Here is a 55658-nt window from a genome sequence, read left to right as displayed (position 1 = left end):
GACACGACCGCCGAGTGGAGGAAGTTGCGCTGGCCGAAGCGGCAGTGCGAGCCGCCGAGGCACTCGCGGTAGAGCTGGATGTGCGCACCCATCTGGTTGAGCGCGGAGGTGAAGCCGAGGCGCGACTCGTACACCGTCTCGTGGACGATGGACAGGCCGGTGGCCTGCGTCAACGCGACGACCAGCGGCTGCTGCCAGTCCGTCTGGAAACCGGGGTGTACGTCCGTCTCCAGCGCGATCGACTTCAGCTGGCCGCCGGGGTGCCAGAAGCGGATGCCCTCGTCGTCGATCTCGAAGGCGCCGCCCACCTTCCGGTAGGTGTTCAGGAACGTCATCATCGACCGCTGCTGGGCGCCGCGGACATAGATGTTGCCCTCGGTCGCCAGCGCCGCCGACGCCCACGACGCGGCCTCCAGACGGTCCGGGAGGGCCGCGTGGGTGTAGCCGCCGAGCGAGTCGACACCGGTGACGCGGATGGTGCGGTCGGTGTCCATGGCGATGATCGCGCCCATCTTCTGCAGTACGCAGATGAGGTCCTCGATCTCGGGCTCGACGGCCGCGTTGGACAGCTCGGTGACGCCCTCCGCCAGCACCGCCGTCAGCAGCACCTGCTCGGTCGCGCCCACGGACGGGTACGGCAGCTGGATCTTCGTACCGCGCAGCCGCTGCGGAGCCTCCAGGTACTGGCCGTCGGCCCGCTTCTCGATCGTCGCGCCGAACTGGCGCAGCACCTCGAAGTGGAAGTCGATGGGCCGACCGCCGATGTCGCAGCCGCCGAGACCCGGGATGAACGCGTGCCCGAGGCGGTGCAGCAGCGGACCGCACAGCAGGATCGGGATACGGCTCGACCCCGCGTGCGCGTCGATGTCGGCGACGTTGGCGCTCTCCACGTGCGACGGGTCCATGATCAGCTCGCCGGGCTCCTCGCCCGGACGGACCGTCACCCCGTGCAGCTGGAGCAGCCCGCGCACGACTCGGACGTCACGGATGTCGGGGACATTGCGCAGTCGACTTGGCGCACTGCCCAGCAGGGCGGCGACCATGGCCTTCGGTACGAGGTTCTTCGCACCGCGGACACGGATCTCGCCCTCCAGCGGGGTGCCGCCGTGGACAATCAGTACGTCGTCTGTGCCGTTGACCGTCATGTATCTCGCGTTCCGGTGAGTTGGGCGGGGATGTTGCCGGGCTCGTCGTGCAGGACGCGGTCGTACAGGCACGCGCCGGAGCCGAAGAGCAAGGGTAATCGCCGCACACCCCCCTTCTGTAAGCCCAAGGACAGCCAAGCCGTGTCATAGCTTTGCCACAACACGAACCGTTCGCCGCCGGGCACATGCGGTCACCGGCGCCGCCGAGCGCCCGCCGCGCTTGCGTACCCCCTGACCTGCCTTCGTCCCGGTACCCGGATTGGCTCCCCGCGCAGGGGGAAGATGCGAGATCATGTCTGGCATGACCGAGGTGTCCTCGCTCACAGGACGGCTGCTCGTGGCCACGCCCGCCCTGGCGGACCCCAACTTCGACCGCGCGGTGGTGCTTCTTCTCGACCACGACGAGAAGGGCTCCCTCGGCGTCGTCCTCAACCGGCCCACCCCGGTGGAGGTCGGGGACATCCTGGAGGGCTGGGCGGAACTCGCGGGTGAACCAGGGGTCGTCTTCCAGGGCGGCCCGGTCGCCCTCGACTCGGCGCTCGGCGTCGCCGTCATCCCCGGCGGCGGGTCCGGTGAGCGCGTCCCCCTCGGCTGGCGGCGCGTGCACGGCGCGATCGGCGTCGTCGACCTGGAGGCGCCGCCGGAGCTGCTGGCCAAGGCGCTCGGCTCGCTGCGCATCTTCGCCGGGTACGCGGGATGGGGCCCGGGGCAGTTGGAGGACGAGCTGACGGAGGGGGCCTGGTACGTCGTCGAGTCGGAGCCCGGAGACGTCTCCTCGCCGTCCCCGGAACGACTGTGGCGCGAGGTGCTCAGACGCCAGCGCAGCGAACTGGCGATGGTCGCGACGTACCCGGACGACCCTTCGCTGAACTGAGCGGTGGGACCGCCAGTACCCTTGCCCTTATGAGCACTCTTGAGCCTGAGACCCAGCCCCAGCGCGGGACTGGTACGGGGACCCTCGTCGAACCGGCGCCGCAGACCTCGCACGGCGACGGCGACCACGAGCGCTTCGCCCACTACGTCCAGAAGGACAAGATCATGGCGAGCGCCCTCGACGGGACTCCCGTCGTGGCGCTGTGCGGCAAGGTCTGGGTACCGGGCCGCGACCCGAAGAAGTACCCGGTGTGTCCCATGTGCAAGGAGATCTACGAGTCCATGGGCTCGGGCGGCGACGAGGGCAAGGGCGACGGCAAGAAGTAGTCGCGAAGCGGGTCGCGCCGACCGGCTGTTCGGCAGGAAAGGTCCCCCGGGTGCGTTTTGGCGCGCCCTGGGGACCTTTGCGCTGTCTGTCGCTGCCACGGGATGCGTCGGCCTGTCACAGAGTGGTGGAGAGGTGGTCGAGACCTCTTGTGGCCCCCTCCGGGTAGTCCATAGCCTCCAAGGTGTTGTGCAGAGCGAAACATTCATTGCGCATCTTGCAACGCTTTCACCGGAGGAAACGCCAGATGAAGCACTCTGTCCGATCTGCCCGACTGGTCGCCTCCGTGGCCGCCCTGACGCTCGCCGGGCTCACCGCCACCGCGTGTGCCCCCGAGACGTCGGACAACTCCTCCTCCGGCAAGGACGAACAGACCGGCACCCTGCGCGTGTGGCTGTTCCAGGAGGTCGGCAACGCCCCGAAGGAGAAGGTCGTCACGTCGGTCGTGAACGCCTTCGAGAAGGCCCACAAGGGCGCTGACGTCAAAGTCGAGTACATCCCCGTCGAAACCCGCGCCCAGCGCGTCAAGGCCGCCCTCAACGACCCGAAGAGCGCCCCCGACGTCATCGAGTACGGCAACACGGACACCGCCGGGTACGTCCACGACGGCGGACTCCTCGACATCAGCGAGGAGTTCGCGGCCTGGAACGAGGCGAAGGAGACCGACCCGACCGCCCGCCAGTCCGTCACCGTCGACGACAAGGTCTACGGCGCCCCCTTCTTCGTCGGCGTCCGCGCCCTGTACTACCGCACCGACGTCTTCAAGGAACTCGGCCTCAAGCCCCCCAGGACCATGGCCGAGTTGACCACGACCGCCCACGCGATCCGGGCGGCCAGGCCCGACCTCTACGGCATCGCGGTCGGCGGCGCCTTCACCTACGGCGCGATGCCGTTCATCTGGGCCAACGGCGGCGAACTCGCCACCGGCAGAGGCGGTTCGTACGCCTCCGCCATCGACAGCACCGCCGCCCAGAAGGGCATCAAGGCGTACACCTCCCTCTTCGGCGACGACAACTGCCCCGCCGCCAAGTGCGCGGGCATGGGCGGCAACGACACCATCACCGCCTTCGCCGCGGGCAAGGCCGGCATGGCGATCGGCGGCGACTTCAACCACACGGCCGTCGAGGCCGGCAAGGTCAAGGACGACTACGCCGTCGTACCGCTGCCGGGCGTCGAAGCCGGGTCGGTGGCACCGGCGTTCGCGGGCGGGAACAACCTCGGTGTGCTGAAGAGCACCTCGCACCGCACGCTCGCCGTCGACCTGCTGGAACAGCTCGCCTCGAAGCGGACCCAGACCGAACTCTTCGACGCCATGGGCTTCCTGCCGACGTTCGCCGACACGCGCGCGGTGGTCGCCAGGAAGCAGCCGTACGTCGCACCCTTCGTGAAGACCCTCGCGGCGGGCACCAAGTTCGTGCCGGCGTCGCCCGCGTGGTCCCAGATCGACTCCTCGCTGGTCCTGCCGACGATGTTCCAGGAGATCGTCAGCGGCAAGAAGGATGTCGCGGCGGCTTCCGCGGGGGCGGCGCGGAAGATGGACGACGCGTTCGGCTCCGCCGGGTGACGCCCAATAGGGCGGTGGTTGAGGAGCGTCGGCGGGTGCGGGGGGTTCGTGGCTTGTCGCGCAGTTCCTCGCGCCCCTGTCTGGTTGCCCCCTGGCTTTATCTTGCCCCTGCTCTTGTGGTCCTCGGGGGGCTGCTTGTCTACCCGGTCTATCAGCTCGGGTTGATCTCGGTCTTTCACTACACCCAGGCTCAGGTAAGTGGGGGAGAGCCGACCACCTTCGAAGGGTTCGCCAACTACCGGGAGATCTTCTCCGACCGGCAGTTCTGGCAGGTGCTGCTGGCGACGGTCCTCTTCGCGGCGGGCTGTGTGGTCTCCACCCTCACCGTCGGCTGCGCCCTCGCCGTGCTGCTCACCCGGGTTCGCGCTCTGCCCCGCCTCGCGTTGATGCTGGCGGCGCTCGGCGCGTGGGCGACACCCGCGGTCACCGGTTCCACGGTCTGGCTGTTCCTCTTCGACCCCGACTTCGGCCCGGTCAACCGGGTGCTGGGCCTCGGCGACCACTCATGGACGTACGGCCGGCTCAGCGCCTTCCTCCTCGTCCTGCTCGAAGTGGTGTGGTGCTCCTTCCCGTTCGTGATGGTCACGGTGTACGCGGGCATCCGTGCCGTACCGGCGGAAGTGCTGGAGGCGGCGGCTCTCGACGGCGCGTCCCAACTGCGTATCTGGCGCTCGGTGCTGGCGCCGATGCTCCGCCCGATCCTGGTGGTCGTCACCATCCAGTCGGTCATCTGGGACTTCAAGGTCTTCACCCAGATCTACGTGATGACGAACGGCGGCGGCATCGCCGGCCAGAACCTCACCCTCAACGTGTACGCCTACCAACAGGCCTTCGCCTCCTCCCAGTACAGCCTCGGCTCGGCGATCGGAGTCGTGATGCTGCTGATCCTGCTCGCCGTGACCCTGGCGTACCTGCGGCTGCTGCGTAGGCAGGGGGAGGAACTGTGATGTCCGGCAACGTCGTCCACCGGCTCGTCCGGCGCCCGTGGCGGCTGGCGGCCGAGGTGTCGGCGCTGCTGATCGCGGCCGTCGTCGCCTTCCCCCTCTACTGGATGGTGCTCGGCGCCTTCAAACCGGCCGGCGAGATCCAGTCGACCGAGCCGCGCCCCTGGACGCTCGACCCGTCCCTGGACTCCTTCCGGCGGGTCTTCGGGCAGCAGGAATTCGGCCGGTACTTTCTCAACAGCCTTGTGGTCGCCTGCTCCGTGGTCGTCGTCTCGGCGCTGATCGCGTTTCTCGCGGCGACCGCCGTGACCCGATTCCGGTTCCGATTCCGGACCACCCTGCTGATCATGTTCTTGGTGGCCCAGATGGTGCCCGTGGAGGCGCTCACGATCCCGCTGTTCTTCCTCATGCGGGACTTCGGGCAGCTGAACACACTGGGCGCCCTGATCCTGCCGCACATCGCCTTCTCGCTGCCCTTCGCGATCTGGATGCTGCGGGGTTTTGTGAAGGCGGTTCCGGAGGCGCTGGAAGAGGCCGCGTACATCGACGGGGCGAGCCGGTCGCGATTCCTGTGGCAGATCCTTTTCCCGCTGGTCTTCCCGGGACTGGTGGCCACCAGCGTGTTCTCCTTCATCTCGGCCTGGAACGACTTCCTGTTCGCCAAGTCGTTCATCATCAGTGACACCTCCCAGTCGACGCTGCCGATGGCCCTGCTGGTCTTCTACAAGCCCGACGACCCGGACTGGGGAGGCGTGATGGCCGCCTCCACGGTGATGACGATTCCGGTCCTGGTGTTCTTCGTACTCGTACAGCGCCGACTCGTGTCGGGGCTCGGTGGAGCGGTCAAGGACTGACATGACGGACGTGACTGACGTGACAGCAATGACGGATCTCATTCCCGCGCCCCGCGTCGTCGTCGCGGGTTCCGGGGAGGTACGGCTGACCGCGCACTCCAGGATCTACGCCGACACCGGGGCGCAGGGCGTCGGTCGCTGGCTGCGCACCGCCCTCTGGCAGGCCACCGGCCTGCCGCTGAGCGAGGGGCGGGAACTCGAAGACACCGACGGCGACGGCATCGGGCTCCAGCTCGACCCCGGGCTCGCCCCCGAGGAGTACCGCCTCGTCAGCGACCCGTCCGGCGTCCTCATCGAGGGCGGCAGCGCGGCCGGCGTCTTCTGGGGCGCCCAGACCCTTCGGCAGCTGCTCGGCGCCGACGCGTTCCGCAAGGCCCCGCTCGACCGCGAACGTGCCTGGGCCGTGCCCCACGTCACCGTCGAGGACCGTCCCCGTTTCCGCTGGCGTGGCCTCATGCTCGACGTGGCCCGGCACTTCATGTCCAAGGAGGGCGTCCTGCGCTACCTGGACCTGATGGCGGCGCACAAACTCAACGTCTTCCACTTCCACCTGACGGACGACCAGGGCTGGCGCGTCGAGATCAAGCGTTACCCGAAGCTGACCGAGGTCGGCTCCTGGCGGGCCCGCACGAAATTCGGCCACCGTGCCTCACCGCTGTGGGAGCAGAAGCCGCACGGCGGTTTCTACACCCAGGACGACATCCGCGAGATCGTCGCCTACGCCGCCGAGCGGCATATCAGCGTCGTCCCCGAGATCGACGTACCCGGGCACTCGCAGGCCGCCATCGCCGCGTATCCGGAACTCGGCAACACAGACGTCATCGACACGACCTCCCTCTCCGTCTGGGACACCTGGGGCATCAACCCGAACGTACTCGCCCCCACTGACAACACCCTGCGCTTCTACGAGGGCGTCTTCGAGGAACTCCTCGGCCTGTTCCCGGGTGAGTTCATTCACGTCGGCGGCGACGAGTGTCCCAAGGACCAGTGGCGGCGCTCGCCCGCCGCGCGGGCCCGCATCCAGGAGCTCGGGCTCCCCGACGAGGACGGCCTGCAGTCGTGGTTCATCGGACACTTCGACACGTGGCTCTCCGCGCGCGGGCGCCGGCTCATCGGCTGGGACGAGATCCTGGAGGGCGGGCTCGCACCCGGCGCCGCCGTCTCCTCCTGGCGCGGTTACGCGGGCGGCATCACGGCCGCGCGCGCGGGACACGACGTCGTCATGTGCCCCGAGCAGCAGGTGTATCTGGACCACCGTCAGCATGGCGGCCCCGACGAACCGTTCCCCATCGGGTACGTCCGCACCCTTGAGGATGTCTTCCGCTTCGAGCCGGTTCCACCGGAGTTGGGCCCCGAGGAGGCGCGACACGTTCTCGGTGCCCAGGCCAATCTGTGGACCGAGGTGATGGAGGACACCGCGCGCGTGGACTACCAGGCCTTCCCGCGCCTGGCCGCCTTCGCCGAGGTCGCGTGGAGCGCCCTGCCGACGCCCGCCGCACGGGACTTCGCCGACTTCGAACGCCGGATGACCGCCCATTACGGGCGACTTGACGCCCTCGGCGTCGGTTACCGGCCGCCCGCGGGGCCGCGTCCGTGGCAGCGGCGGCCGGCTCCGGAAGGGATGACCGGCAGCCTCGGGCGCCCGATCGAGGGGCCTCCGCCGAACGTGTGAGGCTCAGTGGTCAAAATGTTCTCAACTGTCGCTTGTCGGCCCTAATCGGGATCGCTCGGAGATGTCGTATCAAAACGGACCATCTCGCCGATGAGAGGTGCGAATGCCTCCTAGCGGACCCCGGCGTTCGGGTCTCGCGAGAATGTGCCAGAGTTGCCACGTCCGCCCTGTCAGCACGTACCGTACGGCAGCACAGGCGGGACCAGGTGGGGCAGCGGGAAGGGGCAGCCGGTTTGACCACGCACGCACCGCAGGCGGCGCAGGCCGTGACGCTGCCCTCCACGCTGGACGAGGCCGTCGCGGCACTCGCCGCCATGCCGGCCGCCGTCCCCGTGGCGGGCGGCACCGACCTCATGGCCACCGTCAACTCGGGGCAGCTCAGACCCGCCGCACTCGTCGGCCTCGGTCGGATCAGCGAGATCCGCGGCTGGCAGTACCAGGACGGCCACGCCCTGCTCGGCGCCGGCCTCACCCACGCGCGGATGGGCCGACCCGACTTCGCCGCCCTGATCCCGGCCCTGGCCGCCTCCGCGCGTGCCGCGGGCCCCCCGCAGATCCGCAACGCGGGCACCCTGGGCGGCAACATCGCCACGGCCGCCCCCACGGGGGACGCGCTTCCCGTGCTGGCCGCCCTGGAGGCGACGCTCATCATCGCGGGCGCCGGCGGCGCCCGCCGCGAGATCCCCGTGTCGCACCTGCTGGCCGGGGTGGAAATGCTGCGCGCCGGTGAACTCATCGGTTTCGTGCGCGTGCCCCTGCTGCACGCCCCCCAGGTCTTCCTGAAGGCGACCGGGCGCACCGGTCCCGGGCGCGCCCTCGCGTCCGTCGCGCTCGTCCTCGACCCCGCCCGGCGCGGAGTCAGGTGCGCCGTGGGCGCCATAGCGCCGATGCCGCTGCGCCCCCTGGACGCCGAGCAGTGGGTCGCCCGGCTCATCGACTGGGACAACAACCGCACGATCGTCCCGGAGGCACTGGGTGCCTTCGGCGAGTACGTCGCGGCTGCCTGCATTCCCGACCCGGCCCCGGCCGAGGACGGCTCCGTACCACCGCTTCCGCCCGCTGTGATGCATCTGCGGCGCACTGTCGCCGCGCTGGCCCGGCGAGCACTGGGGAGGGCCCTGTCGTGACCGACGACCAGTACGGCGAGGACCACTACGAAGACCCGCGCGGAGGGCAGCGATCGGGGCGGCCAGAAGACGGCGCGCCCCGGGGCGGGGGCCGCTGGGACCCGCTGCCCCAGGGTGACTACGACGACGGTGCCACCGCCTTCGTGAAGCTCCCCGAAGGGGGCATCGACGCGCTCCTGACCTCCGTGGACAGTCCGCTGGCCGCGCCCGGCCACGGGTACGTGCCCCCACGGATAGAGGCAGCGCCGGGCGCCGGTACCGAGGACGGCACCCCGGGCGCCTGGGCGCCGCACCCCGAGGGTGCCCAGTGGCCGGACCCGAACGCCGTGCTCCAGGAGGCCGCGCGGCACGACGCGTTCAGCTACGACCAGAGCTCCACCGGCCAGTGGGCCTTCGAGCAGGGAACCGGTGGGCCCGAGGCCGCCGGTCCCGGTGTCGCGGGCCGCGAGGTGACCGGCGAGTGGCGGATCCCCGTCGCCGGGGGTGACCTTCCGGACGAATCGGGCGAGTTCAGTACCTCGGCGCTGGTCGAGCAGTGGGGCGGCACGCCGCCCGCCACGCTCCCCGGCGGCGCGCCCGCCCCCTGGGCGACGGAGGGGGCCGGCCAGGCCTGGGCGCCCGCACCCGAGCAGGAGCCGGAGTCCGACGGGACGATGGGCGCGGGAACGGCGTACGCGCCCGAAATCGCGCACGAAACGGGCGGCGCCGGTCACGCGGCCGACGAGACCGGTCACCCGGCCGACGTCTCCGGTCACTCCGTCACCGAAACCCGTCTTCCGGTCGCCGACGAGGATCAAGGCCCCGCCCCGGTCGTCCACGACCCCGCCGAGGCCCCTGACGGCCCCGCAGAGGCCGCCACGGAGCCCGACCCGACCTCCGGTCCGGAAACCGCGCCGGAGGCCGCTGAGCAGCCCGTGGAGGGCGAGCCGGACGCGGCCGGTGAGGCATCCGGTGCCATCGCGACCGCCGAGGAGCCCGTCGCTGAGCCGGTCGGGGAGCCCGAGGCGGCCGACGACACGCCCGGCCCGCTCGGCGAGGAACACCCCCTCGCCTCCTACGTGCTGCGCGTCAACAGCTCCGACCGGCCCGTCACCGACGCCTGGATCGGCGAGTCGCTGCTCTACGTACTGCGCGAGCGCCTCGGCCTCGCCGGTGCCAAGGACGGCTGCTCCCAGGGCGAGTGCGGGGCCTGCAACGTCCAGGTGGACGGACGGCTCGTCGCCTCCTGCCTGGTCCCCGCGGTCACCGCCGCCGGCAGCGAGGTGCGCACCGTCGAGGGCCTCGCCACCGACGGACAGCCCTCGGACGTCCAGCGGGCGCTCGCCAAGTGCGGTGCCGTGCAGTGCGGTTTCTGCATCCCCGGGATGGCGATGACCGTGCACGACCTGCTGGAGGGCAACCCCGCCCCGACCGAACTGGAGACGCGCCAGGCCCTGTGCGGCAACCTGTGCCGCTGCTCCGGATACCGGGGCGTCCTGGAAGCGGTCCGCGAGGTCGTCGCCGGACGCGAGGCGCACGCCGCCGACGCCGACGGGGAGGACGGCGAGGCACGCATCCCGCACCAGGCCGGACCGGGCGGAGGCGGCGTCCACCCCTCCGCGTTCGACGCCCCGGGCTTCGAGCCCGCCCGCAACCACGACTCGCACGCGTATGACCAGACTCACGGCCAGGACGGAGGCCAGACGTGAGCAACGAAGCAGCCACCGCGACCACCACCGCGGAAGTCGCCCCCGACGCGGAGGCGCTCCCGCACGGCCTCGGCGTGTCGCTGCCGACCGCCGACGCGCGCGCGAAGACGGAGGGCACGTTCCCGTACGCGGCCGACCTGTGGGCCGAGGGCCTGCTGTGGGCCGCCGTCCTGCGCTCACCGCACCCGCACGCGCGCATCGTCTCCATCGACACCGCCCACGCGCGCGAGATGCCCGGCGTACGGGCCGTCGTCACGCATGAGGATGTGCCGGGGACCGAACTGCACGGCCGCGGCAGAGCCGACCGCCCGATGTTCGCCTCAGAGGTCGTGCGCCACCACGGGGAACCCATCGCCGCCGTCGCCGCCGACCACCCGGACACCGCGCGGATGGCGGCCGCCGCCATCATCGTCGAGTACGAGGTGCTCGACCCGGTGACCGACCCCGAGCAGGCCTTCGAGGCCGAAGCACTGCACCCCGACGGCAACCTGATCCGGCACATCCCGCTGCGCCACGGCGACCCGGACGCGCTCGGCGAGATCGTCGTGGAGGGCCTCTACCGCATCGGCCGCCAGGACCCGGCCCCCATCGGCGCCGAGGCGGGCCTCGCGGTACCGCGCCCCGACGGCGGCGTGGAGCTGTATGTCGCCTCCACCGACCCGCACGCCGACCGCGACGCCGCCGCCGCCTGTTACGGCCTGGAGCCGGAGCGGGTGAAAGTGGTCGTCACCGGAGTCCCCGGCGCCACCGCCGACCGCGAGGACCAGGGCTTCCAGCTCCCGCTGGGCCTGCTGGCGCTGAAGACCGGCTGCCCGGTGAAGCTGACGGCGACCCGCGAGGAGTCCTTCCTCGGCCACGTCCACAGACATCCCACCCTCCTGCGCTACCGCCACCACGCGGACACCGACGGCAAGCTGGTGAAGGTCGAGGCGCAGATCCTGCTCGACGCGGGCGCGTACGCGGACACCTCGGGGGAGACCCTCGCGGCGGCCGTCTCCTTCGCCTGCGGCCCGTACGTCGTCCCCAACGCCTTCATCGAGGGCTGGGCCGTCCGCACCAACAACCCCCCCTCCGGCCATGTGCGCGGCGAGGGCGCGATGCAGGTCTGCGCGGCCTACGAGGCCCAGATGGACAAGCTCGCGAAGAAACTGGGCGTCGACCCGGCCGAGCTGCGCCTGCGCAACGCGATGGCCACCGGTGACGTACTGCCCACCGGCCAGTCCGTCACCTGCCCGGCGCCGGTCGCCGAACTCCTCCAGGCGGTACGCGACTTCCCGCTCCCGGCGCTCCCCAAGGACACTCCCGAGGACGAGTGGCTGCTTCCCGGCGGCCCCGAGGGCGCCGGTGAACCGGGCGCTGTCCGCCGTGGCGTCGGCTACGGCCTGGGCATGGTCCACATGCTCGGCGCCGAGGGCGCGGACGAGGTCTCGACGGCCACCGTCAAGGTCCACGACGGCATCGCCACGGTCCTGTGCGCGGCGGTGGAAACAGGCCAGGGCTTCACCACCCTGGCCCGCCAGATCGTCCAGGAGACGCTGGGCATCGACGAGGTCCACGTGGCCCCCGTCGACACCGACCAGCCCCCGGCCGGCCCGGGCGCCCGAGGCCGCCACACCTGGGTGTCGGGCGGCGCGGTGGAGCGGGCCGCGAAGATGGTCCGCACCCAGCTCCTCCAGCCCCTGGCACACAAGTTCGGCATGTCCACGGAGCTGCTCCAGATCATCGACGGCAAGATCACCTCGTACGACGGTGTCCTGTCGACCACGGTGACGGAGGCGATGGACGGCAAGGAACTGTGGGCCACGGCCCAGTGCCGCCCCCACCCGACGGAACCCCTCGACGAGGCGGGCCAGGGCGACGCCTTCGTGGGCCTCGCCTTCTGCGCGATCCGCGCGGTGGTGGACGTCGACATCGAACTGGGTTCGGTACGCGTGGTGGAGGTGGCGCTCGCCCAGGACGTCGGCCGAGTCCTCAACCCGGCCCAGCTGGCGGCCCGGATCGAGGCGGGCGTCACCCAGGGCGTCGGCATCGCGCTCACGGAGAACCTGCGCTCCGCGCGCGGGCTGATCCGCCACCCCGACCTCACGGGCTACGCCCTCCCCACCGCCCTGGACGCCCCGGACATCCGCATCGTCAAGCTGGTCGAGGAACGGGACGTGGTCGCCCCGTTCGGCGCGAAGGCGGCGAGCGCGGTACCGGTGGTGACGTCACCGGCCGCCATCGCCTCGGCGGTACGCGCGGCGACGGGCCGCCCGGTGAACCGGCTCCCGATCCGCCCGCAGGCGGCGGTGGTGACGACGCCATGACGAACCCGAGCCCGGAAGGGAATCTGGCTCCCGCTGTGGAGGAGCCGCGCTACGAGCCCGGGCCGACGCCCGGCAAGATTCTGGCGTGGGTGCTGCTGTTCGTCGTGGCGGCGGTCGTGGTCGTCGTGGGTGGCGTGTACTTCGGCTGAGTGCGGTCGGGCATCTTGGGTTTCGCCCCAGGTCAGAGGCCGTTGTCAGTGGTGCCGCGTAGTGTTCTGGGCAGTGGGAGGGCCTGCCGGGCAGTGGACGTCTTCGACGTCGCGTCCGGGGGACCGTGAACAACCATGCGCGGGGGACATCATGAGCACGACGATCACACCGACCAGGAGTGCATCGCTGACACGCGTGGGACTGCCGTCCCGCAGGGGCCGGTTGAGGTACGGCGCGCTGCGTGCCGGGGCCCTGCGGACGGTGGCGAGCGCGACGGTAGAGACGCCCACGCGGTACCTCTCGCCCACCGGCCTCGCCCCGATGGAGCGGCGTCCGCCGGTCTCCTCGCTGGAGGCGCTGCTGCGGTTCGCGGCGGTGACGGAGGAGATGGCTGCCGCGCGAGGCCAACTGGCTTTCGTGGCCGGCCGGTTCGCTCCACCGACGCCGACGGAGACCTCCCGGTACCTGCTGGCGGTGTTCGCGCAGGGCACCAGCGGTGACGTGCTGCCGTACTGGAAGATGGCCGCCCTGATCCGCCCGCTGGCCAGGTTCGCCGTTCCCGGCGCGGAGTCGGGCCTCGCCCTCGACCTGCCCGCCCGGCTTCTCGAGCAGGATTTCGGCCACAACAAGGTGGCGCGCTTCGAGGACGTCGACTTCCCGACCTCGCTCACCCACGAGCCGACGCGCCGCTTCCTGAGCGGCACGGGACTCCCGGAGGACGGTGTCCACTTCCACCTGGATACCGACATACCGCTGCCGACCCTCGCGGAGTACTGCGCGGACGAGCAGCCATGGGCCGAACTCCCGCAAGGTGCGGGCGACTTGATCCGCCTGGGTCACCTTTCGGAGAGCAACAGCCTGGTCCTGGACGGCAGAACGGGCACGGTCCTCACCTGGAACGAGCCCAGGGCCACCCTCCGCCCTCTGAGCACGGACGTCTCGACCCTCGCCTTCACACTGTGGCTGTTGCGGCGGGCGAAGACGATCGACCGGCCGTCCGCGTAGTCGCCTTCGCCTTCGCCTTTGTCTTCACTTCTGCCTTCGGCTGGGCTTGGAGAGCGGAACAACCAGAAGTGCCGTTTCGGAGGCCGTGGCGGGAATCGAACCCGCGTAATTCGCTTTGCAGGCGAATCCCTGAACCACTCGGGCACACGGCCGTGTTGGGAGCGGAGAGGGTTTGTCGGTCCCTTGTCCGTTCCGAACTTGGTGACTTGACCGTAGGGGCGGGGAGCGCGGGGGAACAAGGGAACCGGGCGCGCTGCAACGGGACTGCCACACGCCGTTCATGAATGGGCTGGGGGAGAGAGGGAGGGAGGAGGGGGAGAGGGCGGCGGCCGGGGGGCGTAGGACCAAGGTCCCGGGACGGGCCCTCCCTCCGACAGGGGTCAAGGTCGGGGTTGGCCCTTACGCTGGCCTGCATGACCACCCTGGAACCGGGCGACACAGGCGTCGCCGCCGAAGCGGAAACCCCTCCGGAAAACCCTCTGGCCGCCGTAACCGGTGAAGGGGTTCTGGGGCGTTCCTATCGGGCTCTCAGTGTCGGGATCGTGTCCGTCGTGCTGCTGATCGCCTTCGAGGCGACCGCCGTGGGGACGGCCATGCCGGTGGCGGCGCGGGAACTGGACGGGGTGTCGCTGTACGCGTTCGCCTTCTCCGGGTACTTCACCACCAGCCTCTTCGGCATGGTGCTCGCCGGGCAGTGGTCCGACCGCAAGGGGCCGCTGGGGGCGCTGACCACCGGGATCGCCGCCTTCGCCGCCGGGTTGCTGTTGTCCGGGACCGCCGGGGTCATGTGGCTGTTCATCGCCGGGCGGGCCGTGCAGGGGCTGGGGGGCGGGCTGGTGATCGTCGCCCTGTACGTCGTGGTGGGGCGGGCCTATCCCGAGCGGTTGCGGGCCGCCATCATGGCCGCGTTCGCCGCCAGTTGGGTGGTGCCCTCGGTGGTCGGGCCGCTCGCCGCGGGTGCCGTCACCGAGCAGCTCGGCTGGCGGTGGGTGTTCGTCGGGATACCCGTGCTCGTCGTCTTTCCGGTCGCCCTCGCGCTGCCTCAGATCCGGCGGCTGGCCGGCGGGGCCGTGAAGGAGGGGGAGCGGGACGTGGAGGGGGGCCGGCGTCGTATTCGGCTCGCCCTGGGGATTTCGCTCGGGGCCGGGCTGCTTCAGTACGCCGCCCAGGATCTGCGGTGGGTCTCGGCCGTTCCCGGGCTGCTGGGCGTCGCGCTGCTCGTGCCCGCCGTACGCGGGCTGCTGCCCCGGGGGACCTATCGGGCCGCGCGCGGGCTGCCGTCCGTCGTCCTGTTGCGCGGGGTCGCCGCGGGCTCGTTCATCGCCGCCGAGTCCTTCGTACCGCTGATGCTCGTCACGCAGCGGGGGCTGTCGCCGACGATGGCCGGGTTCTCGCTCGCGGCCGGCGGGGTGACGTGGGCGCTGGGGTCGTCCGTGCAGGCGCGGGCGCGGATGGAGCCGTACCGGGAGCGGATGATGACGTTCGGGATGGTGGTGGTCGCCCTCTCCATCGCCGCGGCGCCCGCCGTGCTGATCGACGCCGTGCCGGTGTGGACCCTCGCGGTGGTGTGGGCGTTCGGGTGCTTCGGGATGGGGCTGGTCATCTCCAGCACCAGCGTGCTGCTGCTTCATCTCTCCGCCCCGGAGGAGGCCGGCACCAACTCCGCCGCCCTGCAGATCTCCGACGCGCTGTCCAATGTGGTGCTGCTGGCCGGCGGGGGTGCGGCGTTCGCCGCGTTGGGCGGGGGGACGGTCGCCCATGCCTCCGCCGTGTCGGGCGGCGGCTCCCATCCCGGCGCCTTCGCCGCGGTGTTTCTGCCTATGGCGGGGGTGGCGTTGGTGGGGGCTTGGGTTACTACGCGGGTGCGGGCCGCTCACCCCTGAGTGGTACCAATCTGACCCCGGCGGGTGGTACCGTTTTGGTATGGCTATGAACCTGCGTCTTCGCGACGACCAGACGGAAGCTCTGAAGCTGCGCGCCGAGGAGGAGGGCACGAGTATGCACGCCATATTGCTGAAGGCTGTGGACGACTACCTCTCCAGGACGGCTCACGAGGCGCTGGTCCGTAAGGCCGCCAAGGAGCAGACCGTCAAGTGGGCCGAACTGTTGGAGCGGCTCAAGTGACGTACATCTATCTGTCGGCCGAGGACGTTCTGGACATCGCCGGACTCGCTGTCGACGATCAGCAAGTTGTCGTTCGTGACGCCGGTCTGCTCGAGTCGGCCGTGCATCGTCCCTCGGCTTCGATGTTCGGGCAGGAGGCGTACTCCGACCTGTTCGATAAAGCGGCGGCCCTCTTGCAGTCGCTCGCTGTCAACCGCCCCTTCGTCGACGGCAACAAGCGCACCGCGTGGACCTCCTGCGTCGTCTTTCTGGCGCTGAACGACGTTCAGCTGCGGCCGGACATCGATACCGCCGAACGTCTGGTGATCGCGGTGGCCTCCGGCAGCGTGGACGAGGTCAAGGCCATCTCCGAGGTGCTGCGGGACCTGGCCGAGCCGTCGGTGTGAGCTGAGTCCCATCCCCGGGTCACCCCGCGTCGTACGCACGTTGACACGACCGGGCCGCCGGTAGGGTGGCCCGGTTGTCATACGTAGCCCCAGCCGTCGCTGTGGCTACGGCCGCCGCAGAGCCGCCCGACCGATCACCCCCGGAGACCGTGACTACCACCGCCGCCAGTGCCGCCACGAACCACCACCTCTCGCCCGCCTTCCCCGGCCGCGCCCCCTGGGGTACCGCCAGCAAGCTGCGGGCCTGGCAGCAGGGGGCGATGGAGAGGTATCTCAAGGAGCAGCCGCGTGACTTCCTCGCCGTCGCCACTCCCGGCGCCGGCAAGACGACGTTCGCGCTGACGCTCGCCTCCTGGCTGCTGCACCACCATGTCGTGCAGCAGGTGACCGTGGTCGCGCCCACCGAGCATCTGAAGAAGCAGTGGGCCGAGGCGGCGGCGCGGATAGGGATCAAGCTCGACCCCGAGTACAGCGCGGGGCCGCTCAGCAAGGAGTACCAGGGCGTCGCCGTGACGTACGCGGGTGTCGGTGTGCGGCCCATGCTGCACCGCAACCGCTGCGAACAGCGCAAGACCCTCGTCATCCTCGACGAGATCCACCACGCGGGAGACTCGAAGTCCTGGGGTGAGGCCTGTCTGGAGGCGTTCGAGCCCGCCACCCGGCGCCTGGCGCTCACCGGTACGCCCTTCCGGTCCGACACCAATCCCATCCCCTTCGTGACGTACGAGGAGGGGAACGACGGCATCCGGCGCTCCTCCGCCGACTACACCTACGGGTACGGGAACGCGCTGGCCGACCATGTCGTGCGGCCCGTCATCTTCCTCTCCTACAGCGGGCAGATGCGGTGGCGGACCAAGGCGGGCGACGAGATCGCCGCCCGGCTCGGCGAGCCCATGACCAAGGACGCCGTCTCGCAGGCCTGGCGTACCGCCCTCGACCCGCGCGGCGAGTGGATGCCCAGCGTGCTGCGCGCCGCCGACAAACGGCTGACCGAGGTGCGCAAGGGCATCCCGGACGCCGGGGCGCTCGTCATCGCCACCGACCAGGAGTCCGCCCGCGCCTACGCCAAGCTGATCCGCGACATCACGGGCACCCGGGCCACCGTCGTCCTCTCCGACGACACCGGCGCCTCCAACCGCATCGACGAGTTCGCGAACAACGACTCCCGCTGGATGGTCGCCGTCCGCATGGTGTCCGAGGGCGTCGACGTGCCCCGGCTGGCGGTCGGCGTCTACGCCACCACCATTTCCACGCCCCTCTTCTTCGCCCAGGCCGTCGGACGCTTCGTGCGCTCCAGGCGGCGCGGCGAGACGGCCTCTGTCTTCCTGCCGACCGTCCCCGACCTCCTCACCTTCGCCAACGAGATGGAGGTCGAGCGCGACCACGCCCTCGACAAGCCCAAGAAGGAGGGCGAGGAGGACCCGTACGCCGAATCCGAGAAGGAGATGGAGGAGGCGAACCGGGAGGAGGACGAGGACACCGGGGAGCAGGAGCAGTTCTCCTTCGAGGCGCTGGAGTCCGACGCGGTCTTCGACCGGGTGCTGTACGACGGCGCCGAGTTCGGTATGCAGGCGCACCCGGGCAGCGAGGAGGAGCAGGACTACCTCGGGATTCCGGGGCTGCTCGAACCCGACCAGGTGCAGTTGCTGCTGCAGAAGCGGCAGGCCCGGCAGATCGCGCACAGCCGCAAGAAGCCCGACGACGAGGCCGATCTCCTCGAACTGCCCGCCGAGCGGCGGCCCGTGGTCTCCCACAAGGAGATGCTGGAGCTGCGCAAGCAGCTCAACACGATGGTCGCCGCGTACGTCCATCAGACCGGCAAGCCGCACGGGGTGATCCACACCGAGCTGCGCCGCACCTGCGGCGGGCCGCCGAGCGCGGAGGCGACGGCGGGACAGCTGCGACAGCGCATCGCCAAGGTGCAGGAGTGGGCCACCCGGATGCGGTGACCGTCGCACCGCTGTCCGGCGCGTCCGGTGAGGGGCGTGTGCGGTCGTGCACACGCCGTGCATTTCGGGAGGAAGCGCAGCAGTCCGTACCGTCGAGTGACCGGATTCTGGACGTAGCCTTCCGCTGAGCGAACTCCCTTCGCTACTGTCCCCGACACGTACACGCCCCGTGGCAGCGCCGCCGCGGAGCGCAGTCGTGCAGCGACCGTGTCCGGGAGAGCCCCGGCCGCCGCCGATCGGCCGCCTCTGACGCGCGTCGCCCACGGGACCGGTGACGCATCAGCCGTCAGGGAGTCGCCGACTCACCACGTGAAGGAGTGGGCGTCGTGACCGCGGAGACCTCCCAGACGCTCGACCGGGGACTGCGCGTCCTCAAGCTGCTCGCCGACACCGACCACGGGCTGACCGTCACCGAGCTGTCGACCCGGCTCGGTGTGAACCGGACCGTCGTGTACCGCCTGCTGGCGACCCTGGAACAGCACGCGCTCGTACGCCGTGACGTGGGCGGCCGGGCCCGCGTGGGGCTGGGCGTGCTGCGGCTCGGCCGGCAGGTGCATCCCCTCGTACGGGAGGCCGCGCTGCCGGCGCTCAGATCGCTGGCCGAGGACATAGGCGCGACCGCCCACCTGACCCTGGTCGACGGGACGGAGGCGCTCGCCGTGGCCGTCGTCGAGCCGAGCTGGACCGACTATCACGTGGCGTACCGGGCCGGTTTCCGGCACCCCCTGGAGCGCGGCGCGGCCGGCAAGGCCATCCTCTCCGCCCGGCAACAGCCCCCCGTCGAGCCCGGATACACCCTCACGCACGGGGAGTTGGAGGCCGGCGCGAGCGGGGCCGCGGCTCCGCTGATCGGCGTGACGGGGGTCGAGGGAAGCGTCGGGGTCGTGATGCTCGCGGACGCGGTGCCCGAGCGGGTGGGGCCGCGGGTGATGGACGCGGCGCGGGAAGTGTCCGAGGCGCTGCGCTGAGAGGCGAGCCCCGGCGGGCTCAGGCGGGCTCAGGCGGGCTCCGGCGATCTTCTGCGGGCGAGGGGCGGGGAAGCCGCCCCCGGCCGAAAACGGCCCCCGCGTTAGATTGACCTCGTGCTCTCTCGTCTCACGCGCCCCCGGGCCGTCGCCGTCTGTGCCCTGCCCGTCGTGGCGCTGCTCGCCACGGCGGCGTTCGCGCCGTTGCCGTTCGCCGTGGCGCAGCCAGGTCTGACGGCGAACGTTCTCGGCGCCAACAAGGGCGACCCGATCATCACGATCACCGGCGCGACGACCCGTAAGACGCGCGGCGAGCTGCGGATGACGACCATCGAGGCGACGGGCCCGGACACCCACGTGACCCTCGGCGACGTACTCGACGGCTGGTTCCGCAGCGACCAGGCCGTGATGCCGCGCGACGCGGTGTACCCGAGCGGGAACAGCACCAAGGAGATCGAGCAGCACAACGCGGCCGAGATGAGGAAGTCGCAGGACGCGGCGACCGAGGCGGCCCTGAACTACCTGGACGAGGGCTCCGGCAAGATCAAGGTCAGCCTGAAGCTCGCCGATGTCGGCGGCCCCAGCGCCGGGCTCCTCTTCTCCCTCGGCGTCGTCGACAAACTCGACGGCGACGGCAAGGGCGGCGACCTGACTGGCGGTCGCACCGTCGCCGGTACGGGGACGATCGACGCGGACGGCACGGTCGGCGCGGTGGGCGGGGTGGCCCTGAAGACGCAGGCGGCGCGTCGCGACGGCGCGACCGTCTTCCTGGTACCCCGTGCGGAGTGCTCGGATGCGAAGTCGGAGCTTCCGAAGGGCTTGCGGTTGATTCCCGTCACGTCGCTCAAGGGGACGGTCGAGGCCTTGGTGGCGCTGGAGACGGGGCGGGGCAAGGTACCGAGCTGTTAGCTCCGCCGGATACGCCCGGATACGCGGTGGGGCACGCGTTCTTGCCCGGGGTTCAGGCGATCCGGGGCCTCGGCGGTGTGGAGGCCAGGCGCAGGCCGACCTCTACGAGGGTCCAGCCGACGCGGGTGCGCAGGTCCTTCGGGGGGCGCTTGGCGGACTGGGCGAGGCGGTGGGCGTCGGCCTCGGCACGGAGGTCGGCGGCGTGGAGGGTGTGCGGGGCGAGGTAGGTCTCGGGGTTCATCGGGGCGTCGCCTCTCAGATCGTGTGGGTCGGGAAGACGTGGGTGTGGACGCGTACCGTCTCGGCTTCCGGGGTGCCTTCGGCCGGGGCGTGGGCGCGGTAGCTGTCGACGAGTTCGTGCATGCGGTGGATCAGTTCGAGGGCGCTCTCGGGGGTCAGCCGTAGCGTCATGTCACTCATGTCCGAGGAGCGCTTCCACGCGACGGACCAGTCGTTCGGGTTGCCGAGCCAGGTCGCGATCTCCCGGGTGTGCGTGTTCGCGACCTCGTGGATGAACAGGTCGGCGGCGCCACGGACAGCCGGGTCGGGGTCCTTGAGCAGGGCGTCATCGAACTGCACACCTTCGTGGACCGACCTCCACCAGCGCTCCCGTCCCTTGCCGTGCCCCGGCGCGTCCTCGACGAAGCCGTGCGTGGCCAGCTGGCGCAGGTGGTAGCTGGTCGCGCCGCTCGACTCGCCCAGTTTCGCGGCCAGTTGGGAGGCGGTGGCGGGCCCGCCGCGCCGCAGTGCGGTCAACAGCCGCATCCGCAGGGGATGGGCGAGACCGCGCAGTGAACGGGCGTCGAGTACGTGCGGTGTGAGTTCTTCGGGCTGCTCGGGCATGTGTCCAAAGGTAGCGTTGCAAAGGAATGGTTGCAAGGGATTCTTTGCAACCACTCCTTTGTAAGTTCGGCTCCTACTTCACGAACCTCCGGCCGTCACCGTCGGCTCGGCGCCGTCTCGTGTCCCCGCCTCCAACCCTCGTGGCCGTAACAGCAGTTCGGCCAGTGAGGCCAGCCAGTCCACCAGCAGCGCCAGTACGACGGTGAGGATCGAGCCCAGCATCAGCACCGGCAACCGGCGGCTGGTGATCCCGGTCGTGATCAGCACCCCCAGCCCACCGCCCCCGCCGAACGCGGCCAGCGTCGCCGTGCCCACGTTCAGCACGAGCGCCGTACGCACACCCGCGAGGATCAGCGGTACCGCCAGCGGCAGTTCGACCCGGGCCAGCACCCACGTCGACGACATGCCGATGCCCCGCGCGGCCTCCAGGAGCGTCGGGTCGTTGGCCTTCAGGCCGGCGATCGTGTTCGACAGGACGGGCAGGACCGCGTACGCCACGATGCCGATCAGTGCGGCCTTCCGGCCGATGCCCAGCCAGATCACCAGCAGCGCCAGCAGACCGATCGCCGGGGTCGCCTGACCCGTGTTGGCGACCGCCATCGCCACCGGGGCCGCCCGGCGGAAGGCCGTGCGCGTGAGCAGAACGCCCAGCGGGATCGCGATGACGAGCACGAGGAACGTCGAGATCACGGTCAGCTCCACATGCTGGCGCAGGGCCTTCGACACCTGCCCGTTCGACAGCGCGTTCTCGGAGATCGCGTCCAGATCGGCCTGCCGGAACCACAGCCAGGTGACGAGCAGCACGAGGAGAAGGGCGCAGGGCAGGAGCGTCAGCCGCTGCCAACTCAGCGTGGCTGCAGGGGCCTTGCCGGCAGGGACCGAAGGGCCTGTGCCCGTGCCTGTATCCGTACGGGTATCCGCCGTAGTAGCGGTCACGCCCGCACCCCCTCTGCCTCTACCTCTTCGTCCCTCTCCCGTTCCGTCCGCGCCGCCTCCACCTCGTGCCGGCCCCGGACCGCCTCCAGTCGGTCGGCGTGAAGGAGTTCGCGCACCGAGTGCATCAGCGTCTCCATGTCGACGACGCCCTCGTACTCGCCCCGCCACCCCGTCACCGCGACCCGCCCCGCGTGGTCCGTCAGCACCGCCTCCAGCGCGTCCCGCAGGGTCGCGTCCCGGGTCACCGTGCCGGACACCGGTGTGCCGGCGCGCGCCAGCGAACCCCGGGCCCGCATCAGGTCGCCCCGCCGCAGCCACCGGTAGGGCCGGCGCCGCTTGTCGAGCAGCAGGATCTCGTTCGTACGGCTGGACCGGAGCTTGTTGAAGACCTCCTGGAGCGGGTCGCCGACGGTCACCGTCGGACGGTCGGTGATCTCCACGTTCCGTACGCGCGTGAGGTTCAGCCGCTTCAGTGCCGCCCCCGCGCCCACGAACCCGGACACGAAGTCGTCGGCGGGGTGCGTGAGGATCGCCTCGGGGGTGTCGAACTGGGCGATGTGCGAGCGCTCGCGCAGGACCGCGATCCGGTCGCCCAGTTTGATCGCCTCGTCGAAGTCGTGGGTGACGAAGACGATCGTCTTGTGCAGCTCGCGCTGGAGCCGGATCAGCTCGTCCTGGAGGTGCTCCCGGGTGACCGGGTCCACCGCGCCGAACGGCTCGTCCATCAGCAGGACCGGCGGATCGGCCGCCAACGCCCTTGCCACGCCCACCCGTTGCTGCTGGCCGCCGGACAGCTGACGCGGATAGCGGTCATGGAACTCGCCGGGGTCGAGACCGACCAGGTCGAGCATCTCCGCCACCCGGGCCTTGATCCGCCCCGCCGGCCAGCCCGTCATCCTCGGCACGAGCGCGATGTTCTGGGCGACGGTCATGTGCGGGAAGAGACCGGACGACTGGATCGCGTACCCGATCCGGCGGCGCAGCCTCACCGGGTCCATGTCGGTGACGTCCTCGCCGCCGATGCGGATGCGCCCGCCGGACGGCTCGATCAGCCGGTTGATCATCTTCAGGGTCGTCGACTTCCCGCAGCCCGACGGGCCGACGAGGACGACGGTCTCGCCCGCCTTGATCTCCATCGAGACGTTGTCGACGGACGGCCCGGAGCTTCCCGGATACCTCTTGGTGAGGTTCTCCACCTCGATCGTGGCGCTGTGGGCGCTGGTCTCAGACACGGATGCCCCTCGGAATCGTCAGCCGGCCCAGAACCACATACGCCGCGTCGAACAGCAGCGCGAGCACGATGATCCCCAGCGTGCCCGCGAGGACCTGGTTCAGGGCGTTCTCGCTGCCCAGCGAGGCGATGCCCCGGAAGATCTCGTTGCCGAGGCCCGGCCCCGAGGCGTATGCGGCGATGGCCGCGATGCCCATCAGCATCTGGGTCGAGACCCGGACACCGGTCAGGATCGGCGGCCAGGCCAGCGGCAGCTCCACCCTGGCCAGCCGTGCCGCCCGGGACATGCCGATGCCCTTCGCCGCGTCCACCAGCGAGGGGTCGACGCCGCGCAGGCCCACGATCGCGTTGCGCACGATCGGGAGGAGGCCGTAGAGGGTGAGGGCGACGACCGTGGGGGCCACGCCCAGGCCCACGACCGGGATGAGCAGGCCGATCATCGCCAGCGAGGGGACCGTCAGGATCGTCGACGTCGTCGTGGTCGCCAGACTCGCCGCCCACTCGCTCCGGTAGGTGACGGCGCCGAGCGCCACCCCGACGACCGTCGCCACGACCATGCACTGGAAGACGGCACTGGCGTGCTGGAACGTGTCCGTGAGCAGTTGCTGATGGCGGTTTCCGAGGTACTCCCAGAAGCTCACCGCCATCACCCTCCAGCCCGTCCCGGTTCACCCGTATCGGTTCAGTCGCTTCAGTCGCTTCAGTCGCCGTGCTCCGAGGCCGCCTGTTCCACGAGCGGGATGATCCGCAGCGGAACGGGGTTCTCCATGACGATCGCCGTGGCGGCCCGGTCGATGCCATCAAATCCGACCACCCGGTCGATCACCCGCTGGAGATCGGCGTTCGAGCGGGCCACCAGCCGGCACAGCATGTCCCCGCTGCCGGTGGTCGTGTGCAGTTCCAGCACCTCCGGTACGGACGCCAAGTGGGCCCGTACGTCCGGCCCTTGGCCCTGCCGGATCTGGAGAGTCGCGAACGCGGTGACCGGGTAGCCGAGGGCCGCCGGGTCCACCTGCGGCCCGAATCCCCGGATGACGCCATTCGACTGAAGCCGGTCCAGCCGCGCCTGCGCCGTCCCCCGCGCCACCCCCAGCCGCCGGGACATCTCCAGTACGCCGATCCGTGGCTCCCGCGCGAGCAGCACGATGATCCGCCCGTCCAGCTCGTCGATCGTCACAGCAGGCCCCCAGCCGGGTGGTCATCCTGTACAGAAAGCCCGTATGTCTGCCCTTATAGCTGAGCAGAATGTTCAGCACCAGAGCAAACTGTTGCGCACCTTGCCGTGACGGGGTCACGCTGCCGCTATGACGCAGACCACACACCTCACTCCCGACACCGCCCGGCAGGCAGACTCCTTCCCGGTCAAGGGAATGGACGCGGTCGTCTTCGCCGTGGGCAACGCCAAGCAGGCGGCGCACTACTACTCCACGGCGTTCGGCATGCGGCTCGTCGCCTACTCCGGGCCGGAGACGGGCAGCCGCGAGACGGCGTCGTACGTCCTGGAGAACGGCTCCGCCCGGTTCGTGTTCACCTCGGTCGTCAAGCCCGCCACCACCTGGGGCCACTTCCTGGCCGGGCATGTGGCCGAGCACGGTGACGGCGTCGTCGACCTCGCCATCGAGGTCCCGGACGCCCGCGCCGCGTTCGCGTACGCCGTCGAGCACGGCGCCCGCCCGCTGGCCGAGCCGTACGAGCTGAAGGACGAGCACGGCACGGTCGTCCTCGCCGCGATCGCCACGTACGGCGAGACCCGGCACACCCTCGTCGAGCGCTCGGGGTACGACGGCCCGTACCTCCCGGGGTTCGCCGCCGCGGCCCCGATCGTCGAACCGCCCGCCCGGCGCACCTTCCAGGCGATCGACCACTGCGTGGGCAACGTCGAGCTCGGCCACATGAACGAATGGGTCGGCTTCTACAACAAGGTCATGGGCTTCACGAACATGAAGGAGTTCGTGGGCGACGACATCGCCACCGAGTACAGCGCGCTGATGTCGAAGGTCGTCGCCGACGGCACCCTCAAGGTCAAGTTCCCGATCAACGAGCCCGCCCTCGCCAAGAAGAAGTCCCAGATCGACGAGTACCTGGAGTTCTACGGCGGCGCGGGCGTCCAGCACATCGCGCTCAACTCGAACGACATCGTCGAGACCGTACGGACCATGCGGGCGGCCGGGGTCCAGTTCCTCGACACACCCGACTCGTACTACGACACCCTGGGGGAGTGGGTCGGCGACACCCGCGTCCCCATCGAGACCCTCCGCGAGCTGAAGATCCTCGCCGACCGCGACGAGGACGGCTATCTGCTCCAGATCTTCACCAAGCCGGTCCAGGACAAGCCGACCGTCTTCTTCGAGATCATCGAACGACACGGCTCGATGGGCTTCGGCAAGGGCAACTTCAAGGCCCTCTTCGAGGCGATCGAACGGGAGCAGGACAAGCGCGGCAACCTGTAGTCAGGAACCTGTAGTCAGGAATCGGTGGTCGGCCGGGCGGGCCGGACGTTACGGCTCGCCCAGCTCACTGCTCGCCCGGCTCACTGCTCGCCCAGTTCCGACAGTGCCGCCTTCGCCGCCGGCGCCCCCGCCGGAGAGAAGTACGGGTTGATCCGCAGCGCCTCCGCCAGATGCCGGCGCGCGGGCCCCGTGAGCCCCAGCCCCTGCTCGATCATGCCCCGGTGGTACGCGTACAGCGCGCTGCGCACCTCGCCGCCGTGCTCCTTGTCGGTCGTCCGCCTCGCCCAGCTGAGCGCCTCCGCGTCCTTGCCCGCCCGGTGCAGCGCCCACCCCAGCGCGTCCGCGACCTCGAGCCCCGGCTGCCGCGCCCACTCCGCCGTGAGCCGCCGTACGGCCGACCCCGCGTCCCCGTGGTCCGCCTCGAACCGCCCGAGCAGCAACTCCCCGTCGACACCGTCGACCTGCTCCTTCACGATGCGCGCCCGGAGCGCCGCGTACTGAGTCTGCGCCTTTGCGGGCCGCCCCAGGAATTCGTACAATTCGCCTAGTTCCAGGGCGTGTTGAGGTGACGGCTGGCGGGCGAGGGCCGCGCGGTAGGCGTCGAGGGCCTCCGCCTGCCGGCCCAGGGCGGCCAACGCCCGTCCCTCGCCCGCCCGCGCGGAACCCAGCCCGGGATCGAGACGCCGGGCCGCCGTGAAGTGCCGCAGCGCGTCCGCCGGTTCACCCCGCTCCCACGCCAACTCGCCCTCCTGGCACTGCCATTCGGCCTCCTCGGCCCGGGTCTCGGCCCGCGCCACCGCGTCCGCGAGCGCCGCCTGCGCGTCCTCGCGCCGGCCCTCGTCCCGGTACACGCCCGCCGCCCGCGCCAGCGCCGCCGGTACCGCGCCCCCGGAACGCAGCCCCTGCAAGTCCTCCAGCGTCCGCCGCACCGCCTTGTAGTCACCGAGGCCCGTGTACGCGTCGAGCAGCGCCGGATACGACGTCCAGCGCTTCGGCGCCTGCCGCACCGCCGCCTCGCCCCACTTCCGCGCGGCCGGGAAGTCACGGCGCGCGTTCGCCAGCGCGGCCATGGCGCCGAGCCCCTCCGCGTTGTCCGCCGGGCGCACCCTCAGCGACGTACGCAGCGCCCGCTGCGCCCTCGGGAAGTCCGCGGTGTCCGCCGCCCGCAGGCCGCGCTCCACATAGGCCGAGCCGAGCTGCGCCCAGGCCTGCCCGTCCCTCGCATGGGCGCGTACGAACGCCTCACGGTCGCCGATGAACGCCGTCAGGTCGGACAGCACGGCGGGTGCTCCGGCGGTCACCGCCAGTCCCGCACGAGCCGCCGGACCAGGCGCCGGAGCCGGGGCGGGACGGTCCGAGGGCAGCAGCATCAGGGCGCCGCCGAGTAGCACACACCCCGCGAGTGCGGCGGTCAACGGGCGCGGGAGGACATGACCACGGACACGACCTCGGACATGGCCACGGACACGACCTCGGACCTGACCACGAACACGCGCACGGATTTTCTCCATCTCCATGGCGCTCACTGTGCGTCAGTACGACGACCTGATTCCCGTACCGAAAGCTCCGCGCGGACGGGGTTCACACCGATGGCCCCGGGTGCGACGCTGTGATCATGAGCCGTATCCAAGCCGCACCCGACGAAGCCCAGGGCAACCTCACGGACCGGCTCCTCGCGGAGTTGCCGGCCGAGGCCGTGCTCACCGATCCGGACGTCACCGCCGCCTACGCCAACGACATGGCGAGCTTCTGCGAGGCCGGCACCCCGGCCGTCGTGGTCCTGCCGCGCACCGTCGAACAGGTCCAGCACGTCATGCGCGTCGCCACCGAACTGCGCGTCCCGGTGGTCCCCCAGGGCGCCCGCACCGGACTGTCGGGCGCGGCCAACGCGTCCGAGGGCTGCATCGTGCTGTCGCTGGTGAAAATGGACCGGATCCTGGAGATCAGCCCGGTCGACCGCATCGCCGTCGTCGAGCCCGGCGTCGTCAACGCCACGCTCTCCCGCGCCGTCAACGAACACGGCCTGTACTACCCACCGGACCCCTCCAGCTGGGAGATGTGCACGATCGGCGGCAACATCGGCACCGCGTCCGGCGGGCTGTGCTGCGTCAAGTACGGCGTCACCGCCGAGTACGTCCTGGGCCTGGACGTCGTGCTGGCCGACGGGCGGCTCATGTCCACCGGGCGGCGCACCGCGAAGGGCGTCGCCGGGTACGACCTCACCCGGCTGTTCGTGGGCTCGGAGGGCTCCCTCGGCATCGTCGTACGGGCGGTGCTGGCCCTCAGGCCACAGCCGCCCCAGCAGCTCGTGCTGGCCGCCGAGTTCCCCTCGGCCGCCGCAGCGTGCGACGCCGTGTGCCGGATCATGGAGGGCGGTCACGTGCCGTCCCTCCTCGAACTGATGGACCGTACGACCGTCAAGGCCGTCAACGATCTCGCGCACATGGGGCTGCCGGAGACCACCGAGGCCCTGCTGCTGTGCGCCTTCGACACCCACGACCCCGCCGCCGACCTGGCCGCCGTCGGCGCGGTCTGCGAGGCGGCCGGGGCGACGCAGGTGGTTCCCGCCGACGACGCCGCCGAGTCCGAACTGCTCCTCCAGGCGCGGCGGTTGTGCCTCGTCGCGCTCGAGGCGGTCAAGGGCACGACGATGATCGACGACGTGTGCGTACCCCGGTCGCGGCTCGCCGAGCTGCTGGAGGGCGTCGAGCGCATCGCCGAGAAGTACGGGCTGACCATCGGGGTCTGCGCCCACGCGGGCGACGGCAACACCCACCCCACGGTCTGCTTCGACGCCCAGGACCCCGACGAGGCCCGGCGGGCCCGCGAGTCCTTCGACGAGATCATGGCCCTCGGCCTGGAACTCGGCGGCACGATCACCGGGGAGCACGGCGTCGGCGTCCTCAAGAAGGAGTGGCTGGCGCGCGAGCTGGGCCCGGTGGGCGTGGAGATGCAGCGGGCGGTGAAGGCGGCCTTCGACCCGCTGGGCATCCTCAACCCGGGCAAGCTCTTCTGACGAGCAGGCGGTACGTCTCACACATATCCCCCCTCGCCGTCCTGGGACTCGTCCGACGGCCACGGGTCGCGCAGCCACAGCTCGTCGGGCGCGGTGGGCGCGGTGGGCGCGAGCAGCTTGGCGAGGCCGTCGTCGATGCCGAGCTGCTCGGCCTCGGCGCCCGGGGGAACCGCCCGCAGCGTGCGCTCCAGCCACGCCGACACCTGCGCGGTGGGCGCCTCCAGCAGGGCGTCTCCGTCGGGTGAACTCAGCGCCATCAGGACGACGCTGCGCCCCTCGACCTTCGTCGGCCACACCCGCACGTCACCGTGACCGCACGGCCTGAACACCCCCTCGACGAGGAGCTCACGGGCGAACGTCCAGTTCACGGGGTTCTCGGAGCTGATGTGGAAGGCGATGTGGACGGCGAACGGATCGTTGGTCAGGTAGGTGAGGCGGGCGGGCACCGGGATGCTCCGCTCCGGCGACAGGATGAGTTGCAGCTCCAGCTCCCGTTCCACCACGGTGTTCATGGCGTGACTCATGGCGGGCACTTCCTCTCGTTGCCGGGGCCCGCGTCGGGCCCGTACGAGGAGAGAGCGCGGGGAGGCGTCAGCATTACGCGAGTTCCGGGAGTTTTTTTTCGGAGAGTTTCTTGCGGATGGTGTCGGAGCCGCCGCGACTGATGGCAGAAGCTGTCACGAACGGAGTAGGTACGGCGGGAGGGGTAATGGGGCGTGCGCCGGTCTGATAGATGTGGGGCACCCCAAATGACCCCCGAGCAGATACGGGACGACGGACATGAGCGCCCCAACCCCGGCCCCCGGTGACGACAGGCCCCGCGAAGGGTATTACCCGGACCCGTCCATTCCTGGATATGTCCGGTTCTGGAACGGCTCCTCCTGGGTGCCGGGCACCAGCCGGCCGGCGCCGTCCGACGGCGCGTCCGTCGCGGCGCGGGTCGAGGAGACCGGGCCGCACTTCTTCGACGAGGACCCGCGCTCGCCGGGCGCCGAGCCGCGTCGGGCGCCCTCGGCCGACGCCCAGCACGGCAGCCGGCCCGAACCGGCGTCCGCCTGGGGCGCCGACCGCTCCCACCAGTCCGGCTTCGGCGGCGACCGGGACCGCCAGGTCTCCTGGGGCTCCCCGGCCCAGACCGTCGACCCGCGGGCGGCCGACCCCAGGGCCGCCGTCGAGCCCCCGGTCCAGCCGGACGGATGGTCGGCCCGTACGGACGGGTCGGCGACGATCCCACCGGTCGAGCAGGACGCCGGTGACGTGCCCGAGTCGGGCACGTTCGTGTTCCGCCGGCCCACCCCGGGACCGGCCGCCGCCGGCCCCGCCCCCTCCGAGGGCACCATGACCTTCCGCGCGCCCTCCCCGCGCACGGGGCGCGAAAACGCGGCGGGCGGCGCGCAGCCGGGGAGCACGAGCCCCCCGGAGGCCACGCAGGGCCCGGTCACGGCGCCCGCGCCGGCACCCGCGCAGGGCCCCGGTTTCGGCGCCGGCAAGGCCGCGGCGGCCCGCGCGGCAGCGGCCCAGGGCGCCGCCCCCGCCCCGCTGCCCGCGCCCCCGGCCGTCCCCCGGCAGAACCCTCCCGGCACCGGTGCGCCCATGGCCCCCGACGCCGGCGGCGGCCAGCCGTCCTGGGCCCAGCAGGTGCACCGCCTGGCCGCGCCCGAGGAGGGCGGCGAACCGCGCGTCACGCCCTGGAAGCCACCCGTCGACGACGTGTTCCAGGCCGCCGCCCGACGACAGGCGGCGGCGCGTCCGGCGGGCCTCGGCAAGCGGCTGGTCGCACGGCTGGTGGACACCCTGGTCCTCGGCGCCCTGACCGCCGTGGCCGCCGTACCGCTGGGCTCCCTGGCCGTCGACCACGTCACCGAGAAGATCGACGCGGCGAAGGTGTCCGGCGAGACCGTGACCGTGTGGCTGCTGGACGGTACGACCGGGCTGTACCTGGGCATCGTGCTGGCCGTGCTGCTGCTGGCCGGGGTCCTGTCCGAGGCGTGGCCCACGGCCAAGTGGGGCCGCACTCTCGGCAAGAAGCTGGTCGGTCTGGAGGTCCGGGACATAGAGGGCCATGAGCCGCCGTCGTTCGGCGCGTCCCTGCGCCGCTGGCTCGTCTACTGCGTTCCGGGGCTGCTAGGTATCGGCATCGTGGGTGTCCTGTGGTGCCTGTTCGACCGCCCGTGGCGCCAGGGCTGGCACGACAAGGCGGCGCACACGTTCGTGGCGGGCTAGGTCGCGTCCGCAAAGTCCCCGCCTGCCTCGCGGCGTCTGGCACGCCCTCTCGCCGCACCGAGTGAAAACCCACGTACATCCAGTACGAGGGCTTCCGCCCGGCACGCCCAGAGCACGCGCAGGACGGCGCCGGGCCTGCCCTCCGGGCCACGCGCCAGTCGGCGCCGGGCCCGCCCTCCCGGCGGACGACGGGAAGGTGACGACAGACCCTGGCCCACCCGGCCGTACGCCCGATGCGGGCCGCCGCATAAGCCGTACGCCTCGCCTGATCCGGTACCCCGGACGGCCGCTCGCCGGATGCGGAAACGGGCGGTTCGCGGTCGACTCGGGCCATGAGCAGCGAACCGCCCCCCGGCGCCGGTCAGCAGCCACCGGAAGACGACGACCCGTTCAGGAAGCAGCCACCGCCTCCGTCGTACGGCGCGGGCGATCCCTACGGCGGCTCAGGCCCCACCGGCGGCGGCTCGCCGTACGGAGGCGGCGGCGGCTCGCCGTACGGAGGCGGCGGCGGCTCGCCGTACGGAGGCGGCGGCGGTGATCCGTACGGTGGCGTCGGCGACCCCCTCGCCGGCATGCCCCCGCTCGCCGACGGCGGTCGGCGGGTGCTCGCGCGGCTCATCGACATGGTCCTCGTCGGTATCGTCGTCGGGCTGTTGACCTGGGGTTTCAACGTCCACGAGTACGACATGAACGGTGACGACATCAACTACGGCCGCCAGGTCGGCCAATCGGTCATCGCCGCCGTGCTCTACATCGCGTACGACACGATCATGATGTCCCGGACCGGGCAGACACTCGGCAAGAAGTGGCTCAGTCTGCGGGTCGCCAACCTCGACAACGGCGCCACGCCCTCCGCGCAGACCATGTTCGTCCGCTCGCTCGTGCTGTGGATCCCGTTCGCGTTCTGCTGCGCCTGCGTCTGGACGGCGATCGCGGGCGGCTGGAGCTTCTTCGACAAGCCGTACAAGCAGGGGCTGCACGACAAGGCGGCCAAGACGGTGGTGGTCAGCACCGGTTGACCGGGGCGGTCGCCGCAGGCCGGTCAACTCCGGGGAACACGACAGCGGTTGGGTGGGGCCCGTGTCACGCGGGCCCCACCCAACCGCTGTCGGCGTGGCGGAGAGGGTCGTTCAGTCCTGTCGTGCCGAGGCCCGTACCGGGACGCGTTCGCGTCGCGGAGCCGGGGCGGCCGAGGAGGCGACGACCTGTGAGGGGGTCCGGGCCTGCTTGGGCCGGGGCACGGTCAGGGCGACGAGCAGTCCCAGGACGAGCCCCACGAGGGCGATCAGCGCGACCACCGGGCCCGAACTCGTCTGGGACAGCAGCAGCATGGCGAGCGTCGAGAGAATCACGGTGCACGAACCGTAGACGAGCTGTGCGACGGTCGGACGAGGCGCGGTCGGACGAGGCATGGCAATCGAGTCCTCGTTGGATTCGGGGGTGAGGGGAGCGTGTCGACCTGGCTTTCCGCCGGACAACCGGCGTCCGCCAACCGACTCTAATCGCGTGCATGCCCGACTGGAACGCGCGGTAAGCGTGACCTAACCCACGGCTCCGGAGCACAGGGGGCGCACGGAGTCATGACGTCCATCAAGTGGACGCGCCTACGCGCCGGTAACGTACTTGACCTGTCCAAGTCAAGATCTGTCTTTTCTTCTAAACCTCTAGTCAAATTAAGTCACTTGACTACACGCGTATACCGCCCGCGGACAGCTTCCGAACCAGGAACCCCCCATCCGCGCGGACTGGACGCGGGGGAGGACCCTCAAGTGACCAGCAGACCCTGGACGTTCAGAACGGCGGCCGTCGGTGTGGCACTCGCCACAGCCGCCGCCACCTTTTCCACCTTCGCCATAGCCGAGGCCGACTCGGGCTCCGGCAAGGGCACTTCGGCCGCGTCGGCCGCGAACCGCCTCGACCCGGCGGAACGGCAGCACGCCGAGCACGACCTCGACGGCCCGCTCAGCCAGACCCAGGATGCCCAGCGCGAGGAAGCCCTCCGGCAGGTCATCTCCGGCGAGTCCACCGCCAAGAACCGCAACGGCTCGCAGGTCGTGCAGCTCAAGGGCAAGGGCAAGGGCAAGGGCAAGGGCAAGTTCGTCGAGCTCGGCCGCGAGCGAACCGACAAGATCTTCACGATCCTCGTCGAGTTCGGCGACCAGGTCGACAGCCGCTACGGCGGCACGCCCGGCCCGCTGCACAACCAGATAGCCGCGCCGGACCGCACCAAGGACAACAGCACTGCCTGGCAGGCGGACTACAACACCAAGCACTTCAAGGAGCTCTACTTCGGCACCGGCAAGGGTGTCGAGTCGATGAAGAAGTACTACGAGAAGCAGTCCTCGGGCCGCTACTCGGTCGAGGGCACGGTCTCGGACTGGGTGAAGGTCCCCTACAACGAGGCCCGTTACGGCTCCAACAGCTGCAACCCCGACAACTGCGCCTGGTTCGCGGTGCAGGACGGGGTCACCGCCTGGGTCGCGGAGCAGAAGGCAGCCGGCGCGACCGACGCGGCGATCAAGAAGCAGCTGGCCGCCTACGACCAGTGGGACCGCTACGACTTCGACGGCGACGGCAACTTCAACGAGCCCGACGGCTACATCGACCACTTCCAGATCGTGCACGCAGGTGAGGACGAGTCCGCCGGTGGTGGCGTACAGGGCGAGGACGCCATCTGGGCCCACCGCTCGTACGCGTACGGCACCGACAAGGGCGTGACCGGCCCCGCGAACAACCTGCTCGGCGGCGCGCAGATCGGCGACACCGGCATCTGGGTCGGCGACTACACGATCCAGCCGGAGAACGGCGGACTCGGCGTCTTCGCCCACGAGTACGGCCACGACCTCGGTCTGCCCGACCACTACGACACCACCAACACCGGTGAGAACTCGACCGGTTACTGGACCCTGATGTCGTCCGGCTCCTGGCTCGGCACCGGCGGCGACAACATCGGCAACCTGCCCGGTGACATGACCGCCTGGGACAAGCTCCAGCTGGGCTGGCTCAAGTACGACAAGGCGAAGGCCGCGAAGAAGTCGAGCCACAAGCTGGGCGTCGCCGAGTACAACACCAAGAACCCGCAGGCGCTCGTCGTCACGCTGCCCGACAAGTCGGTCACGACGCAGGTCGTCACCCCGGCACAGGGCGCCACCCAGTGGTTCAGCGGCAGCGACAACAACCTCAACAACACGCTGACCCGTTCGGTCGACCTCACCGGCAAGTCCTCGGCCACCCTCACCCTGGACGGCTGGTACGACGTCGAGGCCGACTTCGACTACGTGTACACCGAGGTCTCCACCAACGGCGGCGCCAACTGGACGCCCCTGGACGGCACGGTCGACGGCGCGCCCATCCCGCGCGACGGCAGCGGCAAGCCGGCGCTCACCGGCACGGTGGACGCGTACAAGAAGCTCTCGTACCCCCTGGACGCCTACGCGGGCAAGAAGTTCGACCTGCGCTTCCGCTACACGTCCGACGGCGGCGTCTCCCAGACGGGCTTCACGGCCGACGAGATCACCCTCACCGCCGACGGCGCCACCCTCTTCGCCGACAACGCGGAGAGCGCGGACGCCGCCTGGGAGACGAAGGGCTTCTCGCGCATCGGCGCGTCCTACACGGGCAGCTACCCGCAGTACTACATCGCCGAGAACCGCCAGTACGTGTCGTACGACAAGACCCTCAAGGTCGGCCCGTACAACTACGGCTTCTCGACGACCCGTCCGGCCTGGGTCGAGCACTACCGGTACCAGACCGGCCTGTTGATCTGGAAGTGGGACACGTCCCAGAAGGACAACAACGTCACCGCCCACCCGGGCCTCGGCAAGATCCTTCCGGTGGACGCGCACCCGACCCCGCTGAAGTGGGCGGACGGCACGCTGATGCGCAGCCGCATCCAGTCCTACGACTCCCCGTTCAGCCTGTACCGCACGGACGCGCTCCGGCTGCACAAGGCGGACGTGCTCACGAAGGTCGCCTCCCAGAAGGGCGTGTCGACCTTCAACGACCACACCTCCACGTACTACGACGCGGCGACCCCGCTCGCGGGTGTGAACATCACTGACACCAACACCAAGATCAAGATCGTCAAGCAGTCCAAGGGCGGCTCCACGATCTCGGTCCAGGTCGGTCCCGCAGTGAAGTAGGCCACGTTTTCGCAGGTCAGAGCATGATCGGCCGTGACCCCTCTGGCGGGTCGCGGCCGATCGTGTTTAGGTGCGTCCTGTGGTTTTCTTATTGACACCGAGTCCCACGGGGGGTGTGGCCGCATGGCCGCAGGAGGTTTCTGCAAGCTGCCCAGTGGCAGCGTGGTGGTGGCGCTGAACCTGCCCAGCCCCGCCGCTCCGACCGGCAGACCCACGGGCGTGTGCCTGGACGACGTACGCGTCCTGGTGCTGGCCCAGAACCGCGCCAGGGCACTGACCCGCCTGCGCAACCTGGGCCTGCGAGCGGTCTACCTCCGGGGCAACGCGGCACCGCCCACCCCCGACGAGATCACGGCGGTCCTCCACCACCCCGACGGCCTCATATGGCGCAAGGCGCTGGACCACAGCGTCCCGTCCGCCCTGGAGCGCACGGAGCTGTGGCATCCGATCAGGTCGCTGCTGCGGAGGCCGAGGGCACGGGTGTGACGGCGGCGGACGTCCAGTGCGGTCCTACGTCCTGCGACTTGGGTCGTACGCCGGATGTGACCGGTAGACGTAGGACCTTCCGTCTCATTGCGGGGAACCACCGCCCATTTGGCCGCTGCAAACGGGACCCTCAGTTCCGGTGGCGCGGAGCGTCACCTCTTCGCTACAGTCTGCGATGCACCGTGAGGTGCCGGTCAGGGCTTGGCCGTCATGAGGCCGCCAAGACGGCCAAGTGAGAAGCCCCCTGCCCCTTGGGGAGGGGGAGGAGTCACAGCCTCGCCGCATGACGGCAGGGGCAGGTGGGAAGGGGGGTGGCTTGGCCACCCGCGACACCCAACCCGACCGGGAGCAACCTGATCGCCTCGGGCCTGGGCTGGCGCTACTCCGGCCAGACCCGGGGCGTGGCCCTGGTCGGCATCGTACGCATTGGGGACTCGCGTGAGAGCGGCCCTCGTACGTCTGGTTCCAGGTCAGCCCGGAGATCATCCAGGCCAGGGGAACCAGCCGCCGAGATGACCGACCGGGACCTGATGCGCAACGGGAAGTGGCTGGACCAGGCCGCCCGGCTGACCCGGGCGTACGGCCGTTACGCCACCGGCGCCGACCTGGGCCTCCGGCCGCTACACGACCGGCTTCCCCGACAGCTCCACGCCCGCCGCCCGCAGCTCCTCCAGTGCCCGTTCCGTCGTCCCCTCGGCCACCCCGGCCGTGAGGTCGAGCAGCACCTGCGTACGGAAGCCCTCGCGCGCCGCGTCCAGGGCGGTCGCCTTGACGCAGTGGTCGGTCGCGATGCCGACCACGTCGACCTCGTCGATCTCACGCGCCCGCAGCCAGTCGCCCAGCGCGACCCCGTTCTCGTCGGCGCCCTCGAAGCCGCTGTAGGCCGCCGCGTACGCGCCCTTGTCGAAGACGGCGTCGATCGCGCCGGAGGCGACCGCCGGGGCGAAGTTCGGGTGGAAACCGACGCCCTCCGTGCCGGCCACGCAGTGCGCGGGCCAGGAGTGCTGGAAGTCGGGGTTGTCGGCGAAGTGACCGCCGGGGGCGATGTGGTGGTCGCGGGTCGCCACGACATGGCGGTATCCGGCGGGGGCCTGCCCGATCAGCTCGGTGATCGCGGCGGCGACATCGGAGCCCCCGGCCACCGCGAGACTGCCTCCCTCGCAGAAGTCGTTCTGCACGTCTACGACGATCAAGGCGCGGCGCATGGTCGGATTCCTTCGACTGCCGATGTGAATATGTGAACTTCCGAGCCTAGAGACTTCGGCTCCGCTTCGGGAGGGGGCATTCGGGGCAACCGGCGCGCGAAGAAGCCTGTTGCCCCTGCGCCCCTGGGTGTCAGGTACCCAGGTGGAAGTACTCCGTCGGAATGACGGCCTCCCCGCGCGACAGCTGGGTCGCCGACAGCGGCAGGTTCGCGCGCGCGACGGCATGCCGGTCCCGTACGACATCCAGCGGCTCGCGGGCGATCACCTGACCGCCCTTGACCAGCTCCACCAGCAGCTGCCGGTCCGCCAGCTCACCGGGCACCGGCCCCGTACCGATCACCTCGGCCTCCGCGACCCCGTCCCGGTCGAGCCGTCGGGCCGCCCACTTCCGGCCCCCGATCGACGTCTTCCCGCCGCTCGACTTCTTCGCCACCGGGACCAGCGGAGCGTTCGGGTCCGCCGACTCCGCGCGGGCGACGAGTTTGTAGACCATGGAGCACGTGGGGTGGCCGGAACCCGTCACCAGCTGGGTGCCGACCCCGTACGCGTCCACCGGCGCCGCCGCCAGCGAGGCGATCGCGTACTCGTCGAGGTCCGAGGTCACGATGATCCGCGTCCGCTCCGCGCCCAGCGCGTCCAGCTGCTGCCGCACCCGGTGCGCGACCAGGAGCAGATCCCCGGAGTCGATGCGCACCGCGCCCAGCTCCGGCCCGGCGACCTCCACCGCCGCCCGTACCGCCTCGGTCACGTCGTACGTGTCCACCAGTAGCGTCGTGCCGCGGCCCAGCGACTCGACCTGGGCCTGGAAGGCGTCCCGCTCGCGGTCGTGGAGCAGGGTGAACGCGTGGGCGCTCGTCCCGACGGTCGGGATGCCGTAGCGGAAACCGGCGGCCAGGTCGGACGTGGTCGAGAAACCGCCGACGTACGCGGCCCGGGACGCGGCCACCGCGGCAAGCTCGTGGGTGCGCCGGGCGCCCATCTCGATCAGCGGGCGGTCACCGGCGGCCGAGGCCATCCGGGACGCGGCCGCCGCGATGGCCGAGTCGTGGTTGAGGATGGAGAGGATCACCGTCTCGAGCAGCACGCACTCCGCGAAGGAGCCCTCGACCCTGAGGACCGGCGAGCCCGGGAAGTAGACCTCGCCCTCAGGATAGCCCCAGATGTCCCCGTCGAACCGGTACGAGGCCAGCCAGTCGACGGTCTCCTCGTCGACGATCCGGCGCTCGCGCAGGAAGCCGAGGACGTTCGCGTCGAAACGGAAGTTCTCCACCGCGTCCAGCACCCGCCCGGTGCCCGCGACGACACCGTAACGGCGCCCCTCGGGCAGCCGCCGGGTGAAGACCTCGAAGACCGACCGCCGGTCGGCGGTGCCCGCCCTCAGGGCGGCCTGCAGCATCGTCAGCTCGTAGTGATCCGTGAAGAGCGCCGTCGAGGGGACGTCCACCGGCAGCCCAATGCCCGCTGTGTTCATGGAGGGGATGCTACCCCCATCTCGTCACTTTGACGATTTCCAGCTTGATTTGGCCGGTGACCCCCTTCTGGTGGCAGCATGGGCATGTGACGTCACCCGCTCCCGTAGAGATCGAACGCACCGAGTCGGCGGAGGAGACCTTCGCCGTACCCGAGCCCGACGTCCCCTGGGTCACCATCGTCCACAACGACCCGGTCAACCTCATGAGCTATGTGACCTACGTCTTCCAGACCTACTTCGGCTATCCGAAGGACAAGGCCACCAAGCTCATGAAGGACGTCCACCACAAAGGCCGGGCGGTTGTCTCCAGCGGCAGCCGCGAGGAGATGGAACGCGACGTGCAGGCCATGCACGGCTACGGTCTGTGGGCCACCCTTCAGCAGGACCGGAAGTAGCGAACTCACTTCATGTCAGGACAATTCGAACCGATCCCCGGCGGCGGCGCGGCCATCGCGCTCGACGACGTCGAGATCTCCATCATCCGGTCGCTGTCCGTCCAGCTCCTCGAGCTGATCGGCCCCGGCCCCGCCGAGGACGCCTCCGACGACCCGCTCGCCGAGCTGTTCGCCGAGGGCCCGACCGAGCCCCCCTCCGACCCCGTCCTCAAGCGACTGTTCCCGGACGCCTACGGCGACCCCGTCGACGTACCGTCATCGCCCGAGCAGGCCGCGGAGGAGCGCGAGCACGCCGCCGAGTTCCGCCGGTTCACCGAGAACGACCTGCGCACCGGCAAACGCGACGGCGCCCTCGCGGTGATCCGCTCCCTGGACGCGCTGACGCCCGCCGGTGACGGGGGCGCGGTGCTCAAGCTGTCCCACGAGGAGTCCCAACAGTGGCTGGGCACCCTCAACGACCTGCGCCTGGCGATCGGCTCGCGCCTGGACATCGTCGCCGAGGAGGACGCCGACCTCCTCTACCGACTGCCGGACGACGACCCGCGCAAGGCGCTGGTGATGGCGTACCTGTGGCTCGGCGGGCTGCAGGAGACCCTGGTCGCCACGCTGATGCCTTGATGCTGTGATGCCGTGATCGTGCCCTGATCCTCTGAGGCGTCACGAGATTCCGGCATGTGGGCCCTCCCGTACCACCCCTCGGTACGGGAGGGCCCCTCTGCTTATCCTGGCCAGCATGCTGACCATCACCCAGGCCCTCGTCGACCAGATCGTCGCCCACGCGCGCAAGGACCACCCCGACGAGGCATGCGGCGTCGTCGCCGGCCCGGAGGGCTCGGACCGGCCCGAGCGCTTCATCCCGATGCTGAACGCGGCCGGTTCGCCGACGTTCTACGAGTTCGACAGCGGCGAGCACAAGAAGGTGCACGACGAGATGTGGGACCGCGACGAGGAGGCGGTGATCGTCTACCACTCCCACACCATGACCGAGGCGTATCCGTCCCGCACCGACATCTCCTACGCCCACGAACCCCAGGCCCACTACGTCCTCGTCTCGACCCGCGACACGGACGGCGCCGGCGACTTCCAGTTCCGCTCCTTCCGCATCATCGAGGGCGTCGTCACGGAGGAAGCGGTCAACGTCGTAGAGGCGTACTGACAGGTGTACTGACAGGTGTACTGACCGCCCTGCGACCTGGCGATCTCACCAGGCGGCTCGAAAATGTCCAGAGTGCGGGACAGGCCTCCAGAATCCGGACCGGGAATCGATACGATGAGCCCATGGTTTCCTACGACGTGAGCGAGAAGACGCCGGGCACCCCGCTGCTCGTGGCGCGGCTGCACGTCGACCTGTGCAGGCTGGCAAGCGCCATCTGTTGATGCTGCACCCTGCCGCCGTACGGCCGTGAGCCCGCGGCGCCTCACATGCGTGACCTGCGTTAACCCCGTTTTACGCGCCGCCGCGCGCCCATCGACCTACCACTCCCGACAGGAGCCCCGAGCCATGGCCATCGAGGTCCGCATTCCGACCATCCTCCGCACCTACACCGACGGACAGAAGGCCGTCCCCGGTGCGGGGGAGACCCTCTCCGAGCTCTTCGCCGACCTCGAGACGCGGCACGCGGGCGTCCAGGACCGCATCGTGGACGACGGCAAGCTGCGCCGCTTCGTCAACGTCTACCTCAACGACGAGGACGTCCGCTTCCTCGACGGCATCAACACCAAGCTCGCCGACGGCGACACCGTGACGATCCTGCCGGCCGTCGCCGGTGGCATGGCCTGATCGGCCCCTGGCACCCATGCGCTACGACTCGCCGCTGGCCGCGGTAGGCAACACCCCCCTGGTGCGCCTGCCGCGGCTGTCGCCGTCCGCCGACGTACGGATCTGGGCGAAGCTGGAGGACCGCAACCCCACCGGCTCGGTCAAGGACCGCCCCGCCCTGCACATGGTCGAACAGGCCGAGAAGGACGGCCGGCTCACCCCCGGCTGCACCATCCTCGAACCCACGTCCGGCAACACCGGCATCTCCCTCGCCATGGCCGCCAAGCTCAAGGGCTACCGCATGGTCTGCGTGATGCCCGAGAACACCTCACAGGAACGGCGCGAACTGCTCGCCATGTGGGGCGCCGAGATCATCCCCAGCCCCGCCGCCGGCGGCTCCAACACCGCCGTACGCGTCGCCAAGGAGCTCGCCGCCGAACACCCCGACTGGGTGATGCTCTACCAGTACGGCAACCCGGACAACGCGGGCGCCCACTACGCCGGCACCGGCCCGGAGATCCTCACCGACCTCCCCTCCATCACCCACTTCGTCGCCGGCCTCGGCACGACGGGAACCCTGATGGGCGTCGGCCGCTACCTCCGCGAACACAAGCCCGACGTGAAGATCGTCGCCGCCGAGCCCCGCTACGACGACCTCGTGTACGGCCTGCGCAACCTCGACGAGGGCTTCGTACCCGAGCTGTACGACGCCTCCGTCCTCACCACCCGCTTCTCCGTCGGCTCGGCGGACGCGGTCACCCGCACCCGGGAACTCCTCCAGCAGGAGGGCATCTTCGCGGGCGTGTCCACCGGCGCCGCACTCCACGCCGCGATCGGCGTCGGCAACAAGGCCGTCAAGGCCGGCGAGAGCGCCGACATCGTCTTCGTCGTCGCCGACGGTGGCTGGAAATACCTCTCGACAGGCGTCTACACGGCAGCCACGACGGAGGAAGCCATCGAGACACTGCAGGGCCAGCTCTGGGCGTAAGCCCCCAGATTTACGGACATCACGGCGCGAGGTGTCGGACCTGGTCCCACAGGGCCGGGTCCGCCACCCCCACCCGCCGCCGGAACTCCCCCAGATGCAGGTCCCGCAACTCGCCCGTCTCCAGAAAACTCGGCCGCCCCTGCGCGTCGCCCACCGCACCCGGCGGCAGCGGGATCACCCCTGGCCGCTCGTGGTGGTACTTGCTGGTGATCTTCGCGACCGTCGCCCGCCGCCCACGCACCGTGAGCACCAGGCACGGCCGGTCCTTGCCTCCGGGGCCGTCCTCGAAAGGCACGTTCGCCCACCAGATCTCCGCGGGCCGCGGCCGCACAGCCCGCCCCCGCTGCCCTTTCGGCCCCTCGGCGCGCCCCGGCGGCCGACTCCCGCGCCTCGGGGGCCGATGCCCGCGTCCCCAGCCGTCCACCAGCGCCGCGACCAGCGCGAGCAGCACGACGGCCGCCAGGGCGAGCCACCATGACGTGTCCATACGGAAGACGGTACCGGCGCACTTCCCGCCCCGTCCCCCTACGGGTGCTTCCCGTCCAGCCGAACCGGTGACAGCGCAGGTGAGTTCGCCCACAACAGCCCCAGGCGGAGGAGCGACAGGGGGTTTTGCGCCTTACGCTCGAAGGCACCGCAAGAACCCCGTTCACCCTTGTTTTGACGCTCCCCGCCCGCGGAGGTTTCTGCTTTATGAAGCTCACCGTCGTCGGCTGCTCGGGGTCGTTCCCGTCCGCGGAATCGGCCTGTTCGAGCTACCTCGTAGAGGCCGACGGCTTCCGGCTGCTCCTCGACATGGGCAACGGTGCCCTTGGTGAGTTGCAGCGCCACTGCGGTCTCTACGACCTCGACGCGATCTTCCTCAGCCATCTGCACGCCGACCACTGCATCGACATGTGCGCGTACTTCGTCGCCCGGTACTACCGACACGACGGCGGACGCTGCGACCCGATCCCGGTCTACGGCCCCGAGGGCACCGAGCACCGCCTCACCGTCGCGTACGGCGACACCCCCACCGCCTCCTCCATGAGCGAGGTCTTCGACTTCCACACGGTCAAGCCGAGCACCTTCGACGTCGGCCCGTTCACCGTCCACACCGAACGGGTGCGCCACCCGGTGGAGGCGTACGGCATCCGGATCGAGCACGCCGGGAAGTCGCTCACGTACTCCGGTGACACCGGCACCAGCGACGCGCTGGACCAACTCGCCCGCGAAACCGACCTGTTCCTCTGCGAGGCCGCGTTCACGCACGGCAAGGAGAACATCCCGGACCTGCACCTCAACGGCCGCGAGGCAGGCGAGACGGCGAACCGCGCGGGCGCGCGCAAGCTCATACTCACCCACATCCCCCCGTGGACCGACCCGCAGGTCAACCTCGCTGACGCCCGCGAGGTGTTCAGGGGCCCGGTGGAACTGGCGGCGCCTCGCGCGTCGTACGAGATCTGACGCCCGGTACGCACACGAAGGCCCCGGAACCGAGTCGGCGGGTTCCGGGGCCCATGTCATGCCGTACGGCACGGCTCACGCCTTGGTGAGGTCCTCGATCTCCTCCTCGGGCTCACGGCCCGGGGTCGGGAGATTGAACTTGGTGATGGCGAAGCGGAAGACGAAGTAGTAGATGGCGCCGAAGGCGAGCCCGATCGGGATCAGCAGCCAGGGCTTGGTGGAGATGCCCCAGTTGATGAAGACGTCGATGAAGCCGGCCGAGAAGCTGAAGCCCATGTGCATGCCCAGGGCCCAGGTCACGGCCATCGAGACCGCCGTGAGGACCGCGTGGATGGCGTACAGCACCGGGGCGATGAACATGAAGGTGAACTCGATCGGCTCGGTGACACCCGTGACGAACGAGGTCAGCGCCATCGACATCATCATGCCGAGCACGGCCTTGCGACGCTCGGGACGGGCGGAGTGCGCGATCGCGAGGGCGGCGGCCGGCAGACCGAACATCATGATCGGGAAGAAGCCGGTCATGAACATTCCGGCGGTCGGGTCACCGCCGAAGAAGCGCGGCAGGTCGCCGTGGAAGACCGTGCCGGCGGAGTTGGTGAAGTCGCCGATCTGGAACCAGGCCACCGAGTTCACGAACTGGTGCATGCCGATCGGGATCAGCGCACGGTTGATGAGGCCGAAGAGAGCGGCGCCGAAGGAGCCCAGACCGGTCATCCACTCGCCGAAGCTGGTGATCACGTCACCGATGGGCTGCCAGCCCACGACGACCAGGACACCGAGCACGGTTCCGAGGGCGGCCGTGATGATCGGGACGAGCCGGCGGCCGTTGAAGAAGCCGAGCCAGTCGACGAGCTGCTTGCGGTGGTAGCGCTGCCAGAGCACCGCCGTCAGGAGACCGAGGATGATGCCGCCGAGCACGCCCGGGTTCTCGAAGGTCGCGGCCTGGGCGGCCTCGGTGCCCTTCTGCCAGAAGCCGCCGCCGAGTCCGGTCCCGGTATAGGTGGCGCCGTCGTGGCCGTCCTTGATCGGGTACTGGTGGATCACCGCGTAGTAGGTGAGGAACCCGACCACGGCGGCCAGCGCCGTCGAGCCGTCGGACTTCTTCGCGAAGCCGATGGCCACGCCTATGCAGAACAGCAGGGGCAGGCCGAAGGAACCGTCCAGCAGGGCGCCGCCGGCTCCGGCGAACACCTTCGCCACATCGGCGGGGATGTGGAACCGCTTCTGGGAGTCCGCTTGACCGAGCCGGAGCAGAAGCCCCGCCGCGGGAAGTACGGCGATCGGCAACTGCAGGCTGCGGCCGACCTTCTGCAGGCCCTGGAACAGGCCGGATCCCCTCTTCTTCGCGGGGACCGCCGCGGTGGTGGCGGTGCTCATACATCCTCCAACGGGTGAACGTGGTCTACACCAGTCAGTGGTGTAGACCATGTTGTAGCACGGTGAAGGCCGCATAAGGAACCCTCGATTTCACAACAGATGCAGACTGGTGTAGACCAGTCCGCGAACAGTGCGCAGACCGCTCGCGAAGATCGGCCAACTGTGGGTTACTGCGACAAAGTGGCTCGGACCAGGGAGTAGGACATGTCCACCAAGGCAGAGAAGATCGTCGCCGGACTCGGCGGCCTCGACAACATCGAAGAAGTCGAAGGCTGCATCACCCGCCTGCGCTGCGAGGTCATCGACCCCGCCCTGGTCGACGACGCGGCCCTCAAGGCCGCCGGCGCCCACGGCGTCGTCAAGATGGGCACCGCCATCCAGGTCGTCATCGGCACGGACGCCGACCCGATCGCCGCGGACATCGAGGACATGATGTGAACACCCTTGATTAGTACGGACGTTCACCCCCTGAGGGGCCCTCTCCCACCACGGGAAGGGCCCCTTCCGCCGTAACGGCTAGGCTCGTCGCCATGTCACGTATCGACGGCCGCACCCCCGAACAGCTCCGCCCCGTCACCATCGAACGCGGGTGGAGCAAGCACGCCGAGGGCTCCGTCCTCGTCTCCTTCGGCGACACGAAGGTCTTCTGCACCGCCTCCGTCACGGAGGGCGTCCCCCGCTGGCGCAAGGGCAGCGGCGAGGGCTGGGTCACCGCCGAATACTCGATGCTCCCCCGCGCCACCAACACCCGCGGCGACCGCGAATCCGTCCGCGGCAAGATCGGCGGCCGGACACACGAGATCAGCCGCCTCATCGGCCGCTCCCTGCGCGCCGTCATCGACTACAAGGCTCTCGGCGAGAACACGATCGTCCTCGACTGCGACGTCCTCCAGGCCGACGGCGGCACCCGCACCGCCGCCATCACCGGCGCGTACGTCGCCCTCGCCGACGCCATCACCTGGGCGCAGGGCAAGAAGCTGATCCGGGCCGGCCGCCAGCCCCTCACCGGCACAGTGAGCGCCGTGTCCGTCGGCATCGTCGGCGGAGTCCCGCTCCTCGACCTCTGCTACGAGGAAGACGTACGCGCGGAAACCGACATGAACGTCGTCTGCACCGGCGACGGCCGCTTCGTCGAGGTCCAGGGCACCGCCGAAGCCGAACCCTTCGCCCGCGACGAACTGAACGCCCTCCTCGACCTCGCCGTCGCCGGCTGCACCGACCTCGCGGCACTCCAGCGCAAGGCGCTGGACGCGACCCTGGAAAGGTAAAGGGCGCACCAAATAAGGTGACGGTCGCGGGCAACCGCGCAGCAGCTCCACCGCGTCTCCAGGGACAAGAAGAAACATTCGGGCGTACGGCGACGAGTACCGCCGTACGCCCGGCCAGTCAACGGAGGGAACCGAACCATGCCCGTCAGCCGCCGACTCCGTAACGCCCGAGGCCTCGGACGGGGGCGCCGAGTGACAGCCGTCGCCGCCACCGTGGCGGCCGTCGCGCTGACCGCCGGGCTCACCACCGGATGCGACGCCGTCAACAAGGCCCTGGACTGCGTCCAGACCGCCGACGCCATCGCCACCAGCGTCTCCAACCTCCAGCAGGCCGTCGAGAACGCGGTGAACGACCCGACGCAGGCCGACGAGGCCCTGGCGGCGATCGACAAGAGCCTCGACGACCTCGGTGACAAGACCGACAACACCGACGTCAACAAGGCGGTCGACGGCCTCAACAGGGCCGTGGACAACGTCCGTAAGGCCATCAAGGACGGCGACGCGACCCCGGACGTCAGCGGCGTCGCGGACGCGGCGGGCGAACTGACGAAGGTCTGCACGTCGTAATCGGGTCGCCGACCAGCCCGGAACGGCCGGGATACTGGACGCCATGACACGCCTGATCCTCGCCACCCGCAACGCCGGAAAGATCACCGAACTGAGGCAGATCCTCGCCGACGCGGCCCTCCCCATGGACCTGGTCGGCGCGGACGCCTACCCCGACATCCCCGACGTCAAGGAAACAGGCGTCACCTTCGCGGAGAACGCCCTCCTCAAGGCCCACGCCCTGGCCCAGGCGACAGGCCTCCCGGCGGTGGCCGACGACTCGGGCCTGTGCGTGGACGTCCTGAACGGCGCCCCGGGCATCTTCTCGGCCCGCTGGTCAGGACGGCACGGAGACGACAGGGCCAACCTTGACCTGCTCCTGGCCCAGCTCTCCGACATCGCGGACGAACACAGGGGCGCCCATTTCGCCTGCGCGGCGGCACTGGCCCTGCCGGACGGCACGGAGAGGGTGGTCGAGGGCCGCCTGAGGGGCGTACTCCGCCACACCCCGGAGGGCTCGGGCGGCTTCGGCTACGACCCGATCCTCCAGCCGGAGGGCGAGACCAGGACGTGCGCCCAGCTGACGGCGGCGGAGAAGAACGCGATCAGCCATCGGGGGCAGGCGTTCCGGGGGTTGGTGGCGGTGGTGCGGGAGTTGCTGGGCTGAGGAGTGCTTACCAAGATGGTCCGGCTTGCAGAAGTCGCAAGCCGGACCATAGAAGTGAAGGTAAGTGCGGCCTGAGGGATTCGAACCCTCACGGGATTGCTCCCATCGCGCCCTAAACGCGAGGCGTCTGCCGTTCCGCCAAGGCCGCCAGTCACCCGCTGTCCAGCATGACGGGCGGCTGCAAGTGTACGGGGCGACCGCGTCACCCCGCGAGAGGCGCCCTCCCCTTTTTGCGGCACCAGGTCTCCGTCACAGCGTGGCAGTTAGGGCAGAGGTATCGCAGATTCTCCCGGCGGTTGTCACGCCAGGCTCCGTTGATGTGGTCGATCTGCAAGGTGATGGGGCGGCCCAGCCATTCGCCGGTGTTGCCGCAGCTCTCGCACGCGTAAGGCACTCCAAGCTCGTTCAGGGCCCGGTGTAGTTGAGTCCTGTTGGTCCGGCCTGCGTGGTCGGGCAGCAGGACGAGTACCCGGTGAGCGGTGGGTGCTGGTGCGGGGGCATCGGGTCGGCCCCAGGCACGGCGCTTGAAGTGGGTTGTGTCGAGGCCGAGGCGGGCTGCCGTGCGACGGACGCGCCGGTGGTTGATGTCATTGACGTCCATGCCGAGGCCACGCATCACGTCGGCATAGCTCGTGGAGCCCGGAACAAGGTCGCGAAGCTTGTCTTCGGGGATGGTCGCGCGATGATGCGAGAGATGCTCTGTACTGACGCCCTGTGCACGCAGCATGCGGCTCAACGTCGCACGAGAGCGACTGTCGTCCGGTACGCCCAGGGCCCGCGCCACACCACGCACGCTGGTGACGTCTGCTGCCGCCGCCTTCAGTTCCTCAGGGGTGAAGGGCAGGTCCAACTCTGCACGGTTCGCGCCGGGAAAGTGGCTGATGTCGATGCCCGCGGCGTCGATGCGACGCCTGATGTGGGAAAGGGTTCCGGTGGCTGGGGTGGCGCCCAGCTTGAGGGCCACTTCGCGTAGCGACGAAGAGGAGTTCGCGGCTTCCGCGATGGCGGCGTCAGGGTACTTGCGCCATGGGCTCGGTTTCGCGAAGTGGCTGGTGTCCAGTCCATGACCGGCGACTTTCTCCTGGAGCACGCGCCGTTGCCCTCCGCTGGGCCGGAGATCGAGCCGCCGCATCAGATCCGTCCAGTTACGTGCTTCGGCGACGACCGGTGCGAGCCGCTCCTTGCCGTACGGGTCTGTTGATGGCATCACTGCTCTCTCCTCCGCTTCCCGACCACCCGTTCGTGGCCTCGTACGGAGTAACGAACCGTTTATCGGACAGTCACGCCCGAAATGCAAAGCGGCCCGCGCCGGGCTTGAACCGGTACGGGCCGCCCGAGCAGGCGAAACGGGCCCTCAGACGCCCAGGTCCTTAATGATCTTCGCTACGTGGCCCGTGGCCCGGACGTTGTACAGGGCCCGTTCCACCTTGCCCTCCTCGTCCACCACGATCGTGGAGCGGATGACGCCCATGTACGTCTTGCCGTAGTTCATCTTCTCGCCGAAGGCGGCGTACGCCTCCAGGACCGTCTTGTCCGGGTCGCCGAGCAGGGTGACCTTCAGGTTCTCCTTCTCGCGGAACTTCGCGAGCTTCTCCGGCTTGTCGGGGGAGATGCCGATCACGTCGTAGCCCGCGCCGGCCAGGAGGTCGAGGTTGTCCGTGAAGTCGCAGGCCTGCTTCGTGCAGCCGGGGGTGAGGGCGGCCGGGTAGAAGTAGACGATGACCTTGCGGCCCTTGTGGTCGGCCAGCGACACCTCGTTGCCGTCGGCGTCGGGCAGGGTGAAGGCCGGGGCCACGTCACCGGGCTGGAGTCGCTCGCTCATCGGTCTGGTCTCCTCGTACGTCCTCGTGAGTCCTCGTGCGCCCGTGGAAGGGCGCGGTCCGAGCCTAACCGGGGGTGCTGACAGTGCGGTCGTAGGCGGAACTGACAGACTGTCCGGAGTAGTGCATCAATGCGGTAGCGGACTTCGGAGGGCGTACGGTGGCGGACACCTCGGACAGCAGCAGAACCCCGGCGCAGATCGAGGCGGACATCAGGCGTCGTCGCGAGACGCTGGCCGAGACGCTCGACGAGATCGGGGTGCGGGTGCACCCGAAGACGATCGTCGGCGACGCCAAGGCCAAGGTCGTCTCGAATATCGATCACACCCTCGGGCGTGCCTACGTCGGCGTCAACCGGCTCGTCGGCGACGTCAAAGGACAGTTCGTCGACGTGGACGGCGCGCCGAGGCTGGAGCGGATCGTGCCCGTCGCCCTTGTCGTCGTGGGGCTCGTCGGGGTGCTCGCTCTGGGTACCAGGCGGCGCAAGGGCTGAAGAGGCGGGTAGGTTCGGAGGGTGAGTGCCAAAGGCAATGAGAAGAGCATCCATCACGACAAGTTGCCCATCCGGATGCTGCACGACCGTGTGCTCGTGCGGCAGGACGTCAGCGAGGGCGAGCGGCGTTCCGGCGGCGGCATCCTGATTCCCGCCACGGCGGCGGTCGGGCGCCGGCTGGCCTGGGCGGAGGTCGTCGCGGTCGGGCAGAACGTGCGGACGGTGGAGCCGGGCGACCGTGTCCTGTACGACCCGGAGGACCTTTCCGAGGTGGAGGTGCGCGGGGTCGCCTATGTGCTGATGCGCGAGCGTGATCTGCATGCCGTCGCGGCGGACCGCTTCGAGGGGTCCGAGGACTCGACCGGCCTGTATCTCTGACCTCCTGTATCTCTGAGATGACCTCCTGCATCTCTGACATACAGAAAGGAGGGGCTGGTGACCATGGTCACCAGCCCCTCCTTTCTGTATGTCGGGTCGCCGTCAGTCGGCGTCAGTTTGTTCTCGACGGGCTGAGCGCCCCGCCCGCCACCCCCGGCGTCGTTCCTCCCGTGTCGCCGCCCGAGTCCGACGTCCCGCCGGTGTCGGTGGTCCCGCCGCCGGTGTCGGTCGTGCCCCCGGTGTCCGTCGTACCGCCGCCGGTGTCGGTCGTGTCGCCGGTGGTGCCGTCGGTGGTTGTGCCGCCCGTGGTGGGCGTGCCCCCGGTCGTCGTGGTGTCGCCGCCGGTGGTCGGGGTGCCGCCCGTCGTCGGGGTGCCGCCGTTCGTCGTACCCCCTGGGGTGGGTTTCGTGCTCGGGGTTTCCTTGGGGCCGCCGGTGGTGCCGTCCGTGGTGCCGCCGTTGTCCTGGCCGGCGTCCGTGCCGGGGTCGGGCTGCTGGTCGGCGGGCGGGAGCGGCTGTTCATCGGCGCCGTCCTGGAGCTGGAGGTCGAAGTCCTTCGCCTCCTTGCCCTTCAGGGCCGTCTTGGTGAACTGGGCCCAGATCTCGGCGGGGGCGCCGCCGCCGTTGACGCGTTCGAGGCCCATCGCGCCGTACAGCGACTTGTGCTTGCCGGTGACGGGGTCCTGGCCCATGACGGAGACGACCGTCGCGAGGTCGGGGGTGTAGCCGGCGAACCAGGCCGCCGTGTCCTCCTCGGCCGTGCCGGTCTTGCCGGCGACCGGGCGGTCGGCCTCCTGGGCGGCGGTCGCCGTGCCCTCCTCGACCACGCTCTGCAGGACCGCGGTGGTCGTGTCGGCGGCCTCGCGCGAGACGACCTGCCTCGGCTTCTGCTTGGGGAGGGTCACCGCGCCGTCCTGGCCGTCCTTGGTGATCTTCTCGATGATCGTGTACGTGCCGTGCTTGCCGTGGTTGGCGAGCGTGGCGTACGCCTCCGTCATGTCGAGGACGCTGGCCGTCGACGTGCCGAGGGCGATGGACGGGTACGGGTTGAGGTCAGGGGTGTCGGAGGGCAGACCGAGGTCGACGGCCGTCTTCCGGACCTTGGCGGGGCCGACGTCCACCGCCATCTGCGCGTACACCGAGTTGACGGACTTGTTGGTGGCGGTGCGGACCGTGATCTCGCCGTACGTGCCCTGGTCCTCGTTCTCGGGGGCGTACTCCGCGCCGCTCCAGCCCTGGACGGGGCGTTTGTTGGTGCCGTCGTAGTAGGTGTTCGGGGTGATCGTCCGGCCGTCCTGGGTCACCGAGCCGTTCTGGACGGCGGAGGTGAACACGAACGGCTTGAAGGTGGAGCCGTCCTGGTAGTCGCGGCGGGTCGCGTTGTTGACGTACTGCTTGGTGTAGTCGATGCCGCCGTACATCGCGAGGACCTTGCCGGTGGCGGGGTCGATGGCGACGCCGCCCGCGCGGACGTAGTTGTCGACCTTGTTGTTCTTCTTGTCGAGCTTCTTCATCACCTTGTCGTTGACCGCCTTCACGAAGGCGTCCTGCTTGGGCTTCTGCAGGGTGGTGGTGATGCGGTAGCCGCCGGCCTGGAGTTCGTCCTCGGTGAGGATCTTGTTGTCGAACAGGTAGTCGTCGACCGCCTTGACCAGGTAGCCGCGCTGGCCGGACAGGCCCGTCGAGACGATCGACTGCCTGGGCTCCGGGAACGTGATGCCCTTGCGCGCGGACTCGGTCAGCCAGCCCTGCTTGACCATGCCGTCGAGGACGTAGTTCCAGCGGGCGAGCGCGGCCGGCCTGTTCTCGGGGTGGGCGATCACGTCGTACTCGCTGGGCGCGTTCAGCAGTGCGGCGAGGTAGGCGCCCTGGCCGGCGGTCAGTTCGACGGCGTCGACGCCGTAGTAGGCCTGGGCGGCGGCCTGGAGGCCGTAGGAGTTGCGGCCGGCGTAGCTGGTGTTGAGGTAGCCCTCGAGGATCTGGTCCTTGGATTTCACCCGGTCCAGCTTGATCGAGATGAAGAACTCCTTCACCTTTCGGGTGACGGTCTGGTCCTGTGCGAGGTAGTAGTTCTTCACGTACTGCTGGGTGATCGTCGAGCCGGACTGCTTGCCCTTGCCGGTCACCGTGTTCCAGGCGGCGCGGAGCATCGCCTTGGGGTCGATCGCCGACTCGGTGTAGAAGTCGCGGTCCTCGGCTGCCAGTACGGCGTGCTGGGCGTCCTTGGAGATCTGCGACAGGGCCACGTTCTCGCGGTTGACCTCGCCGTCGCGGGCGAGCTGGCTGCCGTCGGCGTAGAGGTAGACGTTGCTCTGCTTGATGGCCGCCGCGTTCGCCGCCGGGATGTCGACCATGTAGTAGCCAAGCGCGAACAGGCCGATGACCAGCAGGATCCCGACGAGGAACGTGCCGAGCACGAAGCGCCAGGTCGGGACCAGTCGCCGCCATCCGGTACGCCGAGGACGCTTGGCCGTCGGAGCCGTCGGAGCCGTCGGAGCCGTCGGAGCCTGCGTGGCCTGCGTGGCCTTCTCGGGTGTCCCGCCCTCCGCGACGTCCGATTCCCGGTCCGGTTCCGCGACCGGTTCCGCGACCGGTCCCGCGACCGGTCCCGCGACCGGTCCCCCATCCGAATCCGTGTCGGGGGCCGTCTCGGGTTTCGGGTCGGTTTCTGCGACGGGTACGGGTTTTGCGGGTGCCGGGTCCTGCGTCGGTTGCTGCGGCTCTGGCTGGTCGCTCATGTGGTGCACGGACTCCTGTTTCGCGTCGTACGTTCCCGTACGACCTCTCACGCGTTTCAAACCTCTACAACGCCCCCTCTTGAAGACTGTCGCACCACCCGATCAGTTCCCTGACCTCGGCACGGTTCCGCCGAAAACGCGTGGCGGGCGGACAGCGGCGTGGACTAGGCTCCTGCGCTTCGGTCCGGAAACGTCGCGGAAGGCTGGTGTCGTGGGTTCTGGGCGGTTGTACGCGGCCGTCGCGGCCGGGGGTTTCCGACGTTATGCCACCTACCGGACGGCCACGCTGGCGGGGATGTTCACCAACACCGTCTTCGGCGTGATCCTGGCCTACACCTACATCGCGCTGTGGGACGAGAGACCGCACCTCGGTGGGTACGACCAGTCCCAGGCTCTCACCTATGTGTGGCTGGGCCAGGCGCTGCTGATGACGATGTGCGTGATGGGCACTGGCTTCGAGGACGAGCTGATCGAACGTATCCGTACGGGTGACATCGCGATCGACCTTTACCGGCCGGCCGACCTGCAGCTGTGGTGGCTGGCCCAGGACATGGGCCGGGCCCTGTTCCATCTGCTGGGCCGGGGACTGATCCCGGTCGCGGTCGGCGCCTGGCTCTTCGACCTGACGCTTCCGACCTCCCCAGTGACCTGGCTGGCGTTCCTGGTCGCGGTCGCGCTGGGAATGCTGGTCAGCTACTCGTTCCGGTTCCTGGTGGCGCTGACCGCGTTCTGGCTCCTCGACGGTGCGGGCGTCATCCAGATGGCGTGGCTCGCGGGCGTGTTCTGCTCGGGCATGGTGCTGCCGCTGAACGTCTTCCCGGGGCTGCTCGGCGAGGTCGTACGGGCCCTGCCGTGGGCGGCGCTGATCCAGGCGCCGGCGGACATCCTGCTGGGGGAGGCGGATCCGCTGGGCACGTTCGCCTTCCAGGCCGGGTGGGCGGTGGCGCTGCTGGCGGTGGGGCGCTTGTTGCAGGCGGTCGCTACTCGGCGGGTGGTGGTTCAGGGTGGGTGACGTGGGGGATGTGGGTGTCGCCGGTGCGGTGCGGGCCGGTGTCCGGGGCGAGCGGTGGGACGGCGGTGAGGGCTGGGACGACGGGCCGCTCAGCCGCCGGGAGCGGGTGTTCGACGGTGTGCGGGCCTATCGGATGATCGCCGCGATGTGGATCCGGTCGACGATGGCGTACCGGGCGTCCTTCGTGATGACCACGCTCGGGAACTTCGTGGCGACCTGCCTCGACTTCCTGGCGATCGTGCTGATGTTCTCGCAGATCGAGCGGCTCGGCGGCTACTCGCTGCCCGAGGTGGCGTTTCTGTACGGGCTGTCGGCGGTCGCGTTCGGGATCGCCGACCTCGTCGTCGGGTCGATGGATCGGCTGGGGCGCCGGGTCCGCGACGGCACCCTGGACACGCTGCTCGTCCGGCCGGCGCCGGTGCTCGCGCAGGTCGCCGCGGACCGGTTCGCGCTGCGCCGCCTGGGCCGGATCACCCAGGGGCTCATGGTGCTCGGCTACGCCCTGCTCTCCCTCGACGGCGTCCAGTGGACGACGGCCAAGGTGCTGCTGATGCCGGTGATGGTGGTCAGTGGCGGGGCGATCTTCTGCGCGGTGTTCGTCGCGGGCGCGGCGTTCCAGTTCGTGGCGCGGGACGCCTCCGAGGTGCAGAACGCGTTCACGTACGGCGGCAGCACGCTGTTGCAGTATCCGCCGGGTCTGTTCGCGCAGGATCTGGTGCGCGGGGTGACGTTCGTCCTCCCGCTGGCCTTCGTCAACTGGCTGCCCGCGCTGTATGTGCTGGGCCGCCCGTATCCGCTCGATCTGCCGACGTGGGTGGCGTTCCTGCCGCCGCTGGTGGCGGCGGGCTGCTGCGCGCTCGCCGGGCTGGCGTGGCGGGCGGGACTTCGTTCGTACCGAAGCACGGGGAGTTAGGCACGTGGACCTTTCGTTCAACGAGTCCGTCAACGAGTCCGTCAACGAGTCCGCCAATGAGTCCGTCAATGATTCGTTCAATGAGTCCTTCATCGAACTGGACGGCGTCGAGAAGGTCTTCGACGTGCGCAAGCGGACCGGGTTCATGAGGAGTGAGCGGCGGGAGGTGCGGGCGGTCGACTCGATCTCCTTCCGGGTGGCGCGCGGAGAGATGGTCGGCTACATCGGTCCGAACGGTGCCGGGAAGTCGACGACGATCAAGATGCTGACGGGCATCCTCACCCCCAGCGGCGGCCGGCTGCGCGTCGCCGGTATCGATCCGTCCCGTGAGCGCACGCGGCTCGCGCGGCGGATCGGGGTGGTGTTCGGGCAGCGTACGACGCTGTGGTGGGACCTTCCGCTGATCGACTCGTACCGCCTGATGCACCGCATGTACCGCATCCCTGACGCCCGTTACCGGGAGAACCTGGACCGTTGCGTCGAACTCCTCGAACTTGCCGACCTGTTGGACGTACCGGTCCGTCAACTGTCCCTGGGGCAGCGGATGCGCGGTGACATCGCGGCGGCTCTGCTGCACGACCCGGAGGTGCTGTACCTCGACGAGCCGACGATCGGCCTGGACGTGATCTCGAAGGCCAGGGTCCGTGAGTTCCTGCGGGACCTGAACGCCGAGCGCGGCACGACGGTCCTGCTGACGACGCACGATCTCCAGGACATCGAGCAGCTCTGCTCGCGCGTGATGGTCATCGACCACGGCCGCCTGATGTACGACGGCCCGCTGACCGGCCTGCACGAGGTGGGCGACAGCGAGCGGACCCTCGTCGTGGACCTGGAGCGGGAGCTGCCGCCGATCGAGGTGCCGTCGGCGCGGGTCGTACGGGTGGACGGCCCGCGTCAGTGGCTGGCGTTCCCGGCGACGGAGTCGGCGGCTCCGCTGGTCGCGCGGATCGCGGCGGATTATCCGCTGGTGGACCTGTCGGTACGGGAGCCGGACATCGAGGCCGTGATCGCGAAAATGTACGCCGAGCAGGCCGGGAAGTCGGGGCGCGCGGTCTCGTAGCGTGCCCCGGGGGGACCTCGTAGGCTGCGGGTATGACGGACGACCTTCCGGAGCTGCGCGCTTCCGACGCCGATCGTGAACGAGTCGCCGAGGTACTGCGGGACGCCCTCGCGGAGGGCCGGCTGGACATGGCCGAGTTCGAGGAGCGGTTCGACGCGACGTATCGGGCGCGTACGTACGGTGAGTTGGCGCCGATCACTCGTGACCTGCCGGGGGCCGGGGTGAGTGCGCCTGCGGTGAGCATGGTCAAGCAGCCGGTGGGTGGCGGGAGTTGGGCGGACCGGATCGTCGGGGGTGAGGGGTCCTCGCGGTGGGCTGTCGCCGTCATGGGCGGGTTTCAGCGCAGGGGGCGCTGGACGGTGCCTCGGCGGTTCAACTCGTTGGCGTTCTGGGGCGGCGGGGAACTCGACCTGCGCGAGGCGAACTTCGTGGACCGTGAGGTGGTTGTCAACTGCGTCGCGATCATGGGCGGCATGAATGTGGTTGTGCCGCCCGGCATCGAGGTGGTCGTGCGGGGCATCGGCATCATGGGCGGCTTCGACCACAGCCAGGAGGGGGTGCTGGGAGATCCCGGCGCCCCGCGGGTGATCCTCCAGGGGGTCGCCTTCTGGGGCGGGGTGGGAGTCACCCGCAAACTCGCGAGGGCGGAACGCCAACGCCTGAAGGCAGAACGGCGCCAGGAGAAACTGGAACGCGGGGAGGGTCGGGGGGAGTTGGACGCCTGAGGCCCGGGGTGCGGCTGGGCGGGGGGCGGAGTCGCGCAACCCGGCGCTGAACGGGCGCCGCTGCGCCTACCCGTGCCGCCCC

The 55658-nt window shown here is 70.0% G+C and carries 57 protein-coding genes and 2 tRNA genes (1 of these 59 running past the window's edge); 40 read left to right on the top strand and 19 right to left on the bottom strand.

Annotation, left to right across the window (positions count from 1 at the left end):
• Nucleotides 1-1145, bottom strand: partial view of a UDP-N-acetylglucosamine 1-carboxyvinyltransferase gene (murA, locus tag ADL01_RS10280; protein ID WP_053741617.1) — the 5' portion only. The gene continues 202 nt to the left of window position 1, outside the view; the window shows 1145 of its 1347 coding nt (coding positions 1-1145); its start codon is at nucleotides 1143-1145; its stop codon lies beyond the left edge, outside the window.
• Nucleotides 1146-1446: 301 nt separating this feature from the next.
• Between murA and ADL01_RS10275 the strand changes: the two genes are divergently transcribed.
• From ADL01_RS10275 to ADL01_RS10230, 11 genes are all read left to right on the top strand, one after another.
• Nucleotides 1447-2019: a YqgE/AlgH family protein gene (locus ADL01_RS10275; RefSeq protein WP_053741616.1), complete on the top strand. Its 573-nt coding sequence runs from the start codon at nucleotides 1447-1449 to the stop codon at nucleotides 2017-2019.
• Between the two features lie 29 nt (nucleotides 2020-2048).
• Entirely contained in the window at nucleotides 2049-2345 is a 297-nt protein-coding gene (locus ADL01_RS10270; protein ID WP_053741615.1) for a DUF3039 domain-containing protein, read from the top strand.
• A 245-nt stretch (nucleotides 2346-2590) separates the two neighbouring features.
• Nucleotides 2591-3907, top strand: a complete 1317-nt coding sequence (locus tag ADL01_RS10265; protein WP_053741614.1) for an extracellular solute-binding protein — start codon at nucleotides 2591-2593, stop codon at nucleotides 3905-3907.
• Nucleotides 3908-3942: 35 nt separating this feature from the next.
• Nucleotides 3943-4854 carry a carbohydrate ABC transporter permease gene (locus ADL01_RS10260; RefSeq protein WP_199834791.1) on the top strand — a complete coding sequence of 304 codons (912 nt, stop codon included), beginning with the start codon at nucleotides 3943-3945 and terminating at the stop codon, nucleotides 4852-4854.
• Complete coding sequence (locus ADL01_RS10255) at nucleotides 4854-5705, top strand: carbohydrate ABC transporter permease (protein ID WP_053741612.1); 852 nt, start codon at nucleotides 4854-4856, stop codon at nucleotides 5703-5705. The genes ADL01_RS10260 and ADL01_RS10255 overlap by 1 nt, the downstream gene beginning before the upstream one ends.
• Nucleotides 5706-5733: 28 nt before the next feature.
• The gene (locus ADL01_RS10250) at nucleotides 5734-7377 is read left to right on the top strand and encodes a beta-N-acetylhexosaminidase (RefSeq protein WP_053741650.1); all 1644 of its coding nucleotides are present in this window, start codon (nucleotides 5734-5736) and stop codon (nucleotides 7375-7377) included.
• A gap of 233 nt (nucleotides 7378-7610) precedes the next feature.
• Nucleotides 7611-8504, top strand: a complete 894-nt coding sequence (locus tag ADL01_RS10245) for an FAD binding domain-containing protein (RefSeq protein ID WP_053741611.1) — start codon at nucleotides 7611-7613, stop codon at nucleotides 8502-8504.
• Nucleotides 8501-10192, top strand: a complete 1692-nt coding sequence (locus tag ADL01_RS10240) for a 2Fe-2S iron-sulfur cluster-binding protein (RefSeq protein ID WP_063783495.1) — start codon at nucleotides 8501-8503, stop codon at nucleotides 10190-10192. Before ADL01_RS10245 ends, ADL01_RS10240 begins: the two co-directional genes overlap by 4 nt.
• Nucleotides 10189-12498, top strand: coding sequence for a xanthine dehydrogenase family protein molybdopterin-binding subunit (locus ADL01_RS10235; RefSeq protein WP_053741610.1), 2310 nt, complete (start codon nucleotides 10189-10191; stop codon nucleotides 12496-12498). The genes ADL01_RS10240 and ADL01_RS10235 overlap by 4 nt, the downstream gene beginning before the upstream one ends.
• Nucleotides 12495-12647, top strand: coding sequence for a hypothetical protein (locus tag ADL01_RS44615; protein ID WP_159049489.1), 153 nt, complete (start codon nucleotides 12495-12497; stop codon nucleotides 12645-12647). The genes ADL01_RS10235 and ADL01_RS44615 overlap by 4 nt, the downstream gene beginning before the upstream one ends.
• 151 nt (nucleotides 12648-12798) lie before the next feature.
• On the top strand, nucleotides 12799-13653 hold the full coding sequence (locus tag ADL01_RS10230) for an SUKH-4 family immunity protein (protein WP_078960427.1): 855 nt from the start codon (nucleotides 12799-12801) through the stop codon (nucleotides 13651-13653).
• An 80-nt stretch (nucleotides 13654-13733) separates the two neighbouring features.
• Here the strand turns inward: ADL01_RS10230 and ADL01_RS10225 are convergent.
• Nucleotides 13734-13805: transfer RNA gene (locus ADL01_RS10225), tRNA-Cys, on the bottom strand.
• A gap of 261 nt (nucleotides 13806-14066) precedes the next feature.
• Between ADL01_RS10225 and ADL01_RS10220 the strand changes: the two genes are divergently transcribed.
• From ADL01_RS10220 to ADL01_RS10195, 6 genes are all read left to right on the top strand, one after another.
• Nucleotides 14067-15536, top strand: a complete 1470-nt coding sequence (locus ADL01_RS10220) for an MFS transporter (protein ID WP_053741648.1) — start codon at nucleotides 14067-14069, stop codon at nucleotides 15534-15536.
• A 40-nt stretch (nucleotides 15537-15576) separates the two neighbouring features.
• Nucleotides 15577-15777, top strand: a complete 201-nt coding sequence (locus ADL01_RS10215; protein WP_053741608.1) for a CopG family transcriptional regulator — start codon at nucleotides 15577-15579, stop codon at nucleotides 15775-15777.
• Entirely contained in the window at nucleotides 15774-16163 is a 390-nt protein-coding gene (locus tag ADL01_RS10210; protein WP_053741607.1) for a type II toxin-antitoxin system death-on-curing family toxin, read from the top strand. The genes ADL01_RS10215 and ADL01_RS10210 overlap by 4 nt, the downstream gene beginning before the upstream one ends.
• Nucleotides 16164-16312: 149 nt before the next feature.
• On the top strand, nucleotides 16313-18112 hold the full coding sequence (locus ADL01_RS10205) for a DEAD/DEAH box helicase (protein WP_053741606.1): 1800 nt from the start codon (nucleotides 16313-16315) through the stop codon (nucleotides 18110-18112).
• A gap of 326 nt (nucleotides 18113-18438) precedes the next feature.
• Nucleotides 18439-19080 (top strand): IclR family transcriptional regulator, encoded by a 642-nt coding sequence (locus ADL01_RS10200; protein WP_053741605.1) that lies wholly within the window; start codon nucleotides 18439-18441, stop codon nucleotides 19078-19080.
• Between the two features lie 114 nt (nucleotides 19081-19194).
• Entirely contained in the window at nucleotides 19195-19986 is a 792-nt protein-coding gene (locus tag ADL01_RS10195; RefSeq protein ID WP_053741604.1) for a S16 family serine protease, read from the top strand.
• 52 nt (nucleotides 19987-20038) lie between these two features.
• Here ADL01_RS10195 and ADL01_RS10190 read toward each other — a convergent pair whose 3' ends face one another.
• The 6 genes from ADL01_RS10190 to ADL01_RS10165 form a co-directional block, all read right to left on the bottom strand.
• Entirely contained in the window at nucleotides 20039-20227 is a 189-nt protein-coding gene (locus tag ADL01_RS10190) for a hypothetical protein (protein WP_053741603.1), read from the bottom strand.
• A gap of 14 nt (nucleotides 20228-20241) precedes the next feature.
• Complete coding sequence (locus tag ADL01_RS10185) at nucleotides 20242-20829, bottom strand: winged helix-turn-helix domain-containing protein (RefSeq protein WP_053741602.1); 588 nt, start codon at nucleotides 20827-20829, stop codon at nucleotides 20242-20244.
• Nucleotides 20830-20907: 78 nt separating this feature from the next.
• Complete coding sequence (locus ADL01_RS10180; RefSeq protein ID WP_053741601.1) at nucleotides 20908-21765, bottom strand: ABC transporter permease; 858 nt, start codon at nucleotides 21763-21765, stop codon at nucleotides 20908-20910.
• Nucleotides 21762-22997 carry an ABC transporter ATP-binding protein gene (locus ADL01_RS10175; protein WP_053741600.1) on the bottom strand — a complete coding sequence of 412 codons (1236 nt, stop codon included), beginning with the start codon at nucleotides 22995-22997 and terminating at the stop codon, nucleotides 21762-21764. Before ADL01_RS10175 ends, ADL01_RS10180 begins: the two co-directional genes overlap by 4 nt.
• Complete coding sequence (locus tag ADL01_RS10170) at nucleotides 22990-23637, bottom strand: ABC transporter permease (protein ID WP_053741647.1); 648 nt, start codon at nucleotides 23635-23637, stop codon at nucleotides 22990-22992. Before ADL01_RS10170 ends, ADL01_RS10175 begins: the two co-directional genes overlap by 8 nt.
• Before the next feature lie 59 nt (nucleotides 23638-23696).
• Nucleotides 23697-24173: an Lrp/AsnC family transcriptional regulator gene (locus ADL01_RS10165; RefSeq protein ID WP_053741599.1), complete on the bottom strand. Its 477-nt coding sequence runs from the start codon at nucleotides 24171-24173 to the stop codon at nucleotides 23697-23699.
• A gap of 127 nt (nucleotides 24174-24300) precedes the next feature.
• Between ADL01_RS10165 and hppD the strand changes: the two genes are divergently transcribed.
• Entirely contained in the window at nucleotides 24301-25446 is a 1146-nt protein-coding gene (gene hppD / locus ADL01_RS10160) for a 4-hydroxyphenylpyruvate dioxygenase (protein ID WP_053741598.1), read from the top strand.
• 80 nt (nucleotides 25447-25526) lie between these two features.
• Here hppD and ADL01_RS10155 read toward each other — a convergent pair whose 3' ends face one another.
• Nucleotides 25527-26963, bottom strand: coding sequence for a tetratricopeptide repeat protein (locus ADL01_RS10155; RefSeq protein WP_053741597.1), 1437 nt, complete (start codon nucleotides 26961-26963; stop codon nucleotides 25527-25529).
• Nucleotides 26964-27055: 92 nt separating this feature from the next.
• Here ADL01_RS10155 and ADL01_RS10150 point away from each other — a divergent pair, with 92 nt between their 5' ends.
• On the top strand, nucleotides 27056-28462 hold the full coding sequence (locus ADL01_RS10150; protein WP_053741596.1) for an FAD-binding oxidoreductase: 1407 nt from the start codon (nucleotides 27056-27058) through the stop codon (nucleotides 28460-28462).
• A gap of 17 nt (nucleotides 28463-28479) precedes the next feature.
• On the opposite strand, the gene ADL01_RS10145 is transcribed toward ADL01_RS10150, so the two are convergent.
• A complete protein-coding gene (locus ADL01_RS10145; RefSeq protein ID WP_053741595.1) occupies nucleotides 28480-28974 on the bottom strand; it encodes an SsgA family sporulation/cell division regulator in 495 nt (164 codons plus the stop codon).
• Between the two features lie 268 nt (nucleotides 28975-29242).
• Here ADL01_RS10145 and ADL01_RS10140 point away from each other — a divergent pair, with 268 nt between their 5' ends.
• Together ADL01_RS10140 and ADL01_RS10135 are read left to right on the top strand one after the other, a co-directional pair.
• The gene (locus ADL01_RS10140; RefSeq protein WP_078960425.1) at nucleotides 29243-30685 is read left to right on the top strand and encodes an RDD family protein; all 1443 of its coding nucleotides are present in this window, start codon (nucleotides 29243-29245) and stop codon (nucleotides 30683-30685) included.
• A 332-nt stretch (nucleotides 30686-31017) separates the two neighbouring features.
• Nucleotides 31018-31704, top strand: coding sequence for an RDD family protein (locus tag ADL01_RS10135; RefSeq protein ID WP_053741593.1), 687 nt, complete (start codon nucleotides 31018-31020; stop codon nucleotides 31702-31704).
• A 111-nt stretch (nucleotides 31705-31815) separates the two neighbouring features.
• Here the strand turns inward: ADL01_RS10135 and ADL01_RS10130 are convergent, their stop codons facing one another.
• Nucleotides 31816-32097, bottom strand: coding sequence for a hypothetical protein (locus tag ADL01_RS10130; RefSeq protein ID WP_053741592.1), 282 nt, complete (start codon nucleotides 32095-32097; stop codon nucleotides 31816-31818).
• A 357-nt stretch (nucleotides 32098-32454) separates the two neighbouring features.
• On the opposite strand from ADL01_RS10130, the gene ADL01_RS10125 reads away from it, so the two are divergent.
• Together ADL01_RS10125 and ADL01_RS10120 are read left to right on the top strand one after the other, a co-directional pair.
• Nucleotides 32455-34827, top strand: a complete 2373-nt coding sequence (locus ADL01_RS10125; protein WP_053741591.1) for an immune inhibitor A domain-containing protein — start codon at nucleotides 32455-32457, stop codon at nucleotides 34825-34827.
• Between the two features lie 123 nt (nucleotides 34828-34950).
• Nucleotides 34951-35313: a hypothetical protein gene (locus ADL01_RS10120; protein WP_053741590.1), complete on the top strand. Its 363-nt coding sequence runs from the start codon at nucleotides 34951-34953 to the stop codon at nucleotides 35311-35313.
• 620 nt (nucleotides 35314-35933) lie between these two features.
• Here ADL01_RS10120 and ADL01_RS10115 read toward each other — a convergent pair.
• Both ADL01_RS10115 and ADL01_RS10110 read right to left on the bottom strand, forming a co-directional pair.
• A complete protein-coding gene (locus tag ADL01_RS10115) occupies nucleotides 35934-36518 on the bottom strand; it encodes a nicotinamidase (RefSeq protein WP_053741589.1) in 585 nt (194 codons plus the stop codon).
• Between the two features lie 130 nt (nucleotides 36519-36648).
• The gene (locus ADL01_RS10110) at nucleotides 36649-37989 is read right to left on the bottom strand and encodes a nicotinate phosphoribosyltransferase (protein WP_053741588.1); all 1341 of its coding nucleotides are present in this window, start codon (nucleotides 37987-37989) and stop codon (nucleotides 36649-36651) included.
• 86 nt (nucleotides 37990-38075) lie between these two features.
• On the opposite strand from ADL01_RS10110, the gene clpS reads away from it, so the two are divergent.
• The 6 genes from clpS to ADL01_RS10085 all read left to right on the top strand — a co-directional run bounded on the left by clpS (nucleotide 38076) and on the right by ADL01_RS10085 (nucleotide 41131).
• On the top strand, nucleotides 38076-38384 hold the full coding sequence (gene clpS, locus ADL01_RS10105; RefSeq protein ID WP_053741646.1) for an ATP-dependent Clp protease adapter ClpS: 309 nt from the start codon (nucleotides 38076-38078) through the stop codon (nucleotides 38382-38384).
• Nucleotides 38385-38396: 12 nt separating this feature from the next.
• Complete coding sequence (locus tag ADL01_RS10100) at nucleotides 38397-39002, top strand: DUF2017 domain-containing protein (RefSeq protein ID WP_053741587.1); 606 nt, start codon at nucleotides 38397-38399, stop codon at nucleotides 39000-39002.
• 115 nt (nucleotides 39003-39117) lie between these two features.
• Nucleotides 39118-39540, top strand: a complete 423-nt coding sequence (locus ADL01_RS10095) for a Mov34/MPN/PAD-1 family protein (protein ID WP_053741586.1) — start codon at nucleotides 39118-39120, stop codon at nucleotides 39538-39540.
• Between the two features lie 122 nt (nucleotides 39541-39662).
• A complete protein-coding gene (locus ADL01_RS47475) occupies nucleotides 39663-39761 on the top strand; it encodes a putative leader peptide (RefSeq protein ID WP_107090850.1) in 99 nt (32 codons plus the stop codon).
• Nucleotides 39762-39885: 124 nt separating this feature from the next.
• Nucleotides 39886-40164: a MoaD/ThiS family protein gene (locus tag ADL01_RS10090; RefSeq protein WP_053741585.1), complete on the top strand. Its 279-nt coding sequence runs from the start codon at nucleotides 39886-39888 to the stop codon at nucleotides 40162-40164.
• A 16-nt stretch (nucleotides 40165-40180) separates the two neighbouring features.
• Nucleotides 40181-41131, top strand: a complete 951-nt coding sequence (locus tag ADL01_RS10085) for a PLP-dependent cysteine synthase family protein (protein ID WP_053741584.1) — start codon at nucleotides 40181-40183, stop codon at nucleotides 41129-41131.
• 19 nt (nucleotides 41132-41150) lie between these two features.
• Here ADL01_RS10085 and ADL01_RS10080 read toward each other — a convergent pair whose 3' ends face one another.
• Nucleotides 41151-41618, bottom strand: coding sequence for a type II toxin-antitoxin system PemK/MazF family toxin (locus tag ADL01_RS10080; protein ID WP_053741583.1), 468 nt, complete (start codon nucleotides 41616-41618; stop codon nucleotides 41151-41153).
• 206 nt (nucleotides 41619-41824) lie between these two features.
• Here ADL01_RS10080 and ADL01_RS10075 point away from each other — a divergent pair, with 206 nt between their 5' ends.
• On the top strand, nucleotides 41825-42577 hold the full coding sequence (locus tag ADL01_RS10075; protein WP_053741582.1) for an MBL fold metallo-hydrolase: 753 nt from the start codon (nucleotides 41825-41827) through the stop codon (nucleotides 42575-42577).
• 75 nt (nucleotides 42578-42652) lie between these two features.
• Here ADL01_RS10075 and ADL01_RS10070 read toward each other — a convergent pair whose 3' ends face one another.
• Nucleotides 42653-43957 carry a PTS transporter subunit EIIC gene (locus ADL01_RS10070; RefSeq protein WP_053741581.1) on the bottom strand — a complete coding sequence of 435 codons (1305 nt, stop codon included), beginning with the start codon at nucleotides 43955-43957 and terminating at the stop codon, nucleotides 42653-42655.
• Nucleotides 43958-44161: 204 nt separating this feature from the next.
• On the opposite strand from ADL01_RS10070, the gene ADL01_RS10065 reads away from it, so the two are divergent.
• The 4 genes from ADL01_RS10065 (at nucleotide 44162) to rdgB (ending at nucleotide 46438) form a co-directional block, all read left to right on the top strand.
• A complete protein-coding gene (locus tag ADL01_RS10065; RefSeq protein WP_006373882.1) occupies nucleotides 44162-44395 on the top strand; it encodes a glucose PTS transporter subunit EIIB in 234 nt (77 codons plus the stop codon).
• A 92-nt stretch (nucleotides 44396-44487) separates the two neighbouring features.
• Nucleotides 44488-45225 carry a ribonuclease PH gene (gene rph / locus ADL01_RS10060; RefSeq protein ID WP_053741580.1) on the top strand — a complete coding sequence of 246 codons (738 nt, stop codon included), beginning with the start codon at nucleotides 44488-44490 and terminating at the stop codon, nucleotides 45223-45225.
• Nucleotides 45226-45363: 138 nt separating this feature from the next.
• Nucleotides 45364-45792 carry a hypothetical protein gene (locus ADL01_RS10055; RefSeq protein WP_053741579.1) on the top strand — a complete coding sequence of 143 codons (429 nt, stop codon included), beginning with the start codon at nucleotides 45364-45366 and terminating at the stop codon, nucleotides 45790-45792.
• A gap of 43 nt (nucleotides 45793-45835) precedes the next feature.
• Nucleotides 45836-46438: an RdgB/HAM1 family non-canonical purine NTP pyrophosphatase gene (rdgB, locus tag ADL01_RS10050; protein ID WP_053741578.1), complete on the top strand. Its 603-nt coding sequence runs from the start codon at nucleotides 45836-45838 to the stop codon at nucleotides 46436-46438.
• A 65-nt stretch (nucleotides 46439-46503) separates the two neighbouring features.
• On the opposite strand, the gene ADL01_RS10045 is transcribed toward rdgB, so the two are convergent.
• From ADL01_RS10045 to bcp, 3 genes are all read right to left on the bottom strand, one after another.
• Nucleotides 46504-46586: transfer RNA gene (locus ADL01_RS10045), tRNA-Leu, on the bottom strand.
• A 54-nt stretch (nucleotides 46587-46640) separates the two neighbouring features.
• Nucleotides 46641-47645, bottom strand: a complete 1005-nt coding sequence (locus tag ADL01_RS10040) for an HNH endonuclease (protein WP_053741577.1) — start codon at nucleotides 47643-47645, stop codon at nucleotides 46641-46643.
• A 147-nt stretch (nucleotides 47646-47792) separates the two neighbouring features.
• Complete coding sequence (gene bcp / locus ADL01_RS10035; RefSeq protein ID WP_053741576.1) at nucleotides 47793-48260, bottom strand: thioredoxin-dependent thiol peroxidase; 468 nt, start codon at nucleotides 48258-48260, stop codon at nucleotides 47793-47795.
• A gap of 158 nt (nucleotides 48261-48418) precedes the next feature.
• Between bcp and ADL01_RS10030 the strand changes: the two genes are divergently transcribed.
• Complete coding sequence (locus tag ADL01_RS10030; protein WP_053741575.1) at nucleotides 48419-48751, top strand: DUF3618 domain-containing protein; 333 nt, start codon at nucleotides 48419-48421, stop codon at nucleotides 48749-48751.
• A 75-nt stretch (nucleotides 48752-48826) separates the two neighbouring features.
• A complete protein-coding gene (locus ADL01_RS10025) occupies nucleotides 48827-49129 on the top strand; it encodes a GroES family chaperonin (protein ID WP_420719700.1) in 303 nt (100 codons plus the stop codon).
• Nucleotides 49130-49241: 112 nt separating this feature from the next.
• On the opposite strand, the gene ADL01_RS10020 is transcribed toward ADL01_RS10025, so the two are convergent.
• Entirely contained in the window at nucleotides 49242-51866 is a 2625-nt protein-coding gene (locus ADL01_RS10020) for a transglycosylase domain-containing protein (protein ID WP_234354579.1), read from the bottom strand.
• A 211-nt stretch (nucleotides 51867-52077) separates the two neighbouring features.
• Here ADL01_RS10020 and ADL01_RS10015 point away from each other — a divergent pair, with 211 nt between their 5' ends.
• The 4 genes from ADL01_RS10015 (at nucleotide 52078) to ADL01_RS10000 (ending at nucleotide 55576) form a co-directional block, all read left to right on the top strand.
• Nucleotides 52078-52878, top strand: a complete 801-nt coding sequence (locus ADL01_RS10015) for an ABC transporter permease (protein ID WP_053741573.1) — start codon at nucleotides 52078-52080, stop codon at nucleotides 52876-52878.
• Between the two features lie 106 nt (nucleotides 52879-52984).
• Nucleotides 52985-53791 carry an ABC transporter permease gene (locus ADL01_RS10010; protein ID WP_053741644.1) on the top strand — a complete coding sequence of 269 codons (807 nt, stop codon included), beginning with the start codon at nucleotides 52985-52987 and terminating at the stop codon, nucleotides 53789-53791.
• A 91-nt stretch (nucleotides 53792-53882) separates the two neighbouring features.
• Entirely contained in the window at nucleotides 53883-54851 is a 969-nt protein-coding gene (locus ADL01_RS10005) for an ABC transporter ATP-binding protein (protein ID WP_053741643.1), read from the top strand.
• Between the two features lie 32 nt (nucleotides 54852-54883).
• Nucleotides 54884-55576, top strand: coding sequence for a DUF1707 SHOCT-like domain-containing protein (locus ADL01_RS10000; RefSeq protein WP_053741572.1), 693 nt, complete (start codon nucleotides 54884-54886; stop codon nucleotides 55574-55576).
• Nucleotides 55577-55658 lie beyond the last annotated feature (82 nt).

It is taken from the genome of Streptomyces sp. NRRL WC-3618, assembly GCF_001280005.1.
In the GTDB taxonomy this organism is placed as follows: domain Bacteria; phylum Actinomycetota; class Actinomycetes; order Streptomycetales; family Streptomycetaceae; genus Streptomyces.
This window is presented reverse-complemented; position numbering and strand designations above follow the sequence as displayed.

What these genes read in the sequence shown, in the direction of transcription:
- ADL01_RS10275 (WP_053741616.1), top strand. Translation starts at nt 1,447, where the DNA reads ATGACCGAGGTGTCCTCGCTCACAGGACGGCTGCTCGTGGCCACGCCC.
- ADL01_RS10270 (WP_053741615.1), top strand. Translation starts at nt 2,049, where the DNA reads ATGAGCACTCTTGAGCCTGAGACCCAGCCCCAGCGCGGGACTGGTACG.
- ADL01_RS10265 (WP_053741614.1), top strand. Translation starts at nt 2,591, where the DNA reads ATGAAGCACTCTGTCCGATCTGCCCGACTGGTCGCCTCCGTGGCCGCC.
- ADL01_RS10255 (WP_053741612.1), top strand. Translation starts at nt 4,854, where the DNA reads ATGTCCGGCAACGTCGTCCACCGGCTCGTCCGGCGCCCGTGGCGGCTG.
- ADL01_RS10250 (WP_053741650.1), top strand. Translation starts at nt 5,734, where the DNA reads ATGACGGATCTCATTCCCGCGCCCCGCGTCGTCGTCGCGGGTTCCGGG.
- ADL01_RS44615 (WP_159049489.1), top strand. Translation starts at nt 12,495, where the DNA reads ATGACGAACCCGAGCCCGGAAGGGAATCTGGCTCCCGCTGTGGAGGAG.
- ADL01_RS10230 (WP_078960427.1), top strand. Translation starts at nt 12,799, where the DNA reads ATGAGCACGACGATCACACCGACCAGGAGTGCATCGCTGACACGCGTG.
- ADL01_RS10220 (WP_053741648.1), top strand. Translation starts at nt 14,067, where the DNA reads ATGACCACCCTGGAACCGGGCGACACAGGCGTCGCCGCCGAAGCGGAA.
- ADL01_RS10215 (WP_053741608.1), top strand. Translation starts at nt 15,577, where the DNA reads ATGGCTATGAACCTGCGTCTTCGCGACGACCAGACGGAAGCTCTGAAG.
- ADL01_RS10190 (WP_053741603.1), bottom strand. Translation starts at nt 20,227, where the DNA reads ATGAACCCCGAGACCTACCTCGCCCCGCACACCCTCCACGCCGCCGAC.
- ADL01_RS10185 (WP_053741602.1), bottom strand. Translation starts at nt 20,829, where the DNA reads ATGCCCGAGCAGCCCGAAGAACTCACACCGCACGTACTCGACGCCCGT.
- hppD (WP_053741598.1), top strand. Translation starts at nt 24,301, where the DNA reads ATGACGCAGACCACACACCTCACTCCCGACACCGCCCGGCAGGCAGAC.
- ADL01_RS10155 (WP_053741597.1), bottom strand. Translation starts at nt 26,963, where the DNA reads ATGGAGATGGAGAAAATCCGTGCGCGTGTTCGTGGTCAGGTCCGAGGT.
- ADL01_RS10145 (WP_053741595.1), bottom strand. Translation starts at nt 28,974, where the DNA reads ATGAACACCGTGGTGGAACGGGAGCTGGAGCTGCAACTCATCCTGTCG.
- ADL01_RS10140 (WP_078960425.1), top strand. Translation starts at nt 29,243, where the DNA reads ATGAGCGCCCCAACCCCGGCCCCCGGTGACGACAGGCCCCGCGAAGGG.
- ADL01_RS10135 (WP_053741593.1), top strand. Translation starts at nt 31,018, where the DNA reads ATGAGCAGCGAACCGCCCCCCGGCGCCGGTCAGCAGCCACCGGAAGAC.
- ADL01_RS10130 (WP_053741592.1), bottom strand. Translation starts at nt 32,097, where the DNA reads ATGCCTCGTCCGACCGCGCCTCGTCCGACCGTCGCACAGCTCGTCTAC.
- ADL01_RS10120 (WP_053741590.1), top strand. Translation starts at nt 34,951, where the DNA reads ATGGCCGCAGGAGGTTTCTGCAAGCTGCCCAGTGGCAGCGTGGTGGTG.
- ADL01_RS10115 (WP_053741589.1), bottom strand. Translation starts at nt 36,518, where the DNA reads ATGCGCCGCGCCTTGATCGTCGTAGACGTGCAGAACGACTTCTGCGAG.
- ADL01_RS10110 (WP_053741588.1), bottom strand. Translation starts at nt 37,989, where the DNA reads ATGAACACAGCGGGCATTGGGCTGCCGGTGGACGTCCCCTCGACGGCG.
- ADL01_RS10100 (WP_053741587.1), top strand. Translation starts at nt 38,397, where the DNA reads ATGTCAGGACAATTCGAACCGATCCCCGGCGGCGGCGCGGCCATCGCG.
- ADL01_RS10095 (WP_053741586.1), top strand. Translation starts at nt 39,118, where the DNA reads ATGCTGACCATCACCCAGGCCCTCGTCGACCAGATCGTCGCCCACGCG.
- ADL01_RS47475 (WP_107090850.1), top strand. Translation starts at nt 39,663, where the DNA reads ATGGTTTCCTACGACGTGAGCGAGAAGACGCCGGGCACCCCGCTGCTC.
- ADL01_RS10090 (WP_053741585.1), top strand. Translation starts at nt 39,886, where the DNA reads ATGGCCATCGAGGTCCGCATTCCGACCATCCTCCGCACCTACACCGAC.
- ADL01_RS10085 (WP_053741584.1), top strand. Translation starts at nt 40,181, where the DNA reads ATGCGCTACGACTCGCCGCTGGCCGCGGTAGGCAACACCCCCCTGGTG.
- ADL01_RS10080 (WP_053741583.1), bottom strand. Translation starts at nt 41,618, where the DNA reads ATGGACACGTCATGGTGGCTCGCCCTGGCGGCCGTCGTGCTGCTCGCG.
- ADL01_RS10075 (WP_053741582.1), top strand. Translation starts at nt 41,825, where the DNA reads ATGAAGCTCACCGTCGTCGGCTGCTCGGGGTCGTTCCCGTCCGCGGAA.
- ADL01_RS10070 (WP_053741581.1), bottom strand. Translation starts at nt 43,957, where the DNA reads ATGAGCACCGCCACCACCGCGGCGGTCCCCGCGAAGAAGAGGGGATCC.
- ADL01_RS10065 (WP_006373882.1), top strand. Translation starts at nt 44,162, where the DNA reads ATGTCCACCAAGGCAGAGAAGATCGTCGCCGGACTCGGCGGCCTCGAC.
- rph (WP_053741580.1), top strand. Translation starts at nt 44,488, where the DNA reads ATGTCACGTATCGACGGCCGCACCCCCGAACAGCTCCGCCCCGTCACC.
- ADL01_RS10055 (WP_053741579.1), top strand. Translation starts at nt 45,364, where the DNA reads ATGCCCGTCAGCCGCCGACTCCGTAACGCCCGAGGCCTCGGACGGGGG.
- rdgB (WP_053741578.1), top strand. Translation starts at nt 45,836, where the DNA reads ATGACACGCCTGATCCTCGCCACCCGCAACGCCGGAAAGATCACCGAA.
- ADL01_RS10040 (WP_053741577.1), bottom strand. Translation starts at nt 47,645, where the DNA reads ATGCCATCAACAGACCCGTACGGCAAGGAGCGGCTCGCACCGGTCGTC.
- bcp (WP_053741576.1), bottom strand. Translation starts at nt 48,260, where the DNA reads ATGAGCGAGCGACTCCAGCCCGGTGACGTGGCCCCGGCCTTCACCCTG.
- ADL01_RS10025 (WP_420719700.1), top strand. Translation starts at nt 48,827, where the DNA reads ATGCTGCACGACCGTGTGCTCGTGCGGCAGGACGTCAGCGAGGGCGAG.
- ADL01_RS10020 (WP_234354579.1), bottom strand. Translation starts at nt 51,866, where the DNA reads ATGAGCGACCAGCCAGAGCCGCAGCAACCGACGCAGGACCCGGCACCC.
- ADL01_RS10000 (WP_053741572.1), top strand. Translation starts at nt 54,884, where the DNA reads ATGACGGACGACCTTCCGGAGCTGCGCGCTTCCGACGCCGATCGTGAA.